We start from the raw sequence: 57,671 nt of genomic DNA, 5'->3' as shown, positions 1-57,671 counted from the left end.
GTCTATTAGTTTATAAAGTTCCTTTATCCCGCTACCCTTCATAGAAGGAATCGCTATTATAATTTCACATATATCATATTCCTCTATCAGTCTCGGAAGGTCAAACCTAGTTCCCAAGACTCTCTTTGTATGAAGGATCATATTTTTTTTCCTGGGATCATCATCTATCAATCCTACTATATCCAGCTTAAAGTGAGCATTCTTAAGACTTTCCCGAAGGAGTGCTTCCCCCGCTTCTCCTGCTCCAATCATCAGAGCTCTTTTTTTACTATTCATACACCTTCTATTTTTTCTGATTCCTTCCATAGTTCTTCTCAGCCTAAATGTAAATCTTCCGATGAGTAGGAAGGTTATCTCGAATACTATGAAAAGTGCAAACATACTTACAGGAAATTTCCTTAAAGAAAATGCTACAACTCCCAGAGCATGGATCATATTGGACAAGAAAATTACACAGATAATATTGAATATATCCAATGAATCTGTATATCTCCAGCTCTTTTTATTTATTTTTAAGAAAAAGTTTAAAACAATATAGATAATCAAAAACTGCACAACATATCTTATTCTAAAGTGTTTTGACCATTCTCCTTCAAACCTTATCATAAAAGAAAATACAAAAGCTGAACTAAGCAACACTAAATCCAACAATACTTTTATTATATTTCTTCTCCTAGCATTCGATAACATCTTTTTTTCCTCCCCTAATATACTCCCCAGTATATATCATATTTTTTTTATAACCATTATATAAAACAGACCCTCTCTGATCTTTGATTTGAACCTTAAAATCTTTTTTTCTTGACCCTGACTTTTTGCCGCTAATTACGCTAATTAAAACTTCCCAATGCAAAGATACATAATAAAATTAAAGAACCTTCTTTTGTCACGAATTACACGAATGTTTAATACTCTACTGCTACAACACAGAAGTTTTTCTTTTCTTGGTTTTAAGCGAAGTTTATAGTCGTTATACTTCAGCAGTACTGTTTCTACAATAACGATTGTGACTTACTCAGCCAAGACAACTTTTCGCAAAGTTCTTAATTTACATTAGTAAATTTCTAGATACTTTGGTGATACCCCTTGCGGGTATAAACCTTCTTGAATTTTTCCGTTAGCTTTTTTTCCACATTTAAAATTTATTCTACAAATTAGAATCAATTTCAATATTCGTGGTATCAAGGTATCCCGTATTAAGGGCGGAACCCTTAGAACTTTCTACTTTGACACATATTAAAAGAACCTTTTCTTTTTGAGCCTGACTCAGAACTGACTAGATCATGACTTTTTTTGCCACCAATCTACACCAATTATATGCTCTACTGCCACAACACAGGAGAAAAAACTTTGACACAGATTCATAGCACACGGGTATCTCCGATACACACAGAAAACCTCTGATTTACACTGATAATTCCATTTTCTTGGTTAGAACCTAATCCTTTTTCTGGATGTTATCCTACTTCGCAGTATATCTTTCGCGAGTTTCGTCGTACCCATTATGCCCGTCAGGCATCCCACTAAGAAACAGGGATCCATGGTCTCACTCATTAACATTATTTAGAAAAAGTGAGCTTTTCTTTCCTCTATTTCTTTTGCTCACCAAAACGAAATGGAGTCAGTTAAGGGTGACACCCTTAGACTTTAATCTTTTTCTATTTCCACTCATAAACATTAAATTTATAGACCATGATTAGTAATTTTTTACATTTACCCACTATAGATATTATCATAAAAAAAATTACTCCTGTCTTAATTCATACAGATTACTATCTAAAACCCTCACCGCGATTAAACAAAAAAATCCCTAAAAAAATATCAACTATTTTACTTATCCTCATATAGTTAATCTTTTCATTTAAATAATTAATATAATTTTACAGCAATCATTCTAACATTTAATAAAATAAACTCAATGACAATTGTCGTTTCTTTCATTCATAGAACACGGACTTCTGTTAACACTTCTTAACCTGACACTAAGCTCACGAAGGAAAGAAAAGAAAGTACACTAAGAGAACCTTTTCTCTGTGCTCTCCTCTTTCACCTTTGTGTATCTCCGTGTCCAAGGGGTTTTTCGTGTCCATTCGTTAGATATTTAAATCTTTTTATTTAAACAATAAAGAGATTTATATATTTAATTTTTTTCATTAAGTATGAACAAAATTAATACTCATATATCCGTCATCTATCTTCGTGACTAAAATCTTTATTTTCCCATTGCAATTATTAATTAAACCTTAAATTCCCCTTTGTGAAAATTCAACTACTTTTTCACAATACCCTGACTAAACCTCTAACTTTCACACCTACACACAATTCTTTAATTCACCTATAAGTAAATAGGTTAATCGTTTTTTTCTCTTTATCATCTTATCATAAAATTAGTTATTACTTAAGTTTTATTTTATTTTATTCGATATCAAATCCATTTTGTTTCTCTTTATAACACATCTATAATTATTTCTCTTCAAAACAATTAAATTTTAATAAAGTTTTTCTCTTAAATTTTTGTAAAAAAAAAATAAATATTCTTTTTTTTCAGATTAATATATTCATAAATAAAAATATTTTTTCACAAAAATATAATTTAAAAAGATAAAAAACAAAATATTTTTTCTTTTGCCACCAATCTACACTAATTAAATCATTTTACTGCTACAGCACAGAAGTCTTTTTTTAGTCGCAGATTTCTCAGATTATCACAGATTCTGCATAACTACTCTTTCTATTTCTAAACTTTTATTACCAAAATTAATTATGATACCGACCTTTTTTCCTGTAGCTTTTAGATAATTTGCTATTTGAGCTTTATGAGTTCCAATTATTTTTGAAGTGCATTTTAATTCTAATATTATTTTATCTTCTACAATTATATCAGCAATATAATCACCAATTATTTTATTTCTAAAACTTATTTTAATTGGTTCTTGCTGTATTGATTTTATATTATTTTGTTCAAATAATATCATTAAAGCATTTTCATACACTTTTTCTAAAAATCCAGTTCCTAGTTCTCTATGTACTTCCATAGCTAAACCAATAATTTTATAAGATAATTCTTTATATAGAAATTCTTTCATATTCATCACTCCATAAATAATCTGCGTCAATTTGCGTAATCTGCGACTACATATTTTTATCTTTTTATTTTTATCAGGTTTTCAATTAAATCTTCATGGCCTCTACTGGCTGCAACTTAGCTGCCTTATATGCCGGGAGACTCCCAAAAACTATCCCCATTCCTACCGAAGTTACAAAAACAATTACTATCTGGTCAACATAGTAGACAGACGGTATTCCTATTACCTTCCCGACTATATATGCTCCTCCGCATCCAAAGATAATTCCTATAGCTCCTCCTATGGTAGAAAGAACTGTTGATTCCAATAAAAATATCTTCAGTATATTTTTTTCACTCATTCCCATAGTTCGTAAAATTCCTATACTAGGAGTCATCTCTCTGACTGAATTTAATAATAAATTACTTATTCCCAGTCCTCCCATTACAAGAGCCACTATTCCCACAGCTCCCAAGAATATATTGATCATATCCTTTATCTTTTCAATTTTCTGATATCTGGCATTCCCTTCCAGGATCGTATACCTGTTCCTGTAATTTTTTCTGGATAATATCTGGATCACATAATTTGTAGTTTCCTCTATATCTTCCTTATCTTTATAGGTAACTACCACTGTATTTATACTCCTGCTACTTCCCAGATTATTATATTCATCTATATCCATGTAGATAGATCCTATCCCCAAAGTATTTCCTATGTCTTCCCTATATACTCCTATTACTCGGAGCTCTACAGGTTTCCCTGAATTTAGATTTATTTGAAATATTTTTCCTACTGCATGGGATGTATTAAACATCTTTTGGGCAGTTTTATCCCCTATCAACACTTCCCTGCCTCTGATATTACTGCTGCCTTCAATCTCCAGCTCTTTTCCCTGGATGGCAGATTTAGTATATCCTTCTACCTTTATCTTATTAAATTCATCATAACTAACTGTCATATTCATCTCAGGAGAAAATACATAGTTTACTATGGGCATATTTTCAAGGAGCTTTAGATCTTCTAGGTCATATCCCTGGCTGCTGCCTATCAAAACTCTGTTCTCTGCTATACTAGCCAGATCTTTTTTTACAGCCGCTTCTCCCCCGCTGGATATAGCAAAAATACCCATAATGGAAGCCACCCCTATTATTATTCCCATAAGAGGTACTGCACTACGGAGTTTATTACCCATAATAATTTTTTTTACCATCCAAAAAATCATACTTTTTCTCCTTTAAATTTTTATACAAATTAAACCTTTCAATACAAAGAAATAATTTTTGTCGCAGATTACACAGATTAAAAACAGATTTTAAAACCAAAGCCTTTACACTAAGCTCACAAAGGAAAGGCTAGAAAGCTCACTAAGAGAATCTTCTTTCTTGGTTAGGATCTTGTTTTTGTTTTGAACTTAATCCTTTTTCTAGATGTTATACTACTTCTCAGAATATCTCTTGCGAGTTTCGTCGTGCTCACCATGCCCGTCAGGCATCCCGATAAGAAACGGGGATCCACGGCCTCACTCTATAACATCATTTAGAAAAAGTCTGCTTTTCTTTCCTCTATTACTTTTTCAGATAAAAAGAAATGGAGTCCGTTAAGGGTGACACCCTTAGAATTTTTTTACCCTCTCTCGCCTTCGGCACTCTCCCCCTCTACAGGGGGAAAGATTCTTTTATCTTTTCTTTCCAATCTAACTTTGGTTTCTCTTTACTAAAGAGAAACCATAAGAAGGAAGAGTTATTTTACCAGTACCTTTTCCCCATCTCTCACCTTAAACGGATTCACCACTACTTCCATCCCTTCTGGTAAGTTTAATACTTCATATTTAGACAGAGTTTTTATCCCGGTCTGTATCTCTACCTTTCTGGCTCTGTTATTTTCCACTATATAAACATAATTTTTTCCATTTTCCTCTATTACAGAAAAAGCATCCACTACGTTTATCCCATTAAGTGCTGTCCCCGATATCTCTACTCCTACATTGACTCCCGGTAAAAGACCCTGGGATCCATCTAATTTTACAGTAGCAGTCAGATATCTTTCTTCGTTGTTTCCGTTTTTTATTACCTGAGCTACACTCGAGATAGAAACTACTTTCCCGCTATATTTTTTTTCTTCCAACGAACCCTTAGATATAATATCTACATTGGCTCCTGTACCTACACCCTGGGATTGATAGATAGGTATAAGTACCTTTACTTCTAATCCACCGTCTAGAGATGCAAAATTTAATAGAGGTTTTCCAGGAACTGCCATCATCCCATTCTCCACAAAAACTTCAGTTATTATTCCATTTTCCGGAGCGATCATATTCTGACTCATCTCCTTCAACTCCTCATTTAAACTATTCGATCTAATCTTTAATCTTTGTTTAGCAAGGGATATATCCTGAATTACATTGTTGTATTCCAAATCTTTTAATGCTGCGTCTGTAATATATTTATTAGCTTCTAGAGAAGATACTCCATCCTGCTCCAATAATTCTTTCATAGTTTCAGCAGTACTGTTGGCATTGTCCAGTTGAAATTTTACAACCTTTTCCCTTCTCTCTAATTCTATTACCTGCTTTTCCAAAACTTCAACTTCTAATTTTTTTTCTTCTAACTTCATAAAAATATTAGAAACTCCTGTATTTTCAAATCCATCAGTCCCTACACCGCTGAACCTGATAAGCTCGTCTCCTTTTTTTACCATAGTTCCCGGCTGAATCTTCACTTCCTCTATCATCATAGGAACTTTTTTATATAATCCATAGGTTTTCTTGGCATTGACTATCCCCTCAAATTTTAAATTTTCAGAAATATTTTCATTACTTATCTTTACCAATCTTACCGAAGCCATATCTTTATTATTTCTATTTTTTAATACTGCGTAGCCTCCTCCAATAACCAGAAGAGCCGCTACAGCTATAATTATTTTCTTTTTCATCTTCATCTCCCTAAATATTTAACTTTTAAATCTTTTTTTGTCACGAATTACACGAATTTTTTTAATTTTACAGCTATACCACAGAAGTTCTTTTGACACAGATTTTTAAAACCAAAACCTTTACACGAAGATCACTAAGAATAAACTAGAGAGTTCACTAAGAGAATCTCTTTTCCTCTTGATTTTAATCAAAGTTTATAGTCGTTGAGCTCCAGCCCTCTGTTCCTACAATGACGATTGTGACTTACTCATTAAGACAAAATGGTTATTGCTTCGGTTTCTCTGTTTTGAGAGAAACCATAAAAAGGAGGAGTAAGGAATTCTCTTACCTATCTTTCCTCTATTTCTTTTGCTGCATTTTTATTTTTTTCTAATGTTATTAGAGAAAAATAAAATATTCGCATATCTGAAACAGAGCTAGTTAAGGACGGAATCCTTGGAACCTTTTTACCCTCTCTCGCCTTTGGCACTCTCCCCCTCCATAGGGGGAAAGAACAAAATATTTTTATAACACAAAGTCCATAGTCGTTATGCTTTGGTTTCTCTCTACGAGGGTCCACATTTAAAATAAAGTTTTAATTACACTTAATTTTAATAATCGTGGAAAATAACCTAGGAGGAAGAGGGTCCTATCTCCACGCGTTTTCATATGTATCTATCGCTAACATAAGTTCCCTTTGAAGAGTATAATAACCTTCCTCTGCTGCTCTCAATTTATCCACACTGTCTAAATATTCAAATGAACTCATAAGGGAGTTATTATATCTCAGTGTATCTATCTCTGCATTTTCATCAGCTATTTCCACCTTTATATTCTGTGCTTCCAGCTGCTTAGATAGAGTAATCATATTACTGTATTTTTCCTTGAGTTCTAGTTTTACCTCATCTTTCATCTTTGTCAGATCTATATTTGCCTGATCTACCCTATATTGATTTTGAGCCACAGTATCCATATCTGCACCCCAATTAAATACATTCCAGTTAAATCCTACACCTATTCTATAAGAATCCAATCCATCGCTGTCTCTCTTGAAATTCTTTTCAAATCCCAATCCTACCTTTGGATAGTATGCTGCTCTGGCTATATTTACATCGATCTCACTTTTTTGAAGATCTATCTCTGTACTCTTAACCTTACTTCCCTCATTCAATGCCTTTGTAATATCATCATCTAAGAAAAATTTATTCAGGTCCAGTGTCTTATAATCAAACTCTGCTATGTTTAAAGGTTCATCCATAGATATTCCAAGGAGTATCTGTAGTTCATACGTTTTTATTTCAGCCTGTTGTTTTACACCTAGAAGTGTCACTTCATTACTCAATATATCACTCTTTACTCTGAGTACATCTGATTTTTTTACCAGTTTATTGTTATTATAAAGTTTTTCCAATCTTTCCCTCTGCTTGTTCAGGGTCTTGTTTACCCCTTCCAAAATATCTGCCTGTTTTTGTAAATTTAATACCTCAAAATATTTCTCTATAACATCTTTTCTTATATCATATTTTAATAAAATATTAGTTAAAGATGCTTTTTCCGATTCTAACTTAGATTTTTTGTATTCATTGGTAAGCTTTCCACCTGTAAAAAGAGGCATGTAAATTCTGGCTTCCACTCCTACACTCTTATCAAATGGATTTAGGTTATCGTCATATGGTGTATCCCCTTCGTCCATACTAAGAGATACCTTCGGTAAAAAAGCTTTCATCTTCTTTTTTTCTTCCAATTTTTTTATATCCAGAGTAATTCTTTCCCTTCTTATCTCCGGGTTTTCATTTTCTGCAATCTTAAGTGCTTCTTCTAAATTTAAATCTTTTGAAAAAACATTTAATGAAGTTATCGTCATCAATGCCAGTATCATAAATCTTTTTTTCATCTATAGTCCCCTCTATATCCTCGTTATTTATTATTTTTTCAGGATTGCCTGTGAGTAATCTTTCCCTAGTTTCTCTGCCTAATTTATTATCTATCTCACTTATTATATCTGCCAATTCATAGTTTCTGTATTTTTTATCGTGAACATCGCTGGCTAAAATATCTATAAGACCCAGTTTTATCCATCTATAGATCTCTTTTTTATGCCTCAATGATTTGAGGTTTACCTGGATTATAACCCCTATTTTTTTTAATTCATGTAAAGTTTTAACCTCTATAAATGGATACCTCTCTACATGGGCCAAAACAGGTTTATACCCCAGACCTCTGATCTTTCCCAGTGATTTTTTTAATGCCATCTCTGTCATCCCTGGGATTGCTTCTACCAAAAGATAACTAGTTCTATTCAAAGTTTTTACTTTTTTTTCTTTCAGGGCAGTAAGTCCGTCCAAGTCCAAAAAAAGTTCATTCCCTTCTAATAGTTCTATGTCTACTTTCTCTAGCTTTAATTGATCTCTTAACTTCTTTAAAGTTCTGTCATAATTTTTATTTTCATACTTCCCTGCTCTATAATGGGAGGTACAGCATATCTTTTTATATCCTAACTTTTCAGCGGATAAAATTAATTCCATAGATTCTTCGATATTTTTCGATCCGTCATCTATCTTTGGTAAAATATGACAGTGAAGATCTATCATTATTTTTCCCCTTTTATATATTCCTCATAATAACTATAATTATTATTATAGTATCCATAATTTCCGTATGAATAACCTCTTTTATCTATCTTATTTACTACTGTCCCATATATATTTGCTTGAGCTCTATCTAACATTTTTTTTGCTTGAACGAGTTCTTTCTTCGATACCATATCATATCCGCAGACATATACTACTCCATCTGAATATTCTGAAAGGATTACTGCATCTGTAGCTACTGTAAGGGGAGGAGTATCTAGAACTATAAGATCATATTGCTCTCTCAAACCTTTTAATAGATGTTTCATCTTGTTTCCCAAAAATAACTCCGTTACATTTTGGCTGAGATGTTTAGAAGGCAGGATATCCAAGTTTTCTTCTATACCTTTTAAAATTACATCCTCTACTTTTTTATCTCCTAAAAGAACACTTCCCATACCATGATCTATCTCAATCCCAAAACTACTATGAGCCCGGGGTCTTCTTATATCACAATCTACTAACAACACTTTTTCCCCACTTATAGCTACAGACATAGCATAGTTAGCAGCTATAGTACTCTTCCCTTCCTTTGGTATAGTACTTGTAAAGACAACTACCCTGTTTTCTTTTTCTTCCATAAAATGTATATTGGTCCTGAGGACCCTGAGGGATTCTGCCAGATGGCTGTCCTGATCCCCTTTAAAAAATATCTTTCTTGCACTTGATATATGTTTATCTGCCATTATTTCTCTCCTGTCTTTTCAATATTAAAATCCGGTATATTAGCTAAAACTGAACATCCCATTATTTTTTCTATGTCCTCGGGTTTTCTTAATTTACTGTGTAAAAATTCCAGCATAAATGCTATGAAAACCCCTACCATAACTCCTAATACCAGTGAAACTGCTAGGATAAGAGCTCTTTTTTTAGGTAGAGCCTTGTCTGGTACCGATGCTTTCTCAACAATTTTTAAATTTTCAAAACTCATTACTTTTTTTATCTTTAAAATAAATTCTCCTGCCACCTCATTGGTTAAAAGGGCAGCCCTTTGGGCATTTTTATCCGTATAACTCAGCTTAATAAATTCTGTGTCATCTATAGGAGTTACCTTCAATAACTTAGCTATCTCTTCCGGCTCCATATCCAGATCTAATTTTCTGATAACATTTCTCATAATACTCTTACTCTTGGCTATCTCTGTATAGGATGATACTAACTTCTGATTCTTAGAGATTTCAGCATTATCTAAGTTATTTACCGAATAGATCTGACCGCTAGATACCATAAGAGTAGCTTCTGCCCTATATATATCTGGCCTTGTCATGGCAAATACAGCTCCTAAGACAATTACCGGCAGTGCACTCATCACAATAAGTTTCCAGCTTCTGATAAGGATGAAAACCAGATCCATCAGTTCTATTTCATCGTCATCTTCATCTTCCCATTCATACCTCAAGTCTTCTTCTCTTTTTTTTCTCTTCAATCTCTTTCCTCCTAATTTTTTCTATTCTTTTTATATTTTTAATTTTTTTATATTTCAACGATTATTCTACCATAAATAATATATTTTTTTGTTTGTTTTTTAATTTTTTTTACTAAAAAAATTAAAATCAATATTAAAAGTCTTAAAAAAACCAAATAAAAGTCCTGTTTATTAACCATTTAAAACTATTTTAATAAAAAACAATATAAAAAGTAACTAAAAAAAGGAGGTGCTCTTTCCACCTCCTAAATATTTTTAACACCTTATTTTTTAATATAGCTACTATAATATTTATATTCATCATATCCATATTCATTTACATAAGTTTTTTCATCTATTTTATTTATTACTACCCCATATATTTTAGCTCTAGCTCGTTCCAATATTTTTTTTGCACGAAGCATTTTTTCCTTTTTCACCATATTATACCCGCATACATAGACAACTCCGTCTGCATATTCTGAAAGTATGGCTGCATCTGTAGCTATAGTAAGGGGAGGTGTATCTAGCACTACCAGATCATATCTTTTCCTTAGGCCTTCCAATAACTCCTTAATCCTGTCTCCTAAAAATAATTCAGTTATCCCTCCATTTAAATGCTTAGAGGGCAAAAGATCCAGATTTTCTTCGAAATCTTTTATAACCACATCATTTATTTTTTTTCTCCCTAAAAGAACACTCTCTATTCCATGAGCGATCTCCATCTTTAATCCGCTAAAAGGTCTAAACCTTCTTATATCGCAGTTTACTAAAATAACATTTTTTCCTGTCACAGCTTCTGACATTGCATAATTAGCAGATATAGTAGTCTTCCCCTCATTGGGTATAGTACTTGTAAATATGATTACTTTATTTTCTTTTTTTTCTAAAAAATGCATATTACTTCTGAGAATCCTAAAGGATTCCAATAGATAATTATCAGAATCTTTTTTAAAAAAAATATTTAATTTTGGCATTATTCCCCCTTTATAAAAAATCAAAAAAAATACAGATCAAAAAAAGATCTGCAACTGGCTGCCATTTTAAAGGCCCTATAGCTTTGCGTCATAGGATTTCTCCTATTTTGCCAATTATATATTAATTTATACGCCGACCATTTTTGTAGTTAACTATTTTCAGCACTTTTCCTTCTGAAGAATAAGTAATCCATTTCCCGTCTAATTTATGGCCTGTATAATTTATTTTTTCACTTATTTTTCCATTATTAAAATAAACAATTGTTTCCCCTTTTTTCCCCTTATAATTTCCCCTGGCCCACTTTTTTCCATCAGTATAATAGGTGACAGAAAAATTATCTAACCTGCCATTTTTGTAACAATGAATCCATTCTCTGGTGTGCTTTTGACCCTTACAATCAATATTTTTATCCAACGGACTCAGTTTATCGGAATCTCTCACTATCCCTGTAAATGGTCTGTCTTCATCAATCACATAAGTTATTCCATTTTTTTCCGTTGTTTTTTCTATCGGCACCGACCTCTCTTGGCTATAGATAAAATTAACCAACAGTAAAAATATTACCAATATTATTTTCTTCATTCACACCTCCTAAAACACCTTTATTTTCTTCATTCTAATATTTTTTTCAAAATAAAAATAAAAAACATAATAACCCTACATAGTCTCAGATATTAATTTTAACATACCTTTGTTTTTTGTTTAAGTATTATTTTAGTCTAGTTTAATTATTTCTTATTTCCACCAAAATATGAACCTTAAAAATATAGATAAATTCCTTATTCTCTTTATTTTTAAAATAAAAAAGCAACGTGACGTTGCATCCAGACAAGCACAACCTAGATCTTTATAATATTTTATTTATTTTATCGTAAAATTCTATGTTTACAGAATAAATTATTCATATTTTGCCGACATCCTTCCAGGTATAATTTCCTAGATAATAAAAAAAGAAGGCAGCTTTTGCTACCTCCTAAATAAATTAGAATTCTTTTCTAAATATATTTTGAGTTCTGTCTGGACCTACTGAGATCATAGTGATTTCACATCCAATTATTTCTTCCATTCTAGCTACATATTTTTTACAGTTTTCAGGTAATTCATCATATTCTCTCATACCTGTGATATCTTCAGACCATCCTGGTAATGTTTCATATACAGGTGTCGCTTTTTCAGTCATCTCGATAGCTGATGGTATAGTAGTCCATACCTTTCCATCTATCTCATACCCTACACATATGTTTAATTCATCCATTCCACTTAATACGTCGATCTTTGTTACTACTACATCTGTAAGACCATTTATCATTACAGCGTATTTACCTACTACACCATCTAACCATCCACATCTTCTTGGTCTTCCAGTAGTCGCACCAAATTCGCTTCCAACTGTTCTTAATTTTTCCCCTGTTTCATCATTTAATTCAGTAACGAAAGGACCTTCTCCTACTCTAGTAGTATATGCTTTCATAACACCGATTACTCTATCGATCTTAGAAGGGGCTACACCTACACCTGTAGTAACTCCACCAGAAGTTGGTGAACTAGAAGTTACATATGGATAAGTTCCATAGTTGATGTCTAGCATCATAGCTTGAGCTCCCTCAAACATTACTACTTTGTCATTATCTAATGCTTCGTTGATCTCAGGAACAAAATCAGCAATTCTATGCTTTAATTTTTCAGCATATTCAGTAAAGTCTGCCATGATTGTATCATAATCCATAGCTTCTGTATTATAAATTTTTGTAAATAATTCATTTTTCTCATCTAAGTTTATCTTTAATTTTCTTCCTAATGCTTCCATGTCTAATAAGTCTACTGCTCTTATTCCACATCTAGCTATCTTATCAGCATAACAAGGACCTATTCCTCTTTTTGTTGTTCCTATCTTATTTTCTCCTCTAGCTTCTTCCTTTACTATATCCAGTTGAACATGGTAAGGCATGATAAGATGAGCTCTATCAGAGATAAATAAGTGATCTACCTTAGCTCCTTTTTCCTCTAAAGTTGATAATTCGTGTAATAATACCTTTGGATCTACTACTACTCCTGGCCCGATTACACATTTTCCGTTTCCGTGTAACATTCCTGAAGGTAATAAGTGAAGGATAAATTTCTCTCCATTTACTACTACTGTATGTCCTGCATTGTTTCCACCTTGGAATCTAACTACATAATCTGCCTTATGTGCTAATACATCGATAATTTTTCCTTTACCTTCGTCTCCCCATTGTGTTCCTACTACTACATAACTTGCCATGATCCACCTCTTCTTAGATTTATTTTTAAACTCTTTCCATGTTACCGTTTTCCCTTCTTAAAGGAAAACTATAGCTAAATATATAAGCTTTAGTTTCTTTTACACAAGAGAAACTATAAGAAGGAAGAGTAATTTCTTGATTATTTTTTACCTAATTTCTTTATCTCTATATAATTGATATTCTTTTGATGTTTATATGTAAATAGACTCTCGAATTCAGTCATAATATTTTCATCTGCTAATGGACTGTTATGCAGGTCAGCAGTATGATATACCACTTCATACCCTTCTACTTCCGGCATAAATTCTAATACATCTGCATAGTATTTATCATGGTCAGTCTTAAAGAATAACCTTCCATCTTTCGCTAAGATTTGATCCAATAATGCAAATAACTTTGGTTGAAGAATTCTATTTTTTTCTCTTCCTTCCCAAGGGTCTGGGAAGTTGATGTACAATCCTGCCATCTCTTCATGACCTATAAAGTTAGTGATCTCTTCTCCACGTCTTTTTATAAATAATAAGTTATCTAATCCTAATTTTTCAGATCTTCTAGCTGAAAGAACCAGTCTTTTAAATCTTATCTCCAAAGCCATATGGTTTCTCTCTGGATATCTTACACACATATCATTTGCAAACATTCCGCTTCCAGAACCAATCTCTAAATAAATAGGATGTTCATTTTTAAAAAATTCATTCCATTTACCTTTATAAGAATCCATAACTTCCTTATCATACATAATATGATTTGGATGCTCTGCCAGCTTCACCATATATGGATTATAATGTTTTCTTTCGTAGTTGAAAAAGTGTTTCCACATATCTCCTACATTGTTATCATTTTTTATATTTGACATCTTGCCTCCATTTTTTATCAACAATTCTTTGATTATCTCTATGTTATATATATGTTTTTTTACTTATTTTTTAGTATTTTTGTTTCTGTCATTTTCAGTACATTTCAGTATACTAAAATTTCCATATTCTGTCAATATCACTCTTTAAAACTAAGGTAAAAATAATTTTCCCCACAGATATCTCTAATGAATACTTTATCGTACGGGTAATTCATGAATTACCTCTACAACATTTTGAAACCTGTCACGAATTACACGAATTAAAAGAAATTATTTCAACGCAGAGATTCTCTGAGGTGAGATAAGAGTTCCACAGAGTTATTCTCCGTGTCCAAAGTTTTTATCTTTTTTCTTGGTTTTAAGTGAAGTTTATAGTCGTTGAGCTTCAGCAATACTGTTTCTACAACAACAATCGTGTATTACAATGCAAAGACAAGATGGTTATAGCTTCGGTTTCTCTGTTTTGAGATTCATATTTAAAATTTATTCTAAAGTTAGAATTAATTTTGATACTCATGAAATCTCCATAAAAAGGAGGAGTTAAACCCTTCTTGGATACTTATTTCTTGCTCGCATTTTTATTTTATTCTAATATTATTAGAATAAATAAAATACTCGCGACATCCAAAGTACCTCGCTCCTTCAGGAGTGAAATAGTCTTTTTATCATGAACTCGTATTAAAGATGGAACCTTTATCTCAAAATTCTCAGCTTATGGAATAAGCAATAGATATTTTGGTGATGCCCCTTGCGGGTAGAACCTGTTTACCCTCTCTCGCCTTCGGCACTCTCCCCCTCTATAGTGGGAAAGAAATAACACATATTAATAATATATAACTTTAAATCCCGAAATTTATAACTATTCATCATCCATTATCTTTTCAAAAGTCAAATCCACTACATGACTGTTCTCTTCAAAAAACTTATCTATCCTATTTTCTATACCAACTTTATTCTCTCTTTCATCATTATCTCTAAGGTTTTTATTTTCTAATTCATAGTTCTTAACAGCCTGATAAAGACCTTCTACATCCTCTACCTGGGTACCTATCTTTCTAGCCACTACTTCCTTTGCAATACTTCTCACATTTTGGATAAAAGATCCAAAAATAGGCGGCTTTCTGTAAAATAATGGTTCTAGCAGACTATGTCCTCCTACATCTACCATGGTTCCTCCCACATATGCTATATCTGCAATGGCATATAATTTACGCAGTTCACCTATCTTATCTACAATTATTATATCTGTATCTCTTTTAGAGAATTCTTGAATTCCCTCTACACCTTCACTGCCTTCTTTTTTATAAATATCCGTCCACCTTTGATAATTATATTTTTCCAGCAACCTCTGGCATATATCTTCCGTTCTCTCTATATGTCTAGGTACTAAGATCAAAAGATAGTCATCCAATTTATCAAAAACTTCTAATAAATATTCCTCCTCATTATCCCTTGTACTTCCCGCTACCAGTATTTTTTTACCTTTTTCATTTATTTTTTCCCTTAAATCATCCAATTCTTTTTTTTCATATTCCGGCAGTTCAATATTAAACTTTAGATTTCCATAGTTAAAAACTCTAGCCTTAGGAGCTCCCAGAGATATTATCCTCTCTTTGTCCTGTTCAGTCTGCATGATAAATGTATCTATCTGAAAAAATATCCCTCTCAGTAAAGATTTTATTTTTGTATATGAACCTATACTCCTATCTGATATCCTTCCATTTATCAAAACTACCTCTGATTTTTTAGAACATAAGAGGATTAAGTTCGGCCATATCTCCGTCTCTATGATCACTAATTTTTTTAAAACTACCCTTTTCAAAATTTTCTTTATACAAAAATAATCATCTAAAGGAAAAAATAAAAGATCTACCCTGGTTTCATTTACATATTTTTTTCTCGCTGTTTCCATTCCGGTATCTGTCATCATAGTCAAAATGATTTTTTCCTGTGTTTCATCTAAAAATTTATTTATTATAGGTTCCGCTAGATTAACTTCTCCTACAGATGCACAATGGATCCATATGGTATCTTTCTTCTCTTCTATATCTATTTTTTGAAATATTCTTTTTTTTACAAATTTTCTTAATTTATTGGAAAATATCATTCCTATCCCCAAAGGAAGATATAATATTGTTCGTATCAAATTATATAAAATTATCCTCATCCCCTATATACGCTACACAAAATAATAAGTAAGGGCAATCCCCGAATTACCCTTTCATAAATCCTTTTTTTTCTTAAATTATAAAACTAAGAAAATATTAAAATCTATTGAACGCGAATCTCTGCCGAGATACACTGAAAAACTTTAATCTACACAGATCTAAAATATCTTTTTCCTGGTTTTAACCAAAAACAATCATCTGCGACCATCATAGCTTATGTCCGTGTATGCAGTAGCATCCGCGTTCTATGTCTTTTCTTTATTTCTTTGTTTAAAACTGAAGTTTATAGTCGTTCCACTTCAGCAGTACTGTTTCTATAATATGTACTTATTCTAACTCTTCCTTCTTATGGTCTCTCTCATACCAGAGAAACCAAAGTACTAATGATTTGCATTTTTTAATTTTGAAGGCGATATCACTTTTACAATGCTTACCTACCAAGAGCGATATACAAATTAAGTTCCACAACGAAGTGAGGACTGTAGCTCAAAAGCTCGCAGCTATTCTATATTCTACTTAAAAGCCATTTTCAAAATTTCTGCTTTTCTTTCCTCTATTTCTTTTTCAGATAAAAAGTAAATAGAGTCCGTTAAGGGTGACACCCTTAGAACTTACACTAAGCTCACAAAGGAAAATCTAGAGAGCACACTAAGAAAAATGTCACACTCTTTTTTTGCCATCAATTTACACTAATTAAAAAAATCCTGCTCTATCATAGGAATCTGATTTTCCTTTTAAACTTAATTTCTTTTTCTAGATGTTATCCTAGATATTTAGATTTTCAAAACCGAAGTTTATAGTCGTTCCACTTCAGCAGTACTGTTTCTACAATAACGATTGTGACTTACTCATTAAGACCTTTATAAATCTTCTTGATCCTCTTTGGTTCCGTTTCTCAGATCAAGCTGAGAAATGAACCCAGTTAAGGGCGGAACCCTTAGAACTTGACTTTAATTTCTATTCTTAACTAACAGTACACACTTCAATTATAATTTTTTTATTTTTAACTGTTTTTTCTCTTTTCCCTTTACACTAACCAATACTATTCCTATAAATATCAGACTTCCTCCGCCAACTATAGCAGTACTGAATGGTTCTCCTAAAAATAAGATTCCACATATGGCAGCTACAAATATTCTACTAGAAGATATCAAACTACCCTCCAATGCTTTCACATATTTAAATCCATTGGTTACAGTATATTGTCCTAGGTATGAAAATACTCCCATTCCCAATAAAAGCATCCCTTCTCTAGAAGTCGGCACCTTAAATTGATGTCCAAATGGAATCAAGGTCATAATCATCCCTATACTCATCAGGTAAAATAAAATCGTACTAGAACTATCTGTTATCCGAGCTTTTCTTAGGGCTATTATCCCAATTGCTGCTACAAATCCCATAAATAATCCCAATCCATCTACCCAGCTGACAACTCCCAGAGCCAATCCGGATATCAGGAATATTCCTACAAAAGCTATGCCTACTCCTATAATGTTTTTTACTGTCCACCTTTCATCTTTTAATAAAAGAGGTCCAAATATCGTGACAAATATAGGGTATGTCAAATTATATATGTTTGCCTTGGTTGTAGTAGAATATTCTATCACCATGAAAAATAATAATATTGCTAAGGCTGTAAAAAAACCTCTACCCAATACCGCTTTTTTATTTACCATTTTAATTTTATATCCTGTTTTCATAAGACCGATATTTACCATTATAAATCCGATTAAAAATCTAAAAAATGTTACCTCTGTGCTGGGTATCCTACCATCCTTTGTTATCAACTTTACAAATAAAGTCATTATATAAAAAAACATTGTAGAAGCAAACACCATGGTATAACCCTTTACACTACTCTCTCTCTTTTTCATCTCTCCTCCAAATTCCTTTCGTTACCTTTTTTATTCTAATACTTCACTGATCGACACTAATTCTACACCTTCATCTTCTATATAATCCAACATTTCATATATAGCTTCTGCCGTTTCCTTTCTATAGTGACCAATCACTAATACTTTATCTCTTTCCACTGCTAATCTTACAGATACCTTTATAGCTTCCATAATGTCTTCCTTCTTATGGGAATTATCTATAAAATAAGATGTATAGTAAGTAGGAATATCCAATTCCTTAGCTATCTTATACCCCTCTCTCTTGCTGTTGGTATTAGAATCTATAAAAAACATCTCTTTCTTCTTTACATATGACAAAAGTGATCTCATTTTTTCCGGGTCATTTGTAAACCTAGATCCCATATGATTATTAAATCCCTTCACTGCTCCTAGATTCTCTATTGCACCATCAAATTTATCATAGATTTCTTTTTCAGTCATAGATGGTTTTATAAGTCCCACAGTCCTTCTATTCAAAATGTCATTGGACCCTTCCATAGGCATATGCAGGATAACTTCAAATCCTGCATCCTTTAATATTTTAGTTGCCTGGTTGGTCTTAGGCAGATATGGGATAGTCGCAAAACTCAAAGGCTTATCTATTTTTTTAAAATAAGTTGTAGTCTTTGTATTCATCCCTACATCATCTATTAATATGGCTAATTTAGGAGGAGTAAAATAATTTATCTCCAGGATCAATTTTTCATTTCCCTTAGAATCACTATAAATGATCTCCTTTTGATCCCCTTTTGAAACTTCCTTCATCTGTAAGGCACCGCTCTCTATGTCTAAGTTTACTCCTTTTTTCAGATCGAATGTATATTTTATTCCATCCTCTTCAATAGATTTTCCACTTATAATAGAATAATCATTCACTTCCTTTATTATTTTTTCTAAAGCCATATCTTCCTGTAACTTTATCTGTTTTTCATACTTATTCCCGCTATGCCATTTAAATAATACAGCTATTATCAGGATAGATATTATTCCTATTCCATATACAATCTTTTTATTTATCCCACTCACCCCTCCACAAATCAATTTCTTTCTCTTTTGACGCAGATTACACAAATCTAATTCTGATTAACACAGATTCTATAGATCTTTAAACCCCTTACACAAAGCTCACTAAGAAATAACAGATAATCTTTTAATAAAACCTTCTTTTTGTCACGAATTACACGAAGAATATACTCTCTTGCTGCAGCACTGAAGTCTTAGTTTTTCTTGGTTATAATCTTGTTTAATTTTGAAGTTATTCCTTTTTCTAGATGTTACTCTACTTCTCAGTATATATTTTACTCAGTCGTACAACAGGATAAGTTCCACAGTGAAATGAGGACTGTAGCTGAAAAAAGACGGATATTACCTTTGACTTACCGCTATAACATCAAATGGTTATAGCTTCTGCTTCCCACTTAAGGGAAGCCTAACGAGGAAGTGTTAATTTTTTTCCTCTGTTTCTTTTGCTGCATTTTTATTTTTTTCTAATGTTATTAGAGAAAAATAAAATATTCGCATATCTGAAATGAACCCGTATTAAAGAGGGACTCTTTAGAACTTTCTCTTTGATACCGATTATACAAATTTTTAAGATTAAATACCTTACACGAAGCTCACCAAGTAGTCGCTAGGGCTATCACCAAAGTATCTAAAGAGATCACTAAGAAATTCTTGTTTCCTCCGTGTAACTCTCTTTTCCCTCTGTGTATCTCCGTGTCCAAGATCTTTTATTATTTTTAATCTGCTTCTCTCTGCGTAATCTGCGACTAAATCTTTTAATTTTCAACTAGCTACTTTCAACTAATGTTTCTTCGTGTAATTCGTGACTAGTTTTTTTATCTCTTCTCTTGTTTTCATTTTTCCATTGTCAATTATTTTTTCTTTTCTACCAATTCCGATATAGCTCCTACCACTTCATCTATATTCATAAAGCTTGTATCTATCTCTACAGCATCTTCAGCTTTCTTTAATGGACTTTCCTTTCTATTAGAATCAAATTCATCCCGTCTAATGATCTCACTTAAAACGTCTTCAAAATTTTCATCTATTCCTTTGTTTTTAAAATCCAAAACTCTTCTCTTGGCTCTTTCCTCTGGTGATGCCACTAAAAATATTTTAAGATCTGCATTTGTAAATACCACAGTCCCTATGTCTCTTCCATCTAAGATAACATCCTTTCCTTCTGATATTTTTCTTTGAAGATCTACTAATTTTACCCTTACCTCTCTTATAGCAGCTACTTTAGATACTATTGCAGTGACCTCTGGAGTTCTTATTTCTAAACTCACATCATGTCCGTCCACATAAAACTTACCATCTTTCATATCGATATTTACTTTATCCAATAAGTTTACTACCTCTGCTATATCATCTAGATCTACTCCATCCCTTATAGATGTAAAAGCTATCATTCTATACATAGCCCCTGTATCTAAATAAGTTAATCTATATTTTTCTGCTACCATCTTTGATATTGTACTCTTTCCAGAACCCGCCGGACCATCTACTGCTACTATAAAACTCACTGTCTCACTCCTTTTAAAACTTTATATAAATTAACATAGTTCTCCCCCTTCCTTTGAGTTTTCCCCCTCATAGGGAGAAACCAAAGCAACATCCCCTTCGCCCGATTGACGAGTACGAAAAAATTATATTTAGTAAATATGATTTTTACGATGTCAAGGGAGAAGGTGCCCATAGGGCGGATAAGGGTAATTTTTTTAATATAATTTTTCCACACTTATATTTGTATTAGTATAGATACATATCTCCCCTGCTATTTGAAGACTTTCACAGACTATTTCATGAGGTTCTAGTTGTGTGTGCCTTTTCAATGCTTTGGCTGCTGAATAAGCATAGGTTCCTCCAGAACCAATAGCTGCAATATTATCATCTGTTTCCAATACATCTCCTGTTCCCGATAAAATCAGAAGATTTTTTTTATCTGCTACTATCAGCATTGCATCCAATTCACGTAAAGCCTTATCTGACCTCCACTCCTTGGCCAATTCTACTGAAGCTTTTTTTAAATTTCCACCGTATTCATCCAATTTATTTTCAAATTTATCGAATAATGCAAAAGCATCTGCTGCGGCTCCTGCAAATCCTGCTAATATTGAATCATTATAAAATTTTCTTATTTTTTTCGCTTTATTTTTAAATACGGTATCTCCAAAGGTTACCTGTCCGTCTCCGGCAATGGCTACTTTATCTCCGTCTTTTACCGCTAATATTGTAGTTGCTCTAAATTTCAATTAAACTCCTCCTTCCAAAATATTTTTTCATTTTACCTTTTCATCACTAAGAAAAGAGATAAAGAGTTCACTAAGAGAACCTTTTCTCTTTACCACCAATCTATAGAACGCGAATCTCTCACGAGATACACAGAAAATTCTTTAATTTACACGGATAATACTTTATTCTTGATTAACATCTTCCACTTTTGACACAAACTAAACTCTAATTTTTCTTTTGACTTTAAATTTCGAAGTTTATAGTCGTCCTACTTTTTTTAATTTTGAAGGTGACATTACTTTTACAATAAATATTCTACTAAGAGCGATATACAAATTAAGTTTTCTCAAGATTCTTAGATTATGTAATAATCTCTAGAAGTCTTGGGGATGCCCCTTGCGAGTACGCAACAAAGTGAGGACTGTAACTCGAAAGCTCGTAGCTATTCTATCTCTACTTAAAAGCCATTTTCAAAATTTCTGCTTTTCTTTCCTCTATTTCTTTTTCAGATAAAAAGAAACAGAGCCGTATTAAAGAGGGACTCTTTAGGAGTTTCTTTCACTGACTATATATATTAATTATTAATTCCCCTTCGAACTACTATCATATGCTCCTCATATATCCTTGTACTCTCCGGGCTGATATGTCCCATAAGTTCCTGTAAAAAATGAATATTCATCCCTTTTTCCAGGAGATACACTCCAAATGTATGCCTAAATGTATGGGGACTTATCTCTTTTTCTAACCCTGCTTTTTTGGCGTACCTGTCTATTATCCTACGGAGAGACCTGTCACTTAACCTTGTTCCACTTCCATTCACGAAGATAATATCAGGGTTATATTTATCACCATATTTCTCTTTTTTAGCAATTAAATAATCTTTTAAATACTTCTCTGCTGTTTGGCTAAAAAATACAGTCCGACTGCTGTTTCCCACTATCTTTATCTCTCGTTCTTCCAGATCCACTATATTTTCTCCCAATGACAGCAGTTCCCCTGCTCTTATCCCACTAGAATAAAGTAATTCTATAATAAGCCTGTCTCTGATTCCATTAGTTTTAGTAGTATCAATAACCGATCTCAATTTTTCCAATTCATCTTTTTTTAAAAGAGTCGGGAATTTATTTATAAAGGATGGATTATTCAAAAGTATTATCGGGTTTTTATCTATAACTTTATTTTCTTTTAAATATTTAAAAAAAGTTCTTAAAGTAGATAACTTTCTGCTTATTGATCTCTTAGTTATATTGATAGATCCTAAATAGAGTATAAAACCTCTTAAATTCAGCTCCTCTACTTCACCTATATTTTCAAGGAGTTCATGCCCTACAATAAATTCTATAAACTGTTCTAAATCTTTCTTATAGGATTTTATGGTATTTTCACTTTTTTGCTGCCCAAACTGTTCATAGTAGATAAATTCTTTTATCAATTTTTCCAAAATTACAACACCCCCTTTTGACCTTTTTCTAAACCTCTCCATAAAAACCTTTTTTTGTCACGAATTACACGAAGAATACCCTTTACTGCTACAGCACAGGAGTTTTTTATTTTTTTGACAAAGATTAGAACCTTATAATCTTTGTCGCAGATTACGCAGACTTACTCAGATTTTTCAAACCTTTTTTACCGCTAATGACGCTAATTTTCGCTAACCAAAAATCTTATTCTTTCTCTGTGTATTCTCTCTTTTTTCTTCTGTGTATCTCTGTGTCCAATTGTTTTTATTTTTTCTTGATTTTTTATCCCCTAACCTATCTTCGTGTACATTTGTGTAATTCGTGACTAGCTTTTTTATTTTAGTATTTTATTTCCTTTATCTTTTCCTTCATATACTCTACCGATCTTTCTCCTAGGGCTGTATTTCTATCCCTCTTATCCCTTACTCTTGGACCTTCCAATGCTCTTACAATTCCAAAATTTGGTCCCATAGGTTGAAATTCTTTCTTTCCTTCCTCTGTGATATAGTTAATTATCGACCCTGTAGAAGTCAGATCTTCCAATACAAATTCCTCTTCTCCTAACATATGGTGATATAAGTTTATAGCTGACATCATCCCTGTTGCCATAGCTGCTACATACCCCTCCCCTCCTGTTATTTGTCCAGCAAAGAAGATTTTTTCATTAGTTTTTAAATTCAAACCTTTATTTAATAATTTTGTAGAATCTATAAATGTGTTTCTATGCATCACACCATACCTTATGAAATCAGCATTTTCTAACCCTGGAATCATTTGGAATACTCTTTTTTGTTCTCCCCACTTCAAATTAGTTTGAAATCCTACTAAATTATATAATTTCCCATCTTTATCATCTTGTCTCAGCTGAACTACTGCATAGTCTTTTATTGTTTTGTGGGGATTTGTTAATCCCTTTGGTTTTAATGGCCCAAATAATAATGTTTTTTCTCCCCTGCTGGCCATTTTTTCCACTGGCATACATGCTTCAAAAACTTTTTCTTCTTCAAAAGTTTTAAGTGGTGATCTTTCAGCATTTATCAGTTCATGGTAGAAGTTCTCATATTCTTCTACAGTCATCCCACAGTTTATGTATTCTCCATCTCCCTTATCATATCTAGATTGGTAGTAAACTTTATCTTGATCTATAGATTCCAAAGTTACTATAGGAGCCACGGCATCATAGAAATATAAGTTAGTTCCCTTTGTTAATTTTAAAATCTCGTCTGTTATTCCTTCCGATGACAGAGGCCCACTGGCTATGATTACATATCTATCCTCTGGAATTTTTGTTAATTCCTCTCTGATTATTTCTATATTTTCCTCTGCTTCTAATCTTTCAGTTATCATCTCTGCAAATTCTTCACGACCTACTGCCAATGCCTGCCCTGCCGGCACACGAGTTTTGTCCGCTATCTCTACTAAAAGTGATCCCATCATACGAAGTTCTTCCTTCATTAATCCAGATGCATTAGATAATAAATTTGAACCAAATGAGTTACTACAAACTAATTCTCCAAATTTATCTCCAGTATGAACTTCTGTATTTTTTACTGGTCTCATTTCATATAATTTTACTTTTACCCCTCTTTTAGCCAATTGATATGCAGCTTCACTTCCTGCTAACCCTGCCCCTATTACTATTACTTCCTCTATCTTTTTCATATTATATTCCAACTCCTTATTCTCTTTCGCTTTTATTTTTCAATTTTTCATGATTTTTTACTCTTCATTATACTAAGTTTATCGGACTTTTAAAAGTTTTTTTCTATATAATTGCAAAAAAAGAAGAAATTGCCTTTACAGCAACCTCCTCCCATATAAATTGTTATTCAAAAACTTCTGTTGCGTTATCTACTTCCATCCCTAAAGCTATCCTCAAGGCTACCATACTTACTTCTAATTGCTCTAAATCTGGTTCTTTAGTTGTTATCTTTTGCAGACTAAGTCCTGGCACCGCAATCATCTTATACAATGGATTTTCTAGGTGCTTACTGCTGTATCTTTGGAATTCATAGGCTAATCCTGCTACCAATGGCATAAATACGATTCTTAAGACAGCTTTTAATCCAACCTTCATCCACATATTATCAGGCTGAGGGATGATAAAATCCAGACTTGAAAATACAATTATACTTATTAACATCACTATAAGTAAAAAACTCGTCCCACATCTAGGGTGTAGAGTTGTATATTTCACCGCACTTTCCTTGACTAAATCCTCACCATTTTCAAAGGCATAGATACATTTATGCTCAGCTCCGTGATATTCAAATACTCTCTTGATCTCCTTAGAAAAAGATATTGCCTTTATATATACAAGAAAAAATAATATTCTGAGTATCCCCTCAAAAATATTTGCATTCATCCTATTATCTTTAAACATAAAACTACTTAAAATCGAAGGTAGAACCATAAATAACCCCACTCCTAAAGCCAGAGCCGCTACTACAGTCATCATCAATTCCTTGTCTCCTAATTTTTCCTCCTCTTCTCCTGCCTCATTGGCAGAAAACGACAGTTCTTTGGTTCCCAAAATCAGAGTTTCAAACAGAATAGCTCCTCCCCTGATAAACGGAATCTTAGTCAAAAAATTCATAGATGGTTTTAATTTTGTTGTTTTATAAACTATTTCCCCTGTTGGTCTTCTCACAGCTGTAGCTAACGCTTTAGGTCCTTTCATCATAACCCCTTCTATTACAGCCTGTCCACCTACCGAAATCTTTTTTCTATCCATAATTATATTATTCCTCCTGATATTACTTAACACAAATTTAAATATTACTTTTAAATTTAATGCCTTTTTCTAGATGTTACCTAACTTCACAGTATCTTTTTTACGAGTTTCGTCGTACCCATCATGCCCATCAGGCACCCCTATAAGAAACGGGGACCCATGGTCTCACTCTATAACATTATTTAGAAAAAGTCTGCTTTTCTTTGGTTCATTTCTTTTTCAGATAAAAAGAAATGAACCCGTATTAAAGAGGGACTCTTTAGAAATTTTAATCTATGAGAATTCGGATCTCTCCGAGATGCATAGATAAAATCTTTTTTTTAGTTAAATCATACTTTTCTGAGTAATCCACGATTAAAGTTTTCATTTTAATTACTATCTATGATTAATAGATTCAATTTTATCATGAAAGGAGTTTTTTTTCAATTTTACACATACTCCAAGGTAACCGATTTTCCAAACTCTTTTAAGATTATTTCTAGTTCTGTAACCACTTTTAATTTAATATTAAAATCAATGGGGAAATCTGGATTTTGATGAGCAGGATTAACAGCTGTTCCTGCCACTATTTTTATGTGACTTGCATCAAATAGAAGTAACCTTCCCAGGATTCCTGCTCCATCGTTGCTGGTTACTTCTTTTCCTTCATAGATATATTCTTTTATATATTCTACAGTTTTATTCAGGGTCAGCAATCCTTCTGTTACTAAACCTACTCCTCTCATATAACCTACCGGTGGTAGATTATTTTCATAGCCATCCAAATCGATCTTAACCTCTTCTTTCCAAGCTTTGGATATTATATTAGCTGTAGTCCCCCCACTGAGAACTACAATTCCTTGACACTCCTCCACCCTCTTTACAAATTTTTCATCATCTTCTATGTTTTTAGGAGGTCCTGTAAATAAATTTAAATATTTCACAGGCTGAAATTTAATTGATAAAACTGTTGTGTCATCTCCCGGTTTATCGTTATATAGAGTTTTACAGACATCCAACAAACTATTAGTTATATCGGTTGCATATTTTTGCTTGGATATATCCCTCAAAAAATCATTTATATTTTCCCACTGCCAACCTAAATTAAGATACTCTCCTACCCCGGCATGAACCGCTCCGTCACTGACAACAGTCAATAAATCATCGGGACAAAATTTGAAATGACTTTCAAAAATTGTTTTACCCTTTATGATCCTTTCCTTTCTATCTATAGACACATCACAGCCATTTCTATAAAAAAATGTAGGAGGATTTTCATATTCAACCATATAGCAATCCCCGTTATTATTTAATTTTATAATTGTAAAAGTAGAGTATGCAAGTTTTCTCACCTTACACTCAGGGAGGGTATTTATTATCGTTTCCAAAGTTTCCTCTATACTAGAACCACCTTTTAACATGGTAATAGCTATCTTTGAAGTCAGAGTAGCTAAAATATTTGCCTTAACCCCGCTTCCAAGGCCGTCTGAAAGTACCAATAGACAACCATCCTCTGTTTTTGCAGTTTCCACCTTATCTCCACAGAGTTCCTCACCAAATTTATTTATACTTTTATATGAAGCATCTATATAATATTCCATTAAAGACTCTCCTCTTTGTTGAATACATCCTTTAATTTATTGAAGGCCACCTTGGATTCTGCTGTTGTTTCTCCCAATAAACTGGCTATTTCCTGAGCTATCCTCATTTGTTTTTCCACCACTGTCTGGGTTATCTCAAAAGTTTTTTCTTTCAACCCTCTTATCTCTTCCTTCCTCAGCTCATCACTGGTTATGTCAGTAAGCACTATTAATATCCCTTCTTTAGAATTCATAGATATAATACTCATCCTCATATAAAGTTCACCGTTCAGAAATGATTGTTTTTTCCAAATAATATTTTCCCCTTCTGAAGATACCTTATCTAATTTTTCCCTAGATATAAATTCCTCTATAGATCTCTTTTTAACTTCTTTTGGAGATATTCCAAAATACCTGCTAAAAGCCATATTACTTTCTATTATCTCATATTCATTGTTTAATATAAGGATAGCATTGGGTGAATTTTCAAATATTTCATTGGTAACTTTATCAGCACATTTTTTCATATAGTGAATACACATCTCCTTATGAGACATCCCTCTATATATAGATATAGCTTTTTGACGACAGGTATCATATCCACATCCACCGCAGTTCAATTCATCTTCTTTGCTATATTTTTCCAAAGTTCCTAAAATTTCTATTATTTCCTCTTCAGTAGGCATCTTTTCCTCAAATTTTTTATTATGGAAAGTAGCACTAAAATCTATCTCACAGATATGTTTATTCTTTTCTGCTTTTTTATCATTTTCATTTAAATATTTTTTCAGGGTCTGTACTCTGGAAAAAGTGGTTGAACAAGCATTTGACCCTCCAGGACCTCCAAGACAACTTTGTTTACAGACGCTTACTTCTACACAAGTCCCCGTGATAGTTCCTCTGGATAATTCATCAAAAAGTTCGATACACTCGTCTAATCCATCTACCCTTAATTGGGTCATTCCCTTTTCTTCAATACTCTCTCTAATACCTTCTAAGATACCCCCTACTACAGGATAACTACTACCGAAATTACTTCCAAACTTGTCTACTTCAATAGATTCTTGATTCTGATAATCTATCCCTTCATCCTTTAACCACTGGGAGACCTCATCAAAGGTTAATACTGCATCTATCGCCCCTATATGTTTTTCAGATAATGATTCACATTTCTTAGCTATACATGGTCCCAAAAAAACTGTTTTTTCCTTTGGATTCTCTTTTTTTAGCAGATACCCGTGGGAGATCATAGGAGATGTAAAAGGCATTAGATATGGTATCAATGCAGGATAGTATTTTTCTATTAGAAGAACCACCGACGGACAGCAAGTAGTTATGTAGATCCCCTGGTCACTGGTTGATATATATTTTTCATACAATTTTGAGGTGATGTCAGCCCCTACTGCTGTTTCCTCTATAAGATTAAATCCTAATTTTTTCAATCCCCATATAAATTCATTAGATTTTTCATAAAACCCCCTAAAAGATGGAGCTATGGAGATATTTACTTTTTCTTCACTCCTAAGTATTTTTTTCACATAATCGAGATCTGAATGGATATTCCTGGCATTTTGAGGACAACTGGAAAAACAATGTCCGCAGACAATACAATGATCTGAAACTATATGAGCCTGGTCATCCTCTATCTTTATGGCTTTTACCCGGCATGTTCGAACACATTTATAACAATTACTACAATTTGCTTCTGAAAAATTCATTATTTTCATAATACTCTCTCCTCTATGATATCTTTAAATTTTTTCTCTGCATTTTCTTTGGAAAATGAATAGATTTTTTCTTCGCCGTCTACAATAACAGAAACTCCTTCTGTACAATTATTCAAGCAAAAACAAGCTTTTAACTCTACTTCTTTTCCCAATCCCTCTTCCTCTATAATTTTTGTAATTATTTTTATAACATCATAAGAACCCTTTATGTGACAGGCACTCCCTACACAAACCTTTAAAATCATCTTCTCCCCCCTAATGGATTTTTAATCACTTATAAATACTAAAAAAATTCATTAAAAACCGTATATCTTAACAATAATAATTTTTGATATTTTCTCAATATTAATTACCGATTTCTTTAATTATCTTTTAATATAATATACCATATTATAATAGTTATTTCACAATTTTAAAGGGAGATATCCATCCATCAATTCCACTATATTCCTAGCTGACTTTATCAGCATTTAAAACTTTTGTTTCAACAACTTTAATAGATCCCCCTAAACTGATTCCTAAGTCACTAGAGGAGCTTTTTAACTTTGCTTCTATGTCAAAAAAGCGATTGACATATTATGATAGATATGATATTATGGTCTAGTTACGCGTAGGTGGGGTTATCAGCAACCTGTGCCTGGCGATTAAATTTATGGAGGTGTTACAATGTACGCAATAATCAAAACCGGTGGAAAACAGTACAAAGTTGCAGAAGGTGAAATATTAAGAGTAGAGAAATTAAATGCTGAAGTTAACGAAACTGTTGAAATGACAGAAGTTTTATTAGTATCTAACAACGGAGAAATGAAAGTAGGAACTCCTGTTGTAGAAAACGCAAAAGTGTTAGTAGAAGTATTATCACAAGGTAGAGCTAAAAAAGTTATTAACTTCAAATACAAACCTAAAAAGTCAACTCATAGAAGAAAAGGTCACAGACAATTATTCACTGAAATCAAAATTACTTCTATCCAAGGATAATGACAGAGATAACTCTCATTAGACAGGATGAAGAAATTGTAGAATTTTATGGATGGAATCATGCTGAATACGGCGAACACGGTAGTGATATCTTGTGTGCTGCAATCAGTGCGATTTTACAACAAGGAGCAGCTGGTATCTTAGAATATCTAAATATCCCTGCTACTTATTCAACTAATAATGAAACAGGATTTTTAAGGCTAGATCTTATCAATCCAGATGAAGAAAAGTTGGAAAAATTGGATATGACTATTCATAGTTATAATCAAATTGTTTTTAAAAACAAAAGGGAAATTAATGCAATCTTAGGAAGTATGGTAGTAATGCTAGACCAACTAAAAGAGCAATATCCCAAATATATGAAGATTTTCGAAGAGGAGGCTAATTAATGTTTAGAATTGAAATACAATTATTTGCTAAGAAAAAAGGACAAGGTTCTGTAAAGAACGGAAGAGACTCTAATCCTAATTACTTAGGTGTTAAAAAATATGATGGTGAGAAAGTAGTAGCTGGAAACATCGTTGTTAGACAAAGAGGAAACAAATTCCATGCTGGAACTAACATGGGGCAAGGTAAAGATCATACTTTATTTGCTTTAGTTGATGGATATGTTAAATTTGAAAGATTAGGTAAAACTAAGAAACAAGTTTCTATCTACTCTGAAAGAAAAAGTTTAGTATAAGCTTTTCAGATAAATCCCAGCATTTGCTGGGATTTATTTATTATATAGGAAAATTTATAAACTCTTCCCCTTTTAGCGGTTACTCTTTAAAAAAGAGCAACCTATAGTATAGATATATTAGAGGTGCTTTTATGAAGATTTTAAATAAAAAAACAACTAAAATAAGAAGAAAATTATTAAGAAAAACTTCTACCAAAACCGAAAAAATCCTATGGCAATTTTTAAGAGCTAAACGATTTAAAGGATTTAAATTTTTTAGACAATATGGAATAGGCGAATATATCGTTGATTTTTATTGTCCAAGATTAAGGTTAGTTATCGAGTTAGATGGTCAAATTCACTTTAATAAACCTCATAAAGAATATGACAAAATTAGAGATGAATTTATGCAAAGTCTTAATATTTTAGTTATTAGATTTAAAAATGAAGAAGTTATAGGCAATATTGACATAGTTTTTAAAAAATTAGAAATTATAATTTCTAATAAAAAACAGTAGGTATTAACTATAGTTTACTCTTTTGTAAAGAGCAAACGACAACAAGGAATGAGTTAGAAATAGGAGGAAAATATTTATGTTTATAGATGAGGCGATAATCACCGTCAAAGCCGGTAAAGGTGGAGATGGTGCAGCAACATTCAGAAGAGAAAAATATGTACAATTTGGTGGTCCTGATGGTGGAGACGGTGGAAACGGTGGAAGTATCGTATTCGTAGCCGATAACAACATCAACACCTTAGTAGATTTCAGATATAAGAGAGCATTTGTTGCAGAGAGTGGTACCAATGGTGCTAAAAAAAGAATGCATGGTAAAACAGGAGCTGACTTAATCATCAGAGTACCTGTAGGTACCATGGTAAGAGACTTTGAAAGTGGAGCTTTATTACTTGACCTAAATGAAAACGGTGAAGAAAGAGTTTTATTTTGTGGTGGAAAAGGTGGAGGAGGAAACATCCACTTTAAAAATGCAGTAAGAAGAGCTCCTAAAATGGCTGGAAAAGGTCGTAAAGGTAAGGAACTTAGAGTAAGATTAGAATTAAAATTATTAGCTGACGTAGCCTTAGTTGGATACCCAAGTGTAGGTAAATCAAGCTTCATCAATAAAGTTTCCGCTGCTAAATCAAAAGTTGCAAACTATCACTTTACTACTCTAGCTCCTAAATTAGGTGTTGTAAGAGTAGGAGACAATAGATCATTCTTAATGGCTGACATTCCTGGACTTATCGAAGGAGCCCATGAAGGTGTAGGACTAGGAGACAAGTTCCTAAAGCATATCGAAAGATGTAAGATGATCTACCATGTAGTAGATGTATCTGGTATGGAAGGTAGAACTCCTGAAGAAGATTTTGGAAAGATCAATAACGAATTAGAAAAATTCAGTAAAAGACTTGCAGGTAAAAAGCAAATAGTTTTAGCTAACAAGATGGACCTTTTATATGATATGGAAAGCTATGAAAACTTCAAAATACATATGGCTGCGAAAGGGATCGAAGTATTCCCTATATCTGTAATTCTTAATGACGGACTAAAAGAAGTTGTAAACAAAACTTGGTCGTTATTAGAAGAAATTCCTAGAGAAGATTTAGAAGAAGAAACAGACGTATTAGATATCCTAAAAGCTATCGAAGACGAGAAACCTGACTGGCATGTAGAAATAGATGAAGAAGGTACCTTCGTCGTTACTGGTAAGATTGTTGAAAATGTACTTAATACCTATGTCTTTAATGACGATGAAGCTATAGTAAGTTTCGTACATGTTCTTAAAAACTTAGGATTAGAAAATCAATTAATCAAAGCTGGAATCGAAGAATGGGATACAGTAAGAATTGAAAATGTAGAATTTGACTATATTGTTTAATTATAAATTAAATATTAAAAAGATCTGAGAGTTTTTCTCAGATCTTTTTTTACTCTTTAATGAAGTTTTCAACCCTGAACAACTATCTTTCTCTATCTCTTCTGTCATCTCTCCGTTTTTCCTGTTCTCTTTGATATCTTAAAAAGTCAATATTTTCAACCTTGGTAGAGCCATCTTCATAGGTGGTAACCATAATTTTATTATTCTCTTTATATTCTACAGAAACAACTTTTTTAGCAGGCTGAAAGTTACTGCATCCGATAAAAATTACCGACATCAATAATATTATTAAATATTTAAATACTTTCATGATATAACCTCCTTTGTAGCTACAATTATTAAAAAAATTAATGTAGATTAGGAGATTTACAGGGTCAAAAACTTCACTAAAAAGGGATTGATTACTCAATCCCTTTTACTATATTATATAAATATATCTAATATTTTATTAGAATGATGTACTGAACTTAACTCCTGCAGATACTTCTTCTTTATAAACTGACCCTTCATATCCACCTGTTGATGAATAAGTAACATATTTTGCATATGGAGTCACATTAACAGATCCTAATTTAGCTCTATATTGAACTTCTGGTGCAGCATATAAAGCTACATCATTTGCTTCACTTTGTAATAATGAATAAGCTTCTAATCCAAATTCAGTAATGAAGTATGTATTAGCTGCAATTTCTCTTTCATAAGCTACATATTGCTCAATTGATAATGCAAATTTATTGTCTTCATCAATATTCCCATTGAATATAGAGTTAGCATAAGAACCATTCTTCTTAGTTCCTGCGAAATCTAAATAGACATCTCCATACATTGACCATAAACCTTCAGTTCCCAAAGCTCTGTAGTTAGATATGTCTAACTCAAACGCTACAGTTTCACTTACATCATCATAGGCTACGATAGGACTGATATCCATAGCAAATCCATAATATGTAGTTGAAATCTTTGGATTGAAATCCCATCTTCTCTTTGTTTCACGATCTGTAGTATCTATAGCTTTACCAGTCGAATCATTTATTGTTGATGCTTTAGAAGTAAAGTTTTCCTTAGTGTCATAACCAAATGCCACACTTGGTACGAATGTCCACTCTTTACCCATCATATCAAATGTTCCACCTTGATAATCAAATCCAAAAGCAGTATCCCAACCTTCGCTTGTTTTATCCCAGTTCTTATTAAAGTTATAATCTCTATCTACATCATAGGTAAATCCTAATTTCCCCATGTTTAATTTACCTTTTGCCACTGTCCACTCTATCTTGTTAGGTGATTTTGCATAGTTACCATCAGAACTTTTTGCAGATCTTCCAGCTCCCATCCAAGATCTTACTTTTACTTCACCAGCATATGAACCACTGAATCCAGCTTCTCCAGTTTGTCTAGTAGCTAGTAACCCTTGAATTGCACTTGAATCCGTAATCGAGATAACTTCTGCAGCTTTTCCTGCTGATAAAGTTGGAGTTTCTCCTTCTACTGGTGTATGTGCTGCAAATGTTGTAGCTCCTAAAGCTAGGATTCCTGCTAGTAATAATAATTTTTTATTCATGTTCTTTTCCTCCTAAAATAATTTCAAATTTGTTTTCTTAACGTTCCTTTTAAATTTTTTCTGGTTGAAAATGTTTCTGTTTATCCTGGTATCAGTGTAGTTTAGTAATTATTAATAGTCAATAGCTACTATTTTTACGAACATTAAAAGAGAATTAATGTTCTGATATGTATTCAGCATAAATAATAAAAAACAGTAAATAAAAAACCTTCAACATTAAAAATTAATAATCTTTAATGTTGAAGGTTTTTATCTATTTGTTATAACTCTTATATTTTTTTAAGTATCAAACACCATTATAGATATATAATCTAAAGAGTGAAGTCTTTGACCCTCTACCTATCTAGTTTTAAAGCCCTCTTTCTCGTCTGTCACTTTTTTTATTTTCTCTCTCTTGTCTTTCTTTTATTTTTATAAAATCTAAATCTTCTACCCTGATAGATCCATCTTCATAGGTAGTAACCCTTATATTTTCTGTTGTTTTATCTTCTACTGAAACAATCTTTTTATAAGGCTCTAAATTGCCACAACTTATAAAAATTAATGATATTAATAATATCATTAAAAATTTTATTTTTTTCATAATATCCCCTCCATAGTTGGCTACGATTATCAGAAAAAATTTATTAATATTTTTCTAATGTAGATTAGGAGATCTATTAAACCTGTCAAAAACTTCACTCTTATTTAAAATAATAACATATATTCCCTATAAAAATAATATCTGCTGTTTTAAAAAAGTTAATTTATATAAAATAATTTTAATCTTTAAATTCGAAAACTGTATTGATAGCTTTTAAATTCTATTTTAAATAATAATAAAGTTTTAAACTTTATTGGAGGGATTAACTATTCAATCCCTCCAATTATAATTTATATTTTAAAATTTCATTTTCATGAACTTTATTATAATTTATATTTTTCTTGAAAAATATTCACTATAGTCTATGAAATTACATTGAGTAAGAAAGTCCTAAAGATACATAACCTTGTGCTCCAACGTTAGATGTATGAGTTTTAAAGTCATCCGATGTTAATAAACCAACTGTACCATACGTACTAAAGTTATTTGACACATTATGCTTTAATTTTATGAACGTCTCTGTATCTGCTAGAGTTGAATCAGTGTGTGTCATATTTTCCTGATGATTGTACTTAACAGGTGTTACACTGACTTCTGTATGAAAAGCTAGTGTAGTAGCTTCATCAACTGATGTATATAAGTTATAGTCATAGTATAAAGCTAGGAATAACGCTGATTCTGTAGCATCTCCATTACTAGTAGTTACAGTTCCGAAAAGTTCCACCTCTGTAGAGAAACCATACCCTAAAGTCCATCCCATATCTATATCATATGCGAATCTTTGAACATCATCAGAGTTATGAGCAATTACTACATCTCCCTCTTTAATGTCTCTTCCTTCAGTATATCTTGTGTATAAATATTCTATGTTTGCATCTGCATAATCTGCACCTATATAACTTGAGAAGTCAATATTTGGTCTATATGAATAAGTTCCTGCATTAGATCCTGCCTTATACATTCTTACCCTTTGGCTGAATCCTAATTCTGTATCCCCAATTTTACCATTGTTATAAGTCATGTCAAATCTGAAGTTATCGTCTGATTTTTGGTTTTTCCCTGGGTAATCCATATATGTTCTTGTTCTTAAAGCCACAGATACTTTATCGGTTAAGTTTAACCCAATTGCATTCTGTAATCTCATTTGTCTGTCATCTTTACCTTCAGTATCAGTATATCCTTTAATTTCTTGATTCCAGTAACCTGTGATATTTTCATTTGGCGACATTACGTCTTTAAATGTATCTAAAAAGTCTCTTGTTCCCTCTGCTGCGAATGTTGTAGCTCCTAATGCTAAGATTCCTGCTAGTAATAATATTTTCTTGTTCATGAATTTCCTCCCTAAAATAAATCAAAATTTGTTTTAAAACTTCTTCCCTAGTTTTCGGATCGACCGGTGCTCCCAGTAAATTCTTACTATCAGTTTAGGTCAGTAATCTCCAATAGTCAATAGCCTTTCAATTCCAATAGATTAAAAGAGAATTAATGTTCTAATATATCTTTAACAGAAACAATAATAATAAAGACTTTTAAAAAATTAAAATTAAGAATTAATAATTTTTAATATCATAATTCTGAATAAAAACGTTCTAAAACCCATTTGTTTTTTTATTTTCCGAACAAAAAGTAAGATTAAAAAGTATTAATCTAAGAGAAAATATAATTTAATCTTAAAGTAGCAACACAAAAATTATAAGAATACACATCATTTTGAAAAAAACATACATTATAATGAAATCTAAAGAAACATTATATAAAGATAATTAATCCCTTATATGGTTTTAATTTTTTCAAAACCTCCCCAGTGTAAATCTACACCAGTTATATGGTATAATCTAAGAAAAAATGGAGGTATTATAATATGAAAGGTATTGTTATCTTGGGTCCTACTGCTGTAGGAAAAACAAGTTTATCTATAAAATTAGCAAAAAAATTAAATACAGAGATAATCTCAGCTGATTCAGCTCAGGTGTACACTGGAATGGATATAGGTACAGCAAAGGTCGATTCAGAAGAAGCACAGGGAATTTTTCATCATATGATTGACATAGTAGAACCTATAAATAAATATAATGTAGGAGAGTTTCAAAGAAGAGCAAATATGATCTTGGGAAAATTTGAAAATGAGAAAAAAACACCTATATTGGTCGGTGGTACTGGTTTGTATATAAACTCGGTAACCAATGGTTTGGCAGAACTGCCCCAGTCAGATCCTGCACTTAGGGAGCAATTAGACAGTAAAAGTGCTGAGGAACTGTATGAAGAGTTGGAACGTATCGATCCTTGCGCAGCCAAAGATATCCATCCCAATAATAAACGCAGAGTAGGACGAGCTGTAGAAATATTCCATCTCACAGGAGAAAAATTTTCTGTGATCAGTAAAAGAAATATCAAAAGAAATAACTTTGATTTTATCAAGATAGGTTTAGAAAGAGACAGAAATAATCTATATGAAAGAATAAACTTGAGAGTTGATCTCATGGTTGAAGGAGGACTCATCGAGGAGGTTAAGAAACTCTATACTATATATGGGGAAAATTTGAGAAAGATCAATGTCATAGGGTATAGCGAAATTATAGATTATTTTAAAGGTGAAATAACTTTTGAAGAAGCCGTCTTTCAAATCAAACAAAATTCCCGTAGATATGCAAAAAGGCAGTTTACATGGTTTAAAAATGACCCAGATGTCATCTGGTTCGATGTAGAAGAGATGAGTGAAGAAGAAATTTTGGAAGAGGTACTAAAATTAATAAAAAAATAATCTGTAACCACTCCTTAATTCAAACTAATTTCTTTTCTCTAACTACCATACATTTTAATTTTATTAGAAAGAATTATTAATTATAACTACATTTAATTTCAATGTGAGAGACTCCTATTTTAGGGGTGAAAAAGATAGAGTTGATACTAGTTTGCTATAAATCAGAACTTTTAAATTAATATTGAAAAAAAACATATGAAAAAAGGTTATAAACCACACTAGTTGGTTGATATTTTATTTTTAGTGTGCTATCATTGTAATGATGATATTATAGGAGGAGAAGATGCTAAAAAAATTAAGTTTAACTCTGATTTTATTACTTCTACTAGGGTGCACAAATATGCCTTTTAAAAATAGTTCATTATCTCCAAAAGAGCAGTTATTAGAGCAAAAAATTAATAACTGGGAGTTAGATGAAGCTAAGGGCTTATTTTCTCAAATGAGTACAACTCTAGATCCTAAAAAATTAGATAAATATGAAAATTTAATATCGGAAAGAGAGCAAGGGGTTAAGGACCTCAAAAAACTAATAAACGTATTAAAGACAGCTTTTTCCAAAAATCAAATCTTTATTATTGAACGATACACTGACAGGGGAATAAAAAATAAAATAAAATTAAACGAACTAAAAAAGATGGATTTGAGTAACGGAAACATCTATACTACAGATCCAAAGTTTAATGAAAATTATGCTGAAATTTTAGCTCTTATTAATTTTTACGATGAAAGCCTCTATCTAGATATTGTATTTAATTTTAAAGATGGACAATGGAAAATAACAGACTTTAATGAAAGAGGGTGAAATATTGCAAGGCGAAGGAATCAAAATAATTGTTCCATCTTCTTTAAAAAATCTTTCTCTAATTAGAGCCCTTGTAAAAACATATTTAATTGCAGAATCTGTATCTAAAAAAGATATTCTTAGACTTCTGACTGTTATAGATGAACTAGCGACCAATGCAATCGAACATGGATACAACTATCATAATGGGGAGATCTCTCTCTTTATGATAAAGGAAGGTAACTTCGTAAAAATTACTGTAGAAGATTTTGGAGCTGGATTCAACAGATTAAAAGAAAGTAAGTCTGAAGGGGGCATGGGATTAAATATAGTTAGGGGTCTTGTAGACAATTTAGAGATTAAACCTAAGAAAGTTGGAACGAAGTTTGAAATATTAAAAGAAGTTGAGGAGGAAACAAAATAATGAACTCTAATTTTGAATTAATCGAAAAGGACATTAATGGAATAAAGGTAATTAAAATCACAGGTGAACTTGATGCTATGGTAGCTCCTAAGTTAAAAGAGAGACTAGCTAAGTTAGTTGAAAACGAAACTTATAACTTTATAATTAACTGTGAAGAGTTAAGCCACATCAATAGTTTGGCTATGGGGATTTTAAGAGGGAAATTAAGAGAAGTTAAAGGACATGATGGTGATATAAAACTATCAAACTTAAATGATCATATCAAAACAATTTTTGAAATGGTTGGGTTAGATGAGATATTTGAAATTTGTGCTACTGAAGAAGAGGCTTTAGCTAAATTTTAATTAATATCCCAAAATATTATATTTTTTTAAGAGGGGATTTACAATATGAATACAATTATTATGATAGCGGCAGTTATAGTTGCAGCAGGAATCTTTTCCTCTGTACTTTATAAAAAATCTGTTGTAGATAAAAAAATCGAAGATCTAAACAACCTTGAGAACAGTGTTGAGCAAGCAAAAGTTAAAGCTGAAAAAATCGAAAAAAGAGCTACTTTTGATGCTGAATCAAAGGCTAAAGAGATAACTATAAAAGCTAAAGAAACAGCATATAAGATTAAAGAAGATGCTGAAAAAGAAGTTAAATTAGCTAAAAATGAAATAAATCAAAAAGAAAATAGACTTATTAAAAGAGAGGAATCTTTAGACAGTAAGTTAGACAGAATTGAAGCAAAAACTGTAGAAATAAATAACTATGAAAAAAAATTAAACCTTAAAGAAGGCGAGATTGAAGAATTAAAACAAAAACAAGAGTTAGAATTAGAGAAAATCTCTGAATTATCTAAAGAGGATGCTAAAAACATCTTATTAGATAAGTTAAAAGATGATCTTACTCATGACTCAGCTGTTATGATCAGAAGTTTTGAACATAAATTAGAGGAAGAAAAAGACAGAATGACTCAAAGAATACTATCTACTGCTATTGGAAAAGCTTCAGCAGAATTCGTTTCTGATGCTACTGTATCTGTAGTACAATTGCCAAATGATGAGATGAAAGGTAGAATCATAGGACGTGAAGGTAGAAATATCAGAACTATTGAATCTTTAACTGGAGTAGATGTTATCATCGATGATACCCCAGAAGCTGTAGTTTTATCATGTTTTGATGGTGTAAAAAGAGAAATCGCTAGAAGCGCACTGGAAAAATTAGTAAATGACGGAAGAATTCATCCTACAAAAATTGAAGAAGCTATTAAAAAAGCGACTAAAGAAGTGGATAAAGGAATCCGTGAAGCTGGAGAACATGCACTATTTGAACTTGGTATTACAGGAGTTCATCCTGAAGTAACTAAAGTATTAGGTAGTCTGAAATTCAGAACTAGTTATGGACAAAATGTTTTAACTCATGCTATCGAAGTAGGTCATCTAGCTGCTACATTAGCTGCCGAAATCGGAGCAGATGTAAAATTAGCTAAAAGATCTGGTTTATTCCATGATATTGGTAAGGTATTAACTCATGAAACTGAAACTTCTCATGGATTATTAGGAGCTGAATTCTTAAGAAAATTCGGAGAAAAAGACCTAGTAGCAAATGGTGCTGAATCACATCATCATGAAGTAGAATTTAAATGTATCGAATCTGTTTTAGTCCAAGCAGCAGATGCTATATCAGCATCTAGACCTGGAGCAAGACGTGAAACATTAAATACATATATCAAAAGATTAGAAGAATTAGAAGCTATTGCGAGTTCTTTTGAGGGTGTAGATTCATCTTACGCTATCCAAGCTGGTAGAGAGATGAGAATCATCATAAACCCTGAAATCATAAGTGACGATAAGACAACTATCTTATCTCGTGACATAGCTAAAAAGATAGAAGAAACTATGCAGTATCCTGGTCAGATCAAAGTAACTGTAGTTAGAGAGACTAGATCTGTAGAATATGCAAAGTAAGTTTTAAAAAAGACAAAAATGAGCTGATCAGATCAGCTCATTTTTTATGGTAGAATTACAGTATAAATTTTATTGAAAATATGATATAATTATACATTGTAAAGCAAAAGATAATCTGAGAAAACAATAGAAATAAAATATTATATATAAAGAAAAGAGGGGTTAAATGAAAGTTTTAATAATAGGAGATGTTGTTGGTAAACCAGGTAGAAATATCTTAACTGACTATCTAGAGAGAAAAAAAAATGAATATGATCTAATCGTTGTCAATGGTGAAAATGCTGCTGCAGGATTTGGATTAACTGAAAAAATTGCTAAACAATTTTATGAAATCGGAGTAGATGCCATCACTTCCGGTAACCATATTTGGGATAAAAAAGAGATGGTAGAATATCTTAAAACCGATCATAAAATTTTAAGACCACTGAACTATCCAAAGGGCGTATCTGGAGTAGGTTGGAATATTTTTACAACTCCTGCTGGAGAAAAAGTAGGTGTTGTTTCATTACAAGGCAGAATCTTTATGCCGCCTATTGATTGTCCATTCCAAAGAATATCTGAAGTCTTAGACGAGATCAGAAAACATACAACAAATATTGTCGTAGATTTCCATGCTGAAGCTACATCTGAAAAGATGGCTATGGGAAGGTTCCTTGACGGTAAAGTTTCAGTAGTTTTAGGAACTCATACCCATATCCAAACTTCTGACAGTAGAGTTTTAGACGGCGGTACCGGTTATATTACAGATGTAGGGATGACTGGATCTCATGACGGGATAATAGGAATGACTGTAGACTCTGTTCTACCTAGATTTTTGACTTCTCTTCCAACTAAGTTCGCTATCTGTAATGACAATGTAAGAATCAATGGTATTGAGGTAGAATTAGATCAATATGGGAAATGCAGCGATATCAAGAGAGTCGACCTGTCTATCGAAGAGTTAGACTTTGCAGACTTTTTATAAGGAGTAATTTATGAATATATTAATTTCAAATGATGATGGGATCTATGCTGAAGGGATCAAAATTTTAGTTAATCACCTTAAAGATGCTGGACATACAACATATGTAGTTGCTCCTTTGGAGGAACAAAGTGGTACTGGACACGGAATTACTCTCCACCAACCCTTGAGAGTAAAGGAAGTTTATAGGGATGATCATCTGTTTGGTCACTCTGTATCTGGAAAACCTGCCGACACTATAAAGGTGGCATTGACCCACCTATACGATGAAAAAAATATTGACTTTGTAATCTCAGGTATAAATCGTGGGGCTAATCTAGGTACTGATCTATTCTATTCAGGTACTTTTGCTGCCGCCTCTGAAGGTACATTTTGGAGGAAAAATGCCATTGCTCTCTCCCTTATTGCAGATGGGAATGATCTATATTTCGAGAGTGCAGGAGTATTTGTTGCAGAGTATTTAAAAACAATAAAAGATCTAAAATTCCCTATAGGAACCCTTTTAAACATAAATGTTCCTAACCTTCCCATGGAAGAAATTAAAGGAATTAAATATACTAAACAGAGTAATAGAAAATTCCAAGAAAAATTAATAGAAAGGGAAGATACCCAAGGAAATAAATATTTTTGGTTAGGAGGACACCCTATAAAAGGTGACCATGTGGAAAACTCAGATTTAGAAGCTATTGAAAATGGCTATATATCTATCACACCTGTAAAATTAAATTTATACGACAATGAGTTAGAGGTACTACTTAAAGAAAACAGTAAAAAGGAGAAATATGAAATTAATAGAAGTTAGATTAATATTTGATGCCGATGAGCCTCAATATGTAAAAAAAGAAATAACCGATTTATTTTATGAATTTGGAGTTCAAGGACTTAAGATCGATGAACCGATGGAAAGAGATTCATTGGATTACTATAGAGATGAAAAGATATTTTTACAGAGAGACTATGCTGTATCGGCATATTTCCCTATAAATTTATACGTGGAGAAAAAAAAATCTCTTATTACAGAAACTTTTGAAGAAAAATTTGGTGAACGTGAAGATCTTATCTATTCATTAGATTTTTATGAATTAGATGAAGAAGATTATCAAAATTCTTGGAAAAAATATCTTTACCCTGAAAAAGTAAGTGAAAGATTTGTGGTAAAACCTACTTGGCGTGAATACGAAATCGAAGGAGACGAGATTGTAATCGAATTAGATCCTGGAAGGGCTTTTGGTACTGGTTCTCACCCGACTACTTCTCTTTGTATCAAACAGATGGAAGAATACATCTGTGAAGGTGACTCTGTTATAGATGTTGGTACTGGTTCTGGAATACTGATGGTTGCAGCTAATAAATTAGGGGCATCTGAGGTGTGGGGCGTTGATATCGACCCTCTAGCTGTAGAAGTAGCGAAAGAAAATTTAGAGTTAAATAAAGTCGATATGGATAGTATTAAACTGTTTAAAGGTGATTTGGTAAAAGTTGTAGAAGAGAAGAAATTTGATGTAGTAGTAGCTAACATCTTAGCCGATGTAATCTTACTCCTACTAAACGACATGTCTACAGTTGTAAAAAAAGGCGGTCTTATGATCCTTTCTGGAATTATCGAAGATAAAGCCGATGAGATAAAGAGAAGAATAATTTCATTGGGATACGAAGTTATTTCAGAGACAAAAGACAAAGAGTGGGTAAGTTTTACTGCCAAAGCGTAATGATAAATGGAGGTTTAAATTTTGAGTAATATAATAAAAAAATGTAACGGTTGTGGTATTGAACTACAAAGTGAAGATAAAAATAAACAAGGTTATGTACCTAAAGAGATGCTAAAAGGAAAGAAAAGTGCAACCTGCCAAAGATGTTTTAAGTTAACTAACTACGGAGATTTCATCCCTATGGAGATGACTGCTGAAGATTATAGAAAAGAGGTTCAGCGTTCTGCTAAAAGTGCTAAGATAGTCTTAGCTGTATTTGATATCATTGACTTTGAAGGATCATTTGATGACGAAATATTAGATATCTTAAGAGAAAAAGATTCTATTATAATCATCAATAAGATCGATCTAATTCCTGGAGGAAAACACGCCAGTGAGGTAGCTAACTGGGTAAAAGAAAGACTTTCAGAGGAAGGGATTGTTCCCCTAGATATAGCTATAGTCAGTGCTAAAAATACCTATGGTATCAACGGTATCATAAGAAAGATAAATCATTTCTGCCCACATGGTGCTAAAGTTATGGTAATGGGTACTACAAATGTTGGAAAATCAAGTATCATAAATAGATTATTAGGAGAGAAAAAAGCTACTATCTCTAAATATCCTGGTACTACACTTAAAGCTACTAAAAATGTAATACCTGATTCTAATATTACAATAATCGATACTCCTGGATTGATCCCTACTGGAAGAATATCTGACCTGGTATGCGAGAAATGTCATTTAGACATCGTTCCTTCTAAGGAGATTTCTAGAAAAACATTTAAAGTAAATGCTGATAAAATAATCTTAATCGGTGGATTAGTTAAGGTTAAAGTCCTAACTGACAATGAGATGAAGCCTATATTCAGTATATTTGCTGATAAAAATGTAACTTTCCACGATACAAAAGAAGAAAGAGTAGAAAAACTTATTACTGAGCATACAGGAACTTTAATAACTCCTCCATGTGAGAAATGTAAAGATGAGTTCTATGCTTTACCTACAAAAACTGAAATCTATGATCTAAATATAGAAGAGGAACTTGTATTTAAAGGACTTGGATGGATCTCTGTAAAGAGAGGACCATTAAAAGTAGAAATTACCCTTCCGGAAGCTGCAGAAGTAATTGTAAGAGATGCATTTATTCAACCGAAAAGACCAGTTAAATAAAAGCAACGTAACGTTGCATCCAGATAAATATAATTATATATTTCCTAGATAGGTAAAAAGCTGGAAGGGTCACCCTTCCAGCTTTTTATTTACAGCTATACCTAACCCTATAAAAAACCAAAAATATGGTGCTACCGATACTGCACTGTCATTAAACATACCAGCAGCCAGATAACCACTTATAGCTAGTGCTGTAGCTAAGCCCACAACTTCATAAAAACTATTAAACTCTCTATTTCTATAAATTTTTATAGATTGAATTATATAAGATCCAACAAAAACTACAAACCCTATAAAAAATAGATACCCCATATTGATAAGGATCTGTAAATATAGATTATGAGGTTTATCCACAATCATACTAGGATTTCCATAGGCTATTCTTTTTCCAAAATTATCTTCCTGAGGGAAGATTAAAGAATAAGTATCAGGTCCTCCTCCTAAAAATCCAGTCTGTTTTAATTTTGGAATAGTTCTAGACCATATATATATTCTTGAACTCCCCTTTGTCTCATAACCATCCATCCATTTAACTCTGTCAGCCATATAGATATCACTGAGTCTCCCCTGAAATCCAACGGTTTTAAAGCCATTATTTCTTAAAATTAAAGGATAGCTAAATTTATCATAAGTAATATTATAGTAATCTTCCTTTCTTTTCTCAATTTCAAATTTTTCATATCTATTATCAGTGAATTTATATCTATTGTCTACAAATTCAAAAGGAAGTAGTCTGCCCTCCTCATCTTTAAAACTTAACTGTTTATCTTTTGTGAGGATATTCAATGAAGCCTTATCTGTTGTGACCAGCAAATCATTGGGAGTATTTAGAACCATCTCCCTCATAGGGTTATATTTTGATAGTTCTGCATCATATAACTTTTTTCCTAGGGAATTTTCTGAAAAACTGTTCATAATCACACCTATAATTAGAGACGTAATTATGAGTAAGATAATTTTTTTTGATTTTTTAATGATTTTTTTCCTATAAAAGAAAAGAAAAAATACCAATGTAAATTGTCCTGCTAAAAATCCTGCTCTCGATCGACACCCCAGCCAATTTATATAGATCAAGATATAAAATAAATAAGATAAAATATTATATAACTTTCCCCTTACACTCAAAAAAGTCATTGCAGCAAAGAATAAAAACATAACCATCAATGAACCACCATAGTTTGGGTTAAAATAGGTAGAATAAATAATATATTTATCAAATTTAAAATTTAGAGTATCAGCTATTCCCCATAGACCTTTTGGTAAAATTAGATGTCTTCCAAAATCACTTTTAAACAAATCTAGTCCAAAAAATTGAAAGCTGCCTATGATTGAAATTATTATAATCCCTGCAAAAGCTGCTCCTACAAGTATTTTTATATCTTTTTTATTTCTTGCCAAGTTAATGGTCAAAAAAGTTATTATTAGATATGACAGCCATACAAAGATCCCCTCATACCTATCTCCGACCCCTTTTAAAACTATCGATGTAAAGGGGGAAAATACTGTAGATAAATTAGCCAATATTCCCATAAATATTAAAGGGATATAGTATTTTGTTTTTATAATTTCACCTTTTATAAAGAAAAGTATGAGTCCTATAGTCGAAAGGGATACAATCAAGACAGCCTTATAGTAGGAGAAAAAATCAAAGTTATTCTCTCCCAATGGATAAGCCATATAATCTAAACTTCCTATAGGAGTTGGTATAACCTTTAACCTTACTATTAGGGGCACCACTCCCAAGATAATCATCAACGGTAATAATTTTATTTTTTTTAACATTTTATTCCTCCCTAGTGACTAATTTCCTTTAAAAGTATACCTCTATTTAGTTAATATTTCCATCCACAATGTCGAACAGTTTATTTTTTTATGATTTTTCTATTAAAATGAGTAAATTAGAATTATTAAAACACCATAATCCTTTGCAAATTCCTTATTTTTATTATATAATTTCTTTAGATAAAACAAAATAAAATTAAATATATCAGGGGGAAAACATGATAAATGAAAAAAGAATCGTAGATAATTTTTTAGATATGGTTAAAATCCCATCACCATCTCTCAAAGAAAGAGCTATGGCTGATTGTGTAAAAGCTGAATTAGAGAAAATCGGTCTTGAAGTTACTGAAGATAACGCAGGTGAAAGTTGTAACGGTAATGCCGGTAATATCATTGGTGTCTTAAAAGCTAAAGGTTCTAATAAGAAGAAAATATTATTTAGTGCTCATATGGACACTGTTTTACCTTGTGATAAGATTACTCCAATCATAGAAAATGGAATCATTAAATCAGATGGTACCTCTGTTTTAGGGGGAGACGACAAAGCTGGTATTGCAGCTATCTTAGAGATGCTTAAACAACTAAAGGAAAATAACTTAGACCATCCTGAAATTATTGTTGTATTTTCTATTGCAGAAGAGATTGGTCTTTTCGGTGCTCGTGCAATGGATGTAGAAAAATATGCTCCTGATTTTGGAATCATCATCGACTCAGGTGGTAAACCTGGAACTGTTACTATACAGGCACCATTTGCAGCAAAAGGAAAGATTGAGATTATTGGTAAACCAGCTCATGCAGGTTTAGAACCTGAAAATGGGATAAATGCATTGGTAGTGGCATCTCATGCCATCACTAAACTAAGATTAGGAAGGGTAGATGAAAATACTACTTCTAATATTGGTGTAGTAACTGGAGGAGCAGCTGTAAATATTGTTATGCCTAGTGTATCTATGATGTATGAGGCTAGAAGTTTTGATGGTAAAGTTTTAGATGAGCTATTAGCTGAAACTAAAGCTATCTTCACTGAGACAGCGAAAGAGTTTGGGGCAGAATTTAAAGAAGCAATCGTAAAGGGGTATGACGGATTTAAAATCGAAGCAGGTAGTGAAATCTTAGAGATTTTAGAGGATGCTTGTAAAGGTATAAATATCGAATATAAACCTATGAAATCTGGTGGTGGAAGTGACACTAATATCTACAATGGAAAGGGAATACCTTCTGTTAATCTAGGTATAGGTATGAGTAAGGTACATACTAAAGAAGAATTTATTAAAATCGAAGATATGGTAGGATGTACAAAATTATTACTTTCTATTATAGATAAAATATAGATGAATTTTAAACAAAAAAAGACTAAACAAAAGTGGTGGTTATCTTTAATCATAGTTATTTTAATAACTGCCGCTTTTTCGCGGTCTGACTTTCTTATATCTAAAACTAATAACCTACTGCTTCCCCTTAAATTAAAAGTATATAAAACTACCAGTAATATTCAAAATTATTTCAATACTTTTTTTTACATCAAAGAGATCTCTAAAAAAAATGAAATTTTAGAATTAACCATAGAAAAACAAAAACATATTTCCTTTGAAAATAAAAACCTTTTAAAGGAAAATCAGCATCTAAGAGAATTACTTAAAATGAAGAAAAAAGTCAAATATAAAATTATCGTAGCACAAATTTCCTATATCGATGCACTAAACCCCTACGAAACTATATCAATTGATAAAGGCAAAAATGATAATATAAAACAAAATATGGCGGTTACTTCTACTCTCGGTGTAGTTGGAAGGATCAAAGAAGTCTTTGATGATCACTCCACTGTGGAATTAATCACTTCTAACCAAAGTTACACCAGTGCTACCAATGAAAATGGAGACACTCTCTCGATTTTAAGTGGCCAGGGAAATGAGATACTCAGTCTAGAATATGTTGTTACTGATTCAAATATCCAAGTAGGCGATAAAATATTTACCTCTGGTATCAGTGATATCTATAAAAAAAATCTTTTTTTAGGAGAGATTACATCTATCGACAATAATGACGAGATGTTTAAACAGATAACAGTAAAATTACCATATAATATATTTAATCTCAAAGATGTTATGGTTATAAAAAAAGAGAGGTGAGTCTATGAAAAAATTTATTCTTTATTTTTTTATATTTAGCTTGAGTTTATTCGCTAAAGATAAAAATGAATTTAATAAAATCAATACTTTTAAGGCTGTAATTACCGAAACCAGCCATTTGAATAATCGAACCAAAACAAAGGAATATGAGATCTTAGCCGATCTACCAGATAAACTTATAAAAAAAATGATTTCTCCTTCTATAAATAAGGGAGAAATTTATCTATATAATGGGTCTAATAAAACTATCTATTATCCACTTTTAGAGCAGACGATAGATCAAAAGATAAACGAAGATGAAAATTATACTTTAAAATTTATTCGGGATCTTAAATCATATGAGGGAGATGTAGATTTTAAGGTGATAAAATCTAATAACCAAATCCAAAAAATCATCTATAATGATGGAATAACTATAGAATTTGAATCTTTTTCAAAAATAAATGAGATTAATTTCCCAACACATGTTAGAATACTAGATAGAAATATTGAAATTTCAGAATTAATAATTAAAGATATTAAAATAAATATACCTATATCTAAAAAGGATTTTTCCCTCGATGAAATTATTAAAAACTGATGGCATAGTGATAAAAAAAGTGGATCACTCTGAAGCTGACCGAGCATTGACATTATTTACTAAAAATTTTGGTAAGATCAACATCAATATTAGTGGTATCAGAAAATCAAAAAAAAGACATCTCAATGGAGCTGATCTATTCGGGATATCTAACTTTATATTTTATAAGAAAGATGAACACTATATTTTGAGTTCTTTTGAATTGAATGAAACTTTTTTTAATCTCAGAAAAGATCTGGAAAAATTAAACATTTCTTTTCATATCTTAGAAATTTTAAACTCTATCTTAGTTGAAAATGAAACACGAACAGGTTTATACAAATTACTTTTGAATTCCTTTCGGTTTTTGGACAAAAATAATAAACCTACCAAGGATTATCTCCTTTTAGGTTATTTTTTAGCTCTCCTTATTAAAGAGGAAGGAATTATGTTCAATATAAAAGACGGCTTATATTTTAATATAGAAAATTCCATAATAGACAATATGCCGACCTCTAATAAATTAACTGAAATTCAAAAAATTATAACTATACACTTATTCGATGAAAAAATAAATGATATAATCTCTCTAGATCCATGTATAGATGATATTATAAATATAATTTTACTCTTGGAAGATTATATGAACTACCATTTAAATTTAAAAATAAATTTTAAAAAATATTTTTAGGAGGACCACATGAACATTGCAAAAATAACAGATTATATAACTTTGGATATGATTTCCCTTGATTTAAAAGCTAAAAATAAAAAAGAAGCTCTTTCGGAGTTATCTCAACTACTTGGAGCTTCAGATACTATCGACGACCCTAAAGTCATCGAATCAGCTCTTATTGAAAGAGAAAAATTAGGAAGTACCGGGATAGGAAAAGGTGTGGCAATTCCCCATGCTAAAACTGATTTTGCTAAAAAATTAACTATCGCCTTTGGAAGATGTAATGATGGACTTAACTTTGAATCTTTAGACGGTCAAGATGTTAAGCTGTTTTTTGTATTTGCTTCACCACTTAGTGACAGCATCGTATACCTTAAGATCTTAGCTAGGATTTCAAGATTAATCAGAGATGAAAATTTTAGAAACAAACTTCTAAGTGCAACGGACCCACAAGAAATTTTAAATATCATAAGTTCAGAAGAGGGGTAAACTATGGAATGTCCTTACTGTGGAGCTATGGATACTAAAGTTATTGATAGTAGACCTTATAGCACAGATAACTCTATAAAAAGAAGACGGGAATGTGTCGTTTGCTGTAAAAGATTTACTACTTACGAAAAAATAGAGCCTATTCCTATTTTTGTAATAAAAAAAAATAATATCAAGGAAGTCTTCAATAAAGACAAACTATTAAAAGGACTCGAAAGGGCTGTCATTAAAAGAAATGTCAACCTAGAAGCTTTGGAAAGGTTTGTAGGAGAAGTTGAAGACACTATCAGAAAAACTAATCACCTAGAGATAGAAAGTACTGAATTAGGTGAACTGGTTATGGAGAAACTAAAAAAATTAGATGAAATTGCATATATCCGATTCGCCTCTGTATATAAAGATTTTTCAGATGTAAAATCTTTTATCAAAGAAATTGAGGGGATGGTTGACAGTGATTAAAAATATAATCAGTGGTGCTTTTATTGGAATAGCTAACATTATTCCTGGAGTCTCTGGTGGAACTGTTGCTCTTCTTTTAGGGGTCTATGAAAAACTTACAGAGTCTGTAGGAGAATTTTTCACTGTTCCTAAAGAAAAAAAGATAGAATTTATTAAATTTTTATCACAAATATTTATAGGAGTTGTCATTGGACTACTTGTATTTGCAAAAGTGATCGGTTTTCTCTATACAAACTATAGAGAGAGCACCAGCTTTTTCTTCTTAGGACTGATAGTGGCATCTCTACCGTTGGTTTTGACCCATCGAGATAATAAAAAAATAAATAACCATGGAAAACTATGGTTTTTATTTGGATTACTTTTAATGATTGGTTTTACAATCCTTCAATCTTTCTATGGTGATGGTGAAACTTCTAGCAGCTTATATCGGTTGACAGCAGGATATAGCGTAAAATTAATCCTGGCTGGAGCTTTGGCTGGAGGAGCTATGGTTATTCCTGGAATCTCTGGATCCCTCCTACTGGTTATGCTGGGTGAATATTATAATATCCTAGGTTTTGTAAATAACAGGATGATACTGCCTGTTGCCTTAGTAGGTATCGGAGCTGTCATAGGTATTGTTGGCTTTGCTAGAATCATAGACAAACTTTTAAAATCTCATAGAGATAATACTTTGTATTTTATAATCGGGCTTATTGTAGCTTCCCTTGTGGAAATTTGGCCTGGGTTTACTTTGACTTTATCTAACGGAATTACAAATATTATAATTTTTGGTTTAGGAATATATATAGTTAAATTAATGAAAAAATTAGAAGGTAAGAAATAATGAAAAGAATTAATGGGTTTTTCATATTCATTGTCCTTGGAATATTAGGAATCTTTCTCTATATCCCAAGAATTTATCGTGGGTATCGAACACTGGATCATCTCCAGGACGAATTAAAAGCTACAACTATTCAATCTGAAAAGTTACACCGTGAAATGGATGACATAAGTCTACAATTAGATAATTTTAATAATCTTTATTATATAGAAAAATTTGCAAGGGATAAACTAGCCATGAAGAAAAAGAACGAAACTATCTATAGAGTTATATACGAGGAGGAACAAGATTAATGAAAAGAGAACTAGCTATCGAATTTGCAAGGGTAACTGAGGCTGCAGCATTGGCAGCACACAAATGGGTCGGTAGAGGTGACAAGGAAGCAGCTGACCAAGCAGCTGTTGACGCTATGAGAACTATGTTGAACAAGATCCATATCAATGGAGAAATAGTTATTGGTGAAGGTGAAATTGATGAAGCCCCTATGTTATACATCGGTGAAAAAGTTGGCCTAAGAAAAGATATGGATATCGCTGTAGATATCGCTGTAGATCCTGTAGAAGGAACTCGTATGACTGCCCAAGGTCAAGGAAATGCATTAGCAGTTATGGCTATCGGAAATAAAGACAGTTTTTTAAAAGCACCAGATATGTATATGGAAAAGTTAATTGTAGGACCTGATGCACGTGGAGCTATCGATCTTAATTTACCGCTTTTAGACAACGTAAATAACGTAGCTAAAGCTTTAAATAAATCTTTAGATGAATTAGTTATGGTTATCTTAGATAAGCCTAGACATCATAAGATCATCAAAGATCTTCAAAAAATGGGTGTTAGAATATTTGCTATCCCTGATGGAGATGTAGCTGGTTCTATACTAACTGCTATTATCGATTCTGACGCAGATATGTTATATGGAATCGGAGGAGCACCTGAAGGTGTTATCTCTGCTGCAGTTATCAAAGCTCTTGGTGGAGATATGCAGGCTAAATTAAAATTAAGAAGTGAAGTAAAAGGAATCTCTTTGGAAAATGATAAGATTTCTAACTTTGAAAAATCTAGATGTGAAGAGATGGGAATAGATATTTCTGATGTATTTACTATAGATGATTTAGTTAAAGATGACGAAGTTATCTTTGCTGCTACAGGGATTACCGACGGGGATCTTTTAACAGGAGTTACTAGAAAGAAAAATATAGCTAGAACTCAGACTCTATTAATTAGAGGAAAGACTAAAACTATCAGATATATCAATTCAGTTCATAACTTAGATTTTAAAGATGAAGAGTTAAAGAAACTTATAAAGTAAACTTTTTATAGAGTGTAGATAACTTCTACACTCTATATTAATATCTAAAAACATAAGGAGAAAAAATATGTTATTTTATGATGATTTTATTAAAAAATTAAACAACACAAATGTAGTATTAAAAGATAAGTATAAATATGGATTAAATTTCATGAAAAAAATAGTTTGGTTAGGAACAGGAATTCCTATAACTCTGATTGGAGGATTCCAACTTTGGGTCCTTAAAACCAATGGCGGTAATCCAATAGGTTATATTTTAGCTCTTTTGATGGTTTTATTTGGTCTATATAATTTAAAGATGTCATGTGCCTATAAAATAGAGATCGACGTAATCAATAAAAAATTAATTAACAAACAATTTACTATAGAATTAGACAAAGTAAAATTAGTTGAACTTCGTAAGATGGTAGCTCCTAAAAGCAAAAAATTAGAAGCTTGTTTGGATATCATCACCCACGATAAAAAACAAATTATCCTCCCCCTTATTATGAACAATAAGTTAGAATTCACATCTGTTATCAAGGAAATAGTTGCCGATAAATTTGTAATTATAAAGGATTAATTATGGATATTTGCAGATGTGTCTCAATCAATGAAACCAGGGTAGATAAAGCAAAACAAACACTAGAAGATCTTTCTTCTTTGGATCAGACTGCTAAATTTTTTAAAATTTTAGGAGATGGTACAAGATTTAAGATTATTACTATTCTTTTAGAGGGAGAGATGTGTGTATGTGATATTGCAACCACTCTAAATATGACCCATTCTTCTATCTCCCACCAGCTTAAGGTTTTAAGGGAAAATAGAGTTCTTAAAAATAGAAAAGATGGAAAAATAGTATACTATTCCCTAAATGACAATCATGTTAAAAATATAATTTTGCAGGGATTAGAACATCATAATCATTAAATTTTATCTTCGTCAAAACGTTGAGTTTTTGCACTAATTGTGCTAATATAGTATAAATTCAATGTAGAGGAGGAGCTAAGATGACTAAACCAAAAAATAAAATACTTAAATCTTACCTGCTTTTACTGGGAGGAAGTCTGATCCCTCTATTTATGTTTATCTCTTTCTTATATCAATTAAACGTATCTCAAAATATAGTGAAAATGAAATCTGAGAAAAAAATGATTTTAGATTTAATAAAAAAAGATATCGAAAGAGAATTTATTGACTATATAGATGACGTACAATTTTTATCTGAAACTCCCCAGCTGAGATCCCTTCTATATAGAAGGTCTAATCTAAAGGAGAATCATGATTATTTAAAAAGTTACCTTAAAATTAAAAATAAGTATTTTGCAGGTTATATAAAAAACAATAGAAATCATGTAATAATCGAGGAATACTATAACAACGAATATTTAAAATTTCCTGAAGAATTGATGATGAAAAATCCTAAAAAGATTACGTTTTCTAAATTAGGAGATTATAAAAATAATTTTATAGTCAATATTATGGCACCTATCTATGGAAAAGATAATGTTTCTTTAGGAACTATCTCTCTCTATGGTAGACAAACTTATATTGATAATATTTTAGAGAAATATAGATCCATAAATTTAATATCTAAAGGAGATTTTTATTGGTTTGGATTGGATGATAACAATAAAATCGATGAATCAAAAAAAACAGATATCTTAAAAAAAGGAGATCTCCTACCTCTTAATTCTAATAGCGGTTCTGTTCTCAATAAAGATATTTTATATACCTTTGATACCATAGATTTTAAGGAACTTCTACCTCAGTTAGGTTTTGGTGACAATACAAGCTCTACTTGGAGATTAGTTGTTAAAGTTCCTGAAACTGAGATAACTGCTATGAAAAAACATTTTTTAGACGGGTATAGACTGCTGAGTTTGTTTATTTTTTTCATGCTTTCCATTACTATATGGGTTATTTTAAAGGAAACAAATAAACGTAAATTTTATGAAAATAAATTAGAATTACAAAATCAAAAATTAATAGAAAATAATAGAACTAAAGATAAATTTATATCTATATTGGCTCATGATCTAAAAAGTCCATTTACTGGAATTACTGGGATTTTTAGTATTTTAACTAGAAAATATGATTCTTATGATGATGCAAAGAAGAAAAAATTAATCTATTCTATCAATGATTCTATACAGGGAATAAACGCACTCTTAATCAATTTATTAGAGTGGTCTAAGATACAGAGGGGACATGTGATACCCTCTCCTATGAAAGTTAAGATAAATGACCTCACTGCTTCGGCATATCAAATTTTAAAATTAAACTTAGAGTCTAAGAATATTAAATTTTCAAATAATATTTCAGATAAACATTTTATTTGGGCTGATAAAAACATGATAGATGCTGTTTTTCGTAATATTTTATCCAATGCCATAAAGTTCACTCCTAATTCTGGAAAGATTGAACTCTATAGTGAACGAAAAAATCAGTTTATCTATATATTTATTAAAGATAATGGGGTAGGAATGAATTTAGACATTCAGTCTAAGTTATTTAAACTAGACCAGCATTTGACAACTCTAGGAACAGAAAATGAAAAGGGTACCGGTTTAGGACTTATCATAACAAAGGAATTTATCCACCTTAACAGAGGAAGTTTAGGAGTAGATTCTATAAAAGATCAGGGAACGACTTTTATTATTAAACTCCCTGCATATAAAGAGATCTAAAAAAGCTCAATTGAATATAAATAATTTTAATAATCATGAATCGAAGGTTCTAAAGGTTTCGCCTTTAATACGAGTTCATTTCATTTTGGTGAGCAAAAGAAACGAACCAAAGAAAAGCTCACTTTTTCTAAATGATGTTATATAAGTGAAACCATGGATCCCCGTTTCTTAGTGGGGTGCCTGACGGGCATGGTAGGCGCGACGAAACTCGCAATATATCTACTGAGAAGTTAAGATAACATCTAGAAAAAGAATTGAATTCAAAGGATAAGTCAGATTTTAGTCTGCGTTGAGAGGCTTTAATAATCTTTTTTAATCTGTAACAAAAAAAGTTTAATCTTGTGGAAGGATTAATCCATGAATTACTCCTACTATAGACTAATTTAATTTAAGATAAAAAATAGAAAAAGAGGTAAAAAATGAAATATAATAAGATTAAAAATATAGATAAAGAAATATCTCTTTTGGGTTTTGGTTGTTGGGCTCTATCCAAACACGGATGGAAAGATGTTAACCAAGAGGAAGCTATTAAAACTCTGGAAAAGAGTATCGAACTAGGTATTAACTTTTTCGATACTGCACCAATCTATGGATTTGGGAAATCAGAGGAGATCCTAGGAGATGTTACAAAGAGTATTCGTAAAGATTTAGTTATAGCCAGTAAATTTGGTCTTAGATGGAATGAATGGGGACATGTCACTCATGATATATCCAGAGATTCAATTTTGTTTGAAATAGAAGCTACTCTAAAGCGTTTAAAGACCGACTATCTCGATCTCTACCAAGTTCACCACTTAGACAAGAAAACATCGTTAGAGACCGTATTTGAGACTCTCAACGAATTGAAAGAACAAAATATAATAAAAGGTGTAGGTGTATCTAATTTTAAACTGGAGGATCTGAAGCAGGCTTCCAATATATGCGATATCAGTAGCATTCAAAATCAGTATAATATGTTACAAACTAATGATGAAAAGGATATTCTTCCTTTTTGTCAGAATAATGATATTGGATACATCTCTTACAGTACTCTAGCTCAAGGATTACTGTCAGAAAAAGTGAAAAAAGGATATAAATTTGCCAAGATGGATATTAGAAAATTCAATGATTTATTTCATGACAAGGAAACCTTTGATAGAATTGAAACCTTGAAATCTCCTAATAAACCTCTTATAGAGAGTGCTTTTGAGTATGTTATGAAACAAGAACCTCTAAAATCTATCCTAGTCAGCACTACAAAGGTTAAAAATTTAGAGGAAAATATAAGACTAATAAAAAAATTAAGCAATAGATAATAAAATAAAAAAGCAGAAATTAGAATTATCTAATCTCTGCTTTTTATTTTAACTCTTTTATTCTTATTTTTTCTCTAAAACTAGGGAAAAGAAAGCTAACTTACTCTGAACCTCCGTTTCTCTTAATCAAGAGAAACAATAAAAAGGAAGAGTTTAGACTATTTCTTTACAAACTTAGCCAATACACCGTTTACAAATTCATGTGATGTTGCATCTCCATAAATTTTAGCTAATTCAATAATCTCATTTAATACAATTTCAAAACCAGTTTCTTCGTACATCAATTCATATACACCAAATCTAAGTAATGATCTCTCTACATTTCCTACAGTTTCTAATGACCATTCATCCATCTTTTCAGCGATTTCTTGGTTTATAGTACCATAGTGTTTGTCTATTCCTGCTGCAAATTCTTTAATGAATTCCACTTCTGTTTTAGTCAAAGTAAGTTCTTCAACGTTGTTAGGAGTCTCTTCATCTTCTGATATTTCTACTCTTCTGTTCCCATCTTCTAAAAATTCTTCCAGTCTTTCTAATGGTGTTACCTTGTTCATGTCAGCTTCAAATAAAAGCTTGAATAACTCTTCTCTTGCGATCTTTCTACTCATAATTTTCCCTTCCTATTCTTCTTTTAATCTATTAATCAATATTTTTTTTAGCTTTTTAATATTTTCTTTATCTCCAAAGATAGACCCCAATAAAGTTGTCAACATAACTACTATCATAGGTATTATACCGTGGGTTATAAAGATATAACCAAAAGCAAATCCCATCAGTCCACCTATATACTTTTTACTATTTATTGCTAATTTTTCTATCAATTCCTCTAACATAATTAATCACCTCTTCCATTATTAGATTTATCTTTAATTAACTTAGTTACTCTAAGTTCAACTTCTGTTATACTCAAATCTAAATAACTTTCAATCCGATCTTTAATATCTTGCTGGATTAAATTAAGGTCATCCGAAAGGGACTGACTAGACATTATATCAATAGATACAAAAATTTTCAATTTTTTTCCATTAGTTTTATTTTTTACTTTTAAATTTCTAACTTTTGGATGCTCTCCTACCACTTCTTTTACTATATTATTTACAGAATTTGAAGATATTTTCAACATTCCATTAGGAGTTTTCATCCTTAATTCTTTTGGTCTTTCAAAAAGATTTATCAATTTTTCTA

The 57,671-nt window shown here is 31.8% G+C and carries 59 protein-coding genes and 1 riboswitch (2 of these 60 cut by a window edge); of the genes, 27 read left to right on the top strand and 32 right to left on the bottom strand.

Annotated elements, in window-relative coordinates; genetic code table 11:
• The 24 genes from K337_RS17630 to K337_RS0103905 all read right to left on the bottom strand — a co-directional run.
• Positions 1-690: the 5' end (the start) of a polysaccharide biosynthesis protein gene (locus K337_RS17630; protein WP_051251595.1), read on the bottom strand. Its footprint begins 1,242 nt before the window's first position; the window shows 690 of its 1,932 coding nt (coding positions 1-690); its start codon is at positions 688-690; its stop codon lies off the left edge, out of view.
• A 2,015-nt stretch (positions 691-2,705) separates the two neighbouring features.
• Positions 2,706-3,086, bottom strand: coding sequence for a GxxExxY protein (locus tag K337_RS0104020; RefSeq protein WP_028855461.1), 381 nt, complete (start codon positions 3,084-3,086; stop codon positions 2,706-2,708).
• Positions 3,087-3,171: 85 nt separating this feature from the next.
• Positions 3,172-4,290, bottom strand: a complete 1,119-nt coding sequence (locus K337_RS0104015; protein ID WP_028855460.1) for an ABC transporter permease — start codon at positions 4,288-4,290, stop codon at positions 3,172-3,174.
• A 518-nt stretch (positions 4,291-4,808) separates the two neighbouring features.
• The gene (locus K337_RS0104010) at positions 4,809-5,999 is read right to left on the bottom strand and encodes an efflux RND transporter periplasmic adaptor subunit (RefSeq protein ID WP_028855459.1); all 1,191 of its coding nucleotides are present in this window, start codon (positions 5,997-5,999) and stop codon (positions 4,809-4,811) included.
• 329 nt (positions 6,000-6,328) lie between these two features.
• A complete protein-coding gene (locus K337_RS19730; RefSeq protein ID WP_156877307.1) occupies positions 6,329-6,469 on the bottom strand; it encodes a hypothetical protein in 141 nt (46 codons plus the stop codon).
• A gap of 159 nt (positions 6,470-6,628) precedes the next feature.
• Positions 6,629-7,873 (bottom strand): TolC family protein, encoded by a 1,245-nt coding sequence (locus K337_RS0104000; protein ID WP_028855458.1) that lies wholly within the window; start codon positions 7,871-7,873, stop codon positions 6,629-6,631.
• Positions 7,785-8,570, bottom strand: a complete 786-nt coding sequence (locus K337_RS0103995) for a tyrosine-protein phosphatase (protein WP_028855457.1) — start codon at positions 8,568-8,570, stop codon at positions 7,785-7,787. Before K337_RS0103995 ends, K337_RS0104000 begins: the two co-directional genes overlap by 89 nt.
• Positions 8,570-9,295, bottom strand: coding sequence for a CpsD/CapB family tyrosine-protein kinase (locus tag K337_RS0103990; protein WP_037029160.1), 726 nt, complete (start codon positions 9,293-9,295; stop codon positions 8,570-8,572). The genes K337_RS0103995 and K337_RS0103990 overlap by 1 nt, the downstream gene beginning before the upstream one ends.
• A complete protein-coding gene (locus K337_RS0103985) occupies positions 9,295-10,035 on the bottom strand; it encodes a YveK family protein (protein ID WP_028855455.1) in 741 nt (246 codons plus the stop codon). The genes K337_RS0103990 and K337_RS0103985 overlap by 1 nt, the downstream gene beginning before the upstream one ends.
• Positions 10,036-10,298: 263 nt before the next feature.
• A complete protein-coding gene (locus tag K337_RS0103980) occupies positions 10,299-10,991 on the bottom strand; it encodes a CpsD/CapB family tyrosine-protein kinase (protein WP_028855454.1) in 693 nt (230 codons plus the stop codon).
• Positions 10,992-11,037: 46 nt separating this feature from the next.
• A riboswitch (cyclic di-GMP riboswitch) is annotated at positions 11,038-11,113 on the bottom strand.
• Positions 11,113-11,574: a toxin-antitoxin system YwqK family antitoxin gene (locus K337_RS0103975; protein ID WP_028855453.1), complete on the bottom strand. Its 462-nt coding sequence runs from the start codon at positions 11,572-11,574 to the stop codon at positions 11,113-11,115. (Overlaps the previous riboswitch by 1 nt.)
• Before the next feature lie 400 nt (positions 11,575-11,974).
• Positions 11,975-13,255 (bottom strand): adenylosuccinate synthase, encoded by a 1,281-nt coding sequence (locus K337_RS0103970; RefSeq protein ID WP_028855452.1) that lies wholly within the window; start codon positions 13,253-13,255, stop codon positions 11,975-11,977.
• Between the two features lie 140 nt (positions 13,256-13,395).
• Positions 13,396-14,112: a tRNA (guanosine(46)-N7)-methyltransferase TrmB gene (trmB, locus tag K337_RS0103965; RefSeq protein ID WP_037029159.1), complete on the bottom strand. Its 717-nt coding sequence runs from the start codon at positions 14,110-14,112 to the stop codon at positions 13,396-13,398.
• A gap of 859 nt (positions 14,113-14,971) precedes the next feature.
• On the bottom strand, positions 14,972-16,258 hold the full coding sequence (locus K337_RS17625) for a 3-deoxy-D-manno-octulosonic acid transferase (RefSeq protein ID WP_245584866.1): 1,287 nt from the start codon (positions 16,256-16,258) through the stop codon (positions 14,972-14,974).
• 1,008 nt (positions 16,259-17,266) lie between these two features.
• On the bottom strand, positions 17,267-18,154 hold the full coding sequence (locus K337_RS0103955; protein WP_028855450.1) for a DMT family transporter: 888 nt from the start codon (positions 18,152-18,154) through the stop codon (positions 17,267-17,269).
• 30 nt (positions 18,155-18,184) lie between these two features.
• Positions 18,185-19,201: a divergent polysaccharide deacetylase family protein gene (locus K337_RS0103950; RefSeq protein WP_156877306.1), complete on the bottom strand. Its 1,017-nt coding sequence runs from the start codon at positions 19,199-19,201 to the stop codon at positions 18,185-18,187.
• Between the two features lie 848 nt (positions 19,202-20,049).
• Positions 20,050-20,643 carry a (d)CMP kinase gene (cmk, locus tag K337_RS0103945; RefSeq protein WP_245584890.1) on the bottom strand — a complete coding sequence of 198 codons (594 nt, stop codon included), beginning with the start codon at positions 20,641-20,643 and terminating at the stop codon, positions 20,050-20,052.
• 255 nt (positions 20,644-20,898) lie between these two features.
• Positions 20,899-21,432: an ATP-dependent protease subunit HslV gene (hslV, locus tag K337_RS0103935; RefSeq protein ID WP_028855446.1), complete on the bottom strand. Its 534-nt coding sequence runs from the start codon at positions 21,430-21,432 to the stop codon at positions 20,899-20,901.
• Positions 21,433-21,986: 554 nt separating this feature from the next.
• Positions 21,987-22,853: a tyrosine-type recombinase/integrase gene (locus tag K337_RS0103930; RefSeq protein WP_028855445.1), complete on the bottom strand. Its 867-nt coding sequence runs from the start codon at positions 22,851-22,853 to the stop codon at positions 21,987-21,989.
• Positions 22,854-23,211: 358 nt separating this feature from the next.
• On the bottom strand, positions 23,212-24,534 hold the full coding sequence (trmFO, locus tag K337_RS0103925; protein ID WP_028855444.1) for a methylenetetrahydrofolate--tRNA-(uracil(54)-C(5))-methyltransferase (FADH(2)-oxidizing) TrmFO: 1,323 nt from the start codon (positions 24,532-24,534) through the stop codon (positions 23,212-23,214).
• A 163-nt stretch (positions 24,535-24,697) separates the two neighbouring features.
• Entirely contained in the window at positions 24,698-25,606 is a 909-nt protein-coding gene (locus K337_RS0103920; RefSeq protein ID WP_084140778.1) for a DUF1385 domain-containing protein, read from the bottom strand.
• A gap of 428 nt (positions 25,607-26,034) precedes the next feature.
• Positions 26,035-27,186: a SpoIIE family protein phosphatase gene (locus K337_RS0103915; protein ID WP_028855442.1), complete on the bottom strand. Its 1,152-nt coding sequence runs from the start codon at positions 27,184-27,186 to the stop codon at positions 26,035-26,037.
• Positions 27,186-28,892 (bottom strand): [Fe-Fe] hydrogenase large subunit C-terminal domain-containing protein, encoded by a 1,707-nt coding sequence (locus K337_RS0103910; RefSeq protein ID WP_028855441.1) that lies wholly within the window; start codon positions 28,890-28,892, stop codon positions 27,186-27,188. The genes K337_RS0103915 and K337_RS0103910 overlap by 1 nt, the downstream gene beginning before the upstream one ends.
• On the bottom strand, positions 28,889-29,137 hold the full coding sequence (locus K337_RS0103905) for a (2Fe-2S) ferredoxin domain-containing protein (RefSeq protein ID WP_028855440.1): 249 nt from the start codon (positions 29,135-29,137) through the stop codon (positions 28,889-28,891). The genes K337_RS0103910 and K337_RS0103905 overlap by 4 nt, the downstream gene beginning before the upstream one ends.
• A 421-nt stretch (positions 29,138-29,558) precedes the next feature.
• Between K337_RS0103905 and rplU the strand changes: the two genes are divergently transcribed.
• The 5 genes from rplU (at position 29,559) to obgE (ending at position 32,409) form a co-directional block, all read left to right on the top strand.
• Positions 29,559-29,870: a 50S ribosomal protein L21 gene (gene rplU / locus K337_RS0103900; protein WP_028855439.1), complete on the top strand. Its 312-nt coding sequence runs from the start codon at positions 29,559-29,561 to the stop codon at positions 29,868-29,870.
• Positions 29,870-30,259 carry a ribosomal-processing cysteine protease Prp gene (locus tag K337_RS0103895; protein ID WP_028855438.1) on the top strand — a complete coding sequence of 130 codons (390 nt, stop codon included), beginning with the start codon at positions 29,870-29,872 and terminating at the stop codon, positions 30,257-30,259. The genes rplU and K337_RS0103895 overlap by 1 nt, the downstream gene beginning before the upstream one ends.
• Entirely contained in the window at positions 30,259-30,552 is a 294-nt protein-coding gene (rpmA, locus tag K337_RS0103890; RefSeq protein WP_028855437.1) for a 50S ribosomal protein L27, read from the top strand. The genes K337_RS0103895 and rpmA overlap by 1 nt, the downstream gene beginning before the upstream one ends.
• Before the next feature lie 131 nt (positions 30,553-30,683).
• Positions 30,684-31,049, top strand: coding sequence for an endonuclease domain-containing protein (locus tag K337_RS0103885; protein WP_028855436.1), 366 nt, complete (start codon positions 30,684-30,686; stop codon positions 31,047-31,049).
• A gap of 76 nt (positions 31,050-31,125) precedes the next feature.
• Positions 31,126-32,409: a GTPase ObgE gene (gene obgE / locus K337_RS0103880; protein ID WP_028855435.1), complete on the top strand. Its 1,284-nt coding sequence runs from the start codon at positions 31,126-31,128 to the stop codon at positions 32,407-32,409.
• Between the two features lie 82 nt (positions 32,410-32,491).
• Here the strand turns inward: obgE and K337_RS0103875 are convergent, their stop codons facing one another.
• From K337_RS0103875 to K337_RS0103860, 4 genes are all read right to left on the bottom strand, one after another.
• A complete protein-coding gene (locus K337_RS0103875; RefSeq protein ID WP_028855434.1) occupies positions 32,492-32,719 on the bottom strand; it encodes a hypothetical protein in 228 nt (75 codons plus the stop codon).
• A gap of 138 nt (positions 32,720-32,857) precedes the next feature.
• Positions 32,858-33,970, bottom strand: coding sequence for a hypothetical protein (locus K337_RS0103870; protein WP_028855433.1), 1,113 nt, complete (start codon positions 33,968-33,970; stop codon positions 32,858-32,860).
• 349 nt (positions 33,971-34,319) lie between these two features.
• Positions 34,320-34,553, bottom strand: coding sequence for a hypothetical protein (locus K337_RS0103865; RefSeq protein ID WP_028855432.1), 234 nt, complete (start codon positions 34,551-34,553; stop codon positions 34,320-34,322).
• A 370-nt stretch (positions 34,554-34,923) separates the two neighbouring features.
• Positions 34,924-35,883: a FomA family porin-like outer membrane protein gene (locus K337_RS0103860; protein WP_028855431.1), complete on the bottom strand. Its 960-nt coding sequence runs from the start codon at positions 35,881-35,883 to the stop codon at positions 34,924-34,926.
• A gap of 531 nt (positions 35,884-36,414) precedes the next feature.
• Here K337_RS0103860 and miaA point away from each other — a divergent pair.
• From miaA to yqeH, 9 genes are all read left to right on the top strand, one after another.
• Positions 36,415-37,314, top strand: coding sequence for a tRNA (adenosine(37)-N6)-dimethylallyltransferase MiaA (gene miaA / locus K337_RS0103855; RefSeq protein ID WP_028855430.1), 900 nt, complete (start codon positions 36,415-36,417; stop codon positions 37,312-37,314).
• Positions 37,315-37,597: 283 nt separating this feature from the next.
• Positions 37,598-38,116, top strand: a complete 519-nt coding sequence (locus tag K337_RS0103850) for a hypothetical protein (protein WP_028855429.1) — start codon at positions 37,598-37,600, stop codon at positions 38,114-38,116.
• A complete protein-coding gene (locus K337_RS0103845) occupies positions 38,103-38,519 on the top strand; it encodes an ATP-binding protein (protein WP_028855428.1) in 417 nt (138 codons plus the stop codon). The genes K337_RS0103850 and K337_RS0103845 overlap by 14 nt, the downstream gene beginning before the upstream one ends.
• Complete coding sequence (locus K337_RS0103840; protein ID WP_028855427.1) at positions 38,519-38,863, top strand: STAS domain-containing protein; 345 nt, start codon at positions 38,519-38,521, stop codon at positions 38,861-38,863. The genes K337_RS0103845 and K337_RS0103840 overlap by 1 nt, the downstream gene beginning before the upstream one ends.
• Before the next feature lie 45 nt (positions 38,864-38,908).
• The gene (gene rny, locus K337_RS0103835) at positions 38,909-40,474 is read left to right on the top strand and encodes a ribonuclease Y (RefSeq protein ID WP_028855426.1); all 1,566 of its coding nucleotides are present in this window, start codon (positions 38,909-38,911) and stop codon (positions 40,472-40,474) included.
• 166 nt (positions 40,475-40,640) lie between these two features.
• Complete coding sequence (locus K337_RS0103830; protein WP_028855425.1) at positions 40,641-41,438, top strand: TIGR00282 family metallophosphoesterase; 798 nt, start codon at positions 40,641-40,643, stop codon at positions 41,436-41,438.
• Between the two features lie 10 nt (positions 41,439-41,448).
• Positions 41,449-42,237, top strand: coding sequence for a 5'/3'-nucleotidase SurE (gene surE, locus K337_RS0103825; protein WP_028855424.1), 789 nt, complete (start codon positions 41,449-41,451; stop codon positions 42,235-42,237).
• Positions 42,218-43,144 carry a 50S ribosomal protein L11 methyltransferase gene (gene prmA, locus K337_RS0103820; protein WP_028855423.1) on the top strand — a complete coding sequence of 309 codons (927 nt, stop codon included), beginning with the start codon at positions 42,218-42,220 and terminating at the stop codon, positions 43,142-43,144. Before surE ends, prmA begins: the two co-directional genes overlap by 20 nt.
• Positions 43,145-43,174: 30 nt before the next feature.
• Positions 43,175-44,296 carry a ribosome biogenesis GTPase YqeH gene (gene yqeH, locus K337_RS0103815; RefSeq protein WP_028855422.1) on the top strand — a complete coding sequence of 374 codons (1,122 nt, stop codon included), beginning with the start codon at positions 43,175-43,177 and terminating at the stop codon, positions 44,294-44,296.
• Between the two features lie 69 nt (positions 44,297-44,365).
• Here the strand turns inward: yqeH and K337_RS0103810 are convergent, their stop codons facing one another.
• Positions 44,366-46,078: an O-antigen ligase family protein gene (locus K337_RS0103810; RefSeq protein WP_028855421.1), complete on the bottom strand. Its 1,713-nt coding sequence runs from the start codon at positions 46,076-46,078 to the stop codon at positions 44,366-44,368.
• A 218-nt stretch (positions 46,079-46,296) separates the two neighbouring features.
• Here K337_RS0103810 and K337_RS0103805 point away from each other — a divergent pair, with 218 nt between their 5' ends.
• The 13 genes from K337_RS0103805 (at position 46,297) to K337_RS0103745 (ending at position 56,486) form a co-directional block, all read left to right on the top strand.
• On the top strand, positions 46,297-47,409 hold the full coding sequence (locus K337_RS0103805) for a M20/M25/M40 family metallo-hydrolase (protein ID WP_028855420.1): 1,113 nt from the start codon (positions 46,297-46,299) through the stop codon (positions 47,407-47,409).
• Complete coding sequence (mreC, locus tag K337_RS17620; RefSeq protein ID WP_028855419.1) at positions 47,410-48,207, top strand: rod shape-determining protein MreC; 798 nt, start codon at positions 47,410-47,412, stop codon at positions 48,205-48,207.
• 4 nt (positions 48,208-48,211) lie between these two features.
• Entirely contained in the window at positions 48,212-48,787 is a 576-nt protein-coding gene (locus tag K337_RS19060) for a LolA family protein (RefSeq protein WP_051251593.1), read from the top strand.
• On the top strand, positions 48,768-49,457 hold the full coding sequence (gene recO, locus K337_RS0103790) for a DNA repair protein RecO (RefSeq protein WP_028855418.1): 690 nt from the start codon (positions 48,768-48,770) through the stop codon (positions 49,455-49,457). The genes K337_RS19060 and recO overlap by 20 nt, the downstream gene beginning before the upstream one ends.
• Before the next feature lie 9 nt (positions 49,458-49,466).
• Complete coding sequence (locus K337_RS0103785) at positions 49,467-49,931, top strand: PTS sugar transporter subunit IIA (protein WP_028855417.1); 465 nt, start codon at positions 49,467-49,469, stop codon at positions 49,929-49,931.
• A gap of 3 nt (positions 49,932-49,934) precedes the next feature.
• Positions 49,935-50,390 carry a transcriptional regulator NrdR gene (gene nrdR, locus K337_RS0103780; RefSeq protein WP_028855416.1) on the top strand — a complete coding sequence of 152 codons (456 nt, stop codon included), beginning with the start codon at positions 49,935-49,937 and terminating at the stop codon, positions 50,388-50,390.
• A complete protein-coding gene (locus tag K337_RS17610) occupies positions 50,383-51,216 on the top strand; it encodes a DUF368 domain-containing protein (RefSeq protein WP_051251592.1) in 834 nt (277 codons plus the stop codon). Before nrdR ends, K337_RS17610 begins: the two co-directional genes overlap by 8 nt.
• A complete protein-coding gene (locus K337_RS17605) occupies positions 51,216-51,506 on the top strand; it encodes an FtsB family cell division protein (protein WP_037029158.1) in 291 nt (96 codons plus the stop codon). Before K337_RS17610 ends, K337_RS17605 begins: the two co-directional genes overlap by 1 nt.
• Positions 51,506-52,522 carry a class II fructose-bisphosphatase gene (gene glpX, locus K337_RS0103765; protein ID WP_028855415.1) on the top strand — a complete coding sequence of 339 codons (1,017 nt, stop codon included), beginning with the start codon at positions 51,506-51,508 and terminating at the stop codon, positions 52,520-52,522. Before K337_RS17605 ends, glpX begins: the two co-directional genes overlap by 1 nt.
• A gap of 67 nt (positions 52,523-52,589) precedes the next feature.
• A complete protein-coding gene (locus K337_RS0103760; protein WP_028855414.1) occupies positions 52,590-53,084 on the top strand; it encodes a hypothetical protein in 495 nt (164 codons plus the stop codon).
• Positions 53,085-53,086: 2 nt separating this feature from the next.
• Positions 53,087-53,431, top strand: coding sequence for an ArsR/SmtB family transcription factor (locus K337_RS0103755; RefSeq protein ID WP_037029157.1), 345 nt, complete (start codon positions 53,087-53,089; stop codon positions 53,429-53,431).
• An 80-nt stretch (positions 53,432-53,511) separates the two neighbouring features.
• Positions 53,512-55,191: a sensor histidine kinase gene (locus K337_RS19055; protein ID WP_051251591.1), complete on the top strand. Its 1,680-nt coding sequence runs from the start codon at positions 53,512-53,514 to the stop codon at positions 55,189-55,191.
• Positions 55,192-55,610: 419 nt separating this feature from the next.
• Entirely contained in the window at positions 55,611-56,486 is an 876-nt protein-coding gene (locus K337_RS0103745; protein ID WP_028855412.1) for an aldo/keto reductase, read from the top strand.
• Positions 56,487-56,644: 158 nt separating this feature from the next.
• Here K337_RS0103745 and nusB read toward each other — a convergent pair whose 3' ends face one another.
• The 3 genes in view from nusB to amaP are tightly spaced (at most 12 nt apart) and all read right to left on the bottom strand, a layout consistent with a single transcriptional unit that may run on beyond the window.
• A complete protein-coding gene (gene nusB, locus K337_RS0103740) occupies positions 56,645-57,094 on the bottom strand; it encodes a transcription antitermination factor NusB (protein WP_028855411.1) in 450 nt (149 codons plus the stop codon).
• A gap of 12 nt (positions 57,095-57,106) precedes the next feature.
• Complete coding sequence (locus K337_RS0103735) at positions 57,107-57,319, bottom strand: DUF2273 domain-containing protein (RefSeq protein ID WP_028855410.1); 213 nt, start codon at positions 57,317-57,319, stop codon at positions 57,107-57,109.
• A gap of 2 nt (positions 57,320-57,321) precedes the next feature.
• On the bottom strand, positions 57,322-57,671 hold the 3' portion of the coding sequence (amaP, locus tag K337_RS0103730; protein ID WP_028855409.1) for an alkaline shock response membrane anchor protein AmaP. It continues 169 nt past the right edge of the window; the window shows 350 of its 519 coding nt (coding positions 170-519); its start codon lies beyond the right edge, outside the window; the stop codon is at positions 57,322-57,324.

This window comes from Psychrilyobacter atlanticus DSM 19335, from assembly GCF_000426625.1.
GTDB classification, from domain to species: Bacteria; Fusobacteriota; Fusobacteriia; order Fusobacteriales; family Fusobacteriaceae; genus Psychrilyobacter; species Psychrilyobacter atlanticus.
Note: the sequence above shows the minus strand (reverse complement) of the source record. Positions and strands in the feature narration are given on the sequence as shown.

What these genes read in the sequence shown, in the direction of transcription:
- K337_RS0104020 (WP_028855461.1), bottom strand. Translation starts at nt 3,086, where the DNA reads ATGAAAGAATTTCTATATAAAGAATTATCTTATAAAATTATTGGTTTA.
- K337_RS0104015 (WP_028855460.1), bottom strand. Translation starts at nt 4,290, where the DNA reads ATGATTTTTTGGATGGTAAAAAAAATTATTATGGGTAATAAACTCCGT.
- K337_RS0104010 (WP_028855459.1), bottom strand. Translation starts at nt 5,999, where the DNA reads ATGAAAAAGAAAATAATTATAGCTGTAGCGGCTCTTCTGGTTATTGGA.
- K337_RS0104000 (WP_028855458.1), bottom strand. Translation starts at nt 7,873, where the DNA reads ATGAAAAAAAGATTTATGATACTGGCATTGATGACGATAACTTCATTA.
- K337_RS0103995 (WP_028855457.1), bottom strand. Translation starts at nt 8,570, where the DNA reads ATGATAGATCTTCACTGTCATATTTTACCAAAGATAGATGACGGATCG.
- K337_RS0103990 (WP_037029160.1), bottom strand. Translation starts at nt 9,295, where the DNA reads ATGGCAGATAAACATATATCAAGTGCAAGAAAGATATTTTTTAAAGGG.
- K337_RS0103980 (WP_028855454.1), bottom strand. Translation starts at nt 10,991, where the DNA reads ATGCCAAAATTAAATATTTTTTTTAAAAAAGATTCTGATAATTATCTA.
- K337_RS0103975 (WP_028855453.1), bottom strand. Translation starts at nt 11,574, where the DNA reads ATGAAGAAAATAATATTGGTAATATTTTTACTGTTGGTTAATTTTATC.
- K337_RS0103970 (WP_028855452.1), bottom strand. Translation starts at nt 13,255, where the DNA reads ATGGCAAGTTATGTAGTAGTAGGAACACAATGGGGAGACGAAGGTAAA.
- trmB (WP_037029159.1), bottom strand. Translation starts at nt 14,112, where the DNA reads ATGTCAAATATAAAAAATGATAACAATGTAGGAGATATGTGGAAACAC.
- K337_RS0103955 (WP_028855450.1), bottom strand. Translation starts at nt 18,154, where the DNA reads ATGAAAAAGAGAGAGAGTAGTGTAAAGGGTTATACCATGGTGTTTGCT.
- cmk (WP_245584890.1), bottom strand. Translation starts at nt 20,643, where the DNA reads ATGGTAGCAGAAAAATATAGATTAACTTATTTAGATACAGGGGCTATG.
- trmFO (WP_028855444.1), bottom strand. Translation starts at nt 24,534, where the DNA reads ATGAAAAAGATAGAGGAAGTAATAGTAATAGGGGCAGGGTTAGCAGGA.
- K337_RS0103920 (WP_084140778.1), bottom strand. Translation starts at nt 25,606, where the DNA reads ATGGATAGAAAAAAGATTTCGGTAGGTGGACAGGCTGTAATAGAAGGG.
- K337_RS0103915 (WP_028855442.1), bottom strand. Translation starts at nt 27,186, where the DNA reads ATGGAATATTATATAGATGCTTCATATAAAAGTATAAATAAATTTGGT.
- K337_RS0103910 (WP_028855441.1), bottom strand. Translation starts at nt 28,892, where the DNA reads ATGAAAATAATGAATTTTTCAGAAGCAAATTGTAGTAATTGTTATAAA.
- K337_RS0103905 (WP_028855440.1), bottom strand. Translation starts at nt 29,137, where the DNA reads ATGATTTTAAAGGTTTGTGTAGGGAGTGCCTGTCACATAAAGGGTTCT.
- rplU (WP_028855439.1), top strand. Translation starts at nt 29,559, where the DNA reads ATGTACGCAATAATCAAAACCGGTGGAAAACAGTACAAAGTTGCAGAA.
- K337_RS0103895 (WP_028855438.1), top strand. Translation starts at nt 29,870, where the DNA reads ATGACAGAGATAACTCTCATTAGACAGGATGAAGAAATTGTAGAATTT.
- rpmA (WP_028855437.1), top strand. Translation starts at nt 30,259, where the DNA reads ATGTTTAGAATTGAAATACAATTATTTGCTAAGAAAAAAGGACAAGGT.
- K337_RS0103885 (WP_028855436.1), top strand. Translation starts at nt 30,684, where the DNA reads ATGAAGATTTTAAATAAAAAAACAACTAAAATAAGAAGAAAATTATTA.
- obgE (WP_028855435.1), top strand. Translation starts at nt 31,126, where the DNA reads ATGTTTATAGATGAGGCGATAATCACCGTCAAAGCCGGTAAAGGTGGA.
- K337_RS0103875 (WP_028855434.1), bottom strand. Translation starts at nt 32,719, where the DNA reads ATGAAAGTATTTAAATATTTAATAATATTATTGATGTCGGTAATTTTT.
- K337_RS0103870 (WP_028855433.1), bottom strand. Translation starts at nt 33,970, where the DNA reads ATGAATAAAAAATTATTATTACTAGCAGGAATCCTAGCTTTAGGAGCT.
- K337_RS0103865 (WP_028855432.1), bottom strand. Translation starts at nt 34,553, where the DNA reads ATGAAAAAAATAAAATTTTTAATGATATTATTAATATCATTAATTTTT.
- K337_RS0103860 (WP_028855431.1), bottom strand. Translation starts at nt 35,883, where the DNA reads ATGAACAAGAAAATATTATTACTAGCAGGAATCTTAGCATTAGGAGCT.
- miaA (WP_028855430.1), top strand. Translation starts at nt 36,415, where the DNA reads ATGAAAGGTATTGTTATCTTGGGTCCTACTGCTGTAGGAAAAACAAGT.
- K337_RS0103850 (WP_028855429.1), top strand. Translation starts at nt 37,598, where the DNA reads ATGCTAAAAAAATTAAGTTTAACTCTGATTTTATTACTTCTACTAGGG.
- K337_RS0103845 (WP_028855428.1), top strand. Translation starts at nt 38,103, where the DNA reads ATGAAAGAGGGTGAAATATTGCAAGGCGAAGGAATCAAAATAATTGTT.
- K337_RS0103840 (WP_028855427.1), top strand. Translation starts at nt 38,519, where the DNA reads ATGAACTCTAATTTTGAATTAATCGAAAAGGACATTAATGGAATAAAG.
- rny (WP_028855426.1), top strand. Translation starts at nt 38,909, where the DNA reads ATGAATACAATTATTATGATAGCGGCAGTTATAGTTGCAGCAGGAATC.
- K337_RS0103830 (WP_028855425.1), top strand. Translation starts at nt 40,641, where the DNA reads ATGAAAGTTTTAATAATAGGAGATGTTGTTGGTAAACCAGGTAGAAAT.
- surE (WP_028855424.1), top strand. Translation starts at nt 41,449, where the DNA reads ATGAATATATTAATTTCAAATGATGATGGGATCTATGCTGAAGGGATC.
- prmA (WP_028855423.1), top strand. Translation starts at nt 42,218, where the DNA reads ATGAAATTAATAGAAGTTAGATTAATATTTGATGCCGATGAGCCTCAA.
- K337_RS0103810 (WP_028855421.1), bottom strand. Translation starts at nt 46,078, where the DNA reads ATGTTAAAAAAAATAAAATTATTACCGTTGATGATTATCTTGGGAGTG.
- K337_RS0103805 (WP_028855420.1), top strand. Translation starts at nt 46,297, where the DNA reads ATGATAAATGAAAAAAGAATCGTAGATAATTTTTTAGATATGGTTAAA.
- mreC (WP_028855419.1), top strand. Translation starts at nt 47,410, where the DNA reads ATGAATTTTAAACAAAAAAAGACTAAACAAAAGTGGTGGTTATCTTTA.
- K337_RS19060 (WP_051251593.1), top strand. Translation starts at nt 48,212, where the DNA reads ATGAAAAAATTTATTCTTTATTTTTTTATATTTAGCTTGAGTTTATTC.
- recO (WP_028855418.1), top strand. Translation starts at nt 48,768, where the DNA reads ATGAAATTATTAAAAACTGATGGCATAGTGATAAAAAAAGTGGATCAC.
- K337_RS0103785 (WP_028855417.1), top strand. Translation starts at nt 49,467, where the DNA reads ATGAACATTGCAAAAATAACAGATTATATAACTTTGGATATGATTTCC.
- nrdR (WP_028855416.1), top strand. Translation starts at nt 49,935, where the DNA reads ATGGAATGTCCTTACTGTGGAGCTATGGATACTAAAGTTATTGATAGT.
- K337_RS17605 (WP_037029158.1), top strand. Translation starts at nt 51,216, where the DNA reads ATGAAAAGAATTAATGGGTTTTTCATATTCATTGTCCTTGGAATATTA.
- glpX (WP_028855415.1), top strand. Translation starts at nt 51,506, where the DNA reads ATGAAAAGAGAACTAGCTATCGAATTTGCAAGGGTAACTGAGGCTGCA.
- K337_RS0103760 (WP_028855414.1), top strand. Translation starts at nt 52,590, where the DNA reads ATGTTATTTTATGATGATTTTATTAAAAAATTAAACAACACAAATGTA.
- K337_RS0103755 (WP_037029157.1), top strand. Translation starts at nt 53,087, where the DNA reads ATGGATATTTGCAGATGTGTCTCAATCAATGAAACCAGGGTAGATAAA.
- K337_RS19055 (WP_051251591.1), top strand. Translation starts at nt 53,512, where the DNA reads ATGACTAAACCAAAAAATAAAATACTTAAATCTTACCTGCTTTTACTG.
- K337_RS0103745 (WP_028855412.1), top strand. Translation starts at nt 55,611, where the DNA reads ATGAAATATAATAAGATTAAAAATATAGATAAAGAAATATCTCTTTTG.
- nusB (WP_028855411.1), bottom strand. Translation starts at nt 57,094, where the DNA reads ATGAGTAGAAAGATCGCAAGAGAAGAGTTATTCAAGCTTTTATTTGAA.
- K337_RS0103735 (WP_028855410.1), bottom strand. Translation starts at nt 57,319, where the DNA reads ATGTTAGAGGAATTGATAGAAAAATTAGCAATAAATAGTAAAAAGTAT.